We start from the raw sequence: 57,671 nt of genomic DNA on the forward strand, positions 1-57,671 counted from the left end.
GGCACCACCTGATCCCATTCCGAACTCAGAAGTGAAACACAGTATCGCCGATGGTAGTGTGGGGTCTCCCCATGCGAGAGTAGGTCATTTCCAGGCGCCAAATAAAACAGCAAGGCCACCTTAATCGGGTGGCCTTTTTGTTTTGTGCCTTAAACCTAAGCAATTGGTCAGTGTGGATGATATGCCCATGCAAGAGAGGGTCAGTTCCAGGCACCTATTTGTCTTGAAAGAGTCGTGAAACAGCCCGCTATTATGTAGCGGGCTTTTTTACGTCTGCAATTTGTGCCTGAAAGCCGTTCTTGGACCTAAACCATTGACCAGTGTGGTTGATATGTCGGTCAGTTCTAGGGGCCAAAGAACACAGCAAGGCCACCCGACTAAGGTGGCCTTTTTGTTTTGTGCTTTGAAACCTAAGCAATCAGAACATCGATGCTAGGTGTAGTTCGCTAGACGCTCACCTAGGCCTTACCAATGCGATGCTCATTAGTAGATAAAATAAGTGTGAACTTTGGTGGCTGGTAAGACAGTTTTAAACCCATTACTTGATTAGTAATGGGTGTTATTCTTTAGAAATAGGCTTTCAAATAGAAGGTTCGGGTCGATTTCAGAGTTCAGCTAATATTTTTTCTACGATAGGCTTATTAGCTTCGGGGAAGTCATATTCTGCAATACTATGGATTGGTACCCATTCAATTTGCTGCTGTTCCATACCTATAGCTTGGTTTGAGAATTCAGTAATTAAATGGATATCGAGTCTGACATGTTTATCTGGATAATCATGAATGATGTCCATGAAGGGAGTTGAATGAGAGACATCAAGATTAACTTCCTCTTTTAGTTCTCTAATTAACGCTTCAGTAACCGTTTCATTTGTTTCTACCTTACCGCCTGGGAATTCCCATTTTCCGCCTTGGTGAAGGTGTCCAAGCCTTTTAGCAAGTAAAATCTGCCTATCTTGATTAATGATGACACCAACAGCAACATGAATTCTCTTTTGCATGTTTCGACTCCTTATTATTTGAGCTTATTGTTTAAAGAAGTCACCTTCATCAAAACCAATGTCATCAAGCATATCTGGGTCGATACTGTTCTTGATCGGGATTGCATGTTTTTCACTTGCCCAATCACCAAGATCGATAAGTTTACAACGTTCACTACAAAAAGGCTTAAATAGTGATTCGTCTTTCCATTCAACTTTGGTTTTGCAAATTGGGCAGTTTACTACTGTTAGCGGCATAATGATTCTTGGTTGTTAGTCTTACTTAGAATGTTAAAGGGTTTAACTGCAGGTTGCTAGTGAGAAATCAATAGTTTCACAGGTATGGCGGTGTAAATCAAAATCGACAAAATGAATAGCATAACGATTTCGATTACCACTGACGGTAGGATAGCAATTTTGGTCTGAGTTTATCTTTACGCGGATTAAGGATAACGGCTGTGATGAATTACCTTGATAAAACCCTACCGGAGCTTGAGATAATCTAAAATCTTCAGTGGCTCTAATCAGTTCTAAAAGCAACATGATAGACGCTAATAAGGGTTGGTATTCTGCAAGCCAGTTGTTTATGTCTCGTTGTCGATATTGCCAGTCTTTGCCTAGCCAAAAGTGCAGTTGAGGGAAATCAAAATTACAGTATGCTCCAGTCATATTAAAACGCTGACGCAAAGAAGTAAGAAATTTATCTCGTTTGAGGCTACAACCAATTCTTTCTTGTGTTTGCAAAGGTGACTTTAACGCGATAAGCCTGTCAGTGAGTTTATCTACTTGATCGTTATCAACACTTGAATGAGTACGCCATTGTGAAATTAATTGAATTTGTTTTTCGATATCTTTTAAGATGTCGGTACGATAATCACAACGTTCTGTTAGCTCTGCAAGCGAAAATAAAGGATTAAAACACTGATATTGATGATCTTGTTCAGCATGCAGCTGTAACTGTAAGGCAAGGTTTTCTATACGTAAATAACTGCGTATTTTTTCATTTAATGGTTGTTCATAAATTAAATCAGTCATTGACGTTAGTTTCTAAATCGGTTGCCTGTTGTAGGTATTGTTGATGCAGACGAAATACTTGACTGCGCAACTGCTCATGTTCTCCTTGATTATCAATAATATTATCAGCCAGAGCGAGTCGCTGTTCCCGGGTCATTTGACTGGCGAGAATATGCTCAACTTGTTCTTTACTGACAGCATCACGTTGCATCGTCCTTGAAACCTGTAACTCCGGTGCAATATCTACGACCAAAGTAGTATCAACTAAACTATCTAAATGATTCTCAAATAGCAAGGGTACTACCATTATTACATATGCCGAAGTCGATGCTTGTACTTGGTCGAGCATCCTTTGGCGGATCATTGGATGAAGTAAATTGTTAAGCCACAAACGTTGCTCAGGGTTATTAAACACTTGTGCTCGTAGAGCCGCTCTATCTAAGCTGTTATCCGCTAATAATATTCCCCGGCCAAAGTGCTGCTTTATTGCATTTAGCCCATCCGAACCGATTGAGACAACCTCTCTAGCGATAACATCAGCATCAACTAAGTCTATGCCATATTGTGCGAATAGATTGGCCACAGTTGTTTTACCGCTGGCAATGCCGCCTGTTAAGCCGACAATATACTTTTTTGCCATCATAACGTACTAAGATACCAATTGAGAATGTCATGTCCCCATACTAACGCTATCCAGCCGGCAGCAGCAATATAAGGGCCAAAGGGGATTGGATTGCCTTTGTTGATTTGCTTAGTGATAATCATACTAATACCGACAACAGCACCCACAAGTGAGGACAATAAAATAATCAGTGGCAGCATTTGCCAGCCTAACCAAGCACCGAATACAGCTAATAGCTTAAAGTCGCCATAACCCATGCCCTCTTTGCCTGTTACCAGCTTAAATAACCAAAATACTGACCACAAGCTTAAATAGCCAGCGGCAGCACCGATAATGGCGTCTTCTGGGCTAGTATAAATCCCTCTAAGGTTAATGATTAATCCTAGCCATAGTATTGGTAAGGTGAGTTGGTCCGGTAATAGCATTTCATCTAAATCGATGCCTGTTAATGCCACTAACACAAACGTTAAAATGCTGGCATAAACAAATTGCCATGTTGGGCCAAAGTGCCATGCTAATACTGCGACTAATAACCCTGTGAGTAATTCGATAATGGGATAGCGGCTTGAAATATGAGTTTTGCAATCGGCACATTTTCCACCAAGCATTAACCAACCCAATACTGGCAGATTATGCCAAGGCTTTATATTGGCTTTGCATTTTGGGCAAGCAGAACCAGGTACCACAAGGTTGTATTTTGCAGGAAAAGCATCAATAGGTTTGTTTAAACGGTCATTACCGACCTGTTCGACAATATCAGGATGATATTCATTGAGGTAAAAATTACATTCACTTTGCCATTCACGTTTCATCATTACCGGTAAACGGTGGATAACGACGTTGAGAAAACTGCCAATGGTAGCAGCAAAAATAAAGCTAATTGCAATGAACGCCAATGGATACTGGGCCATTGTGGCAACAAAAGTTGAAATTGATTCAGTCATTGTTATTCTTTTTTGTTTTGAGGGTTATTTGATTTAACTAAACGATGTTACCCATTTCAAAAATTGGTAAATACATACCGATGATTAGGCCACCGACAACAGTTCCAATCACCACCATCATAATCGGTTCTATTAAGCTTGATAGCCCATCCACGGCATCATCAACCTGCATTTCATAGATATTAGATACTTTATTGAGCATTTCGTCTAAGCCACCAGATTCTTCACCAATCATCACCATTTGAATTAGCATATCTGGGAACAAGCCTGTGGTGCGCATAGCAACATTCATCTGCATACCAGACATCACTTCTTGGCGAACTTTGAGTAAAGCTTTACGGTAGACATAGTTACCTGACGCCCCCGCGGCTGATTCTAAGCCATCAATTAGTGGCACGCCAGCAGCGAAGGTTGTTGATAAGGTACGAGCAAAACGAGCCATTGCTGCTTTATGTAGTATTTCACCAATAGCTGGGATTTTAAGAACTAACACATCGATTCGATCACGAAAACTTTGCGATGTTCGATGGGCTCGTTTAAAAAGCCAAATAGCAATGATAATGGCTATCACAAAAAAATACCAAGATGCTTGAAGCCAGCGGGATATGCCAATAATAAGCTGAGTAAACGCCGGCAATTCAGCACCAAAGCCGTTAAAGATTTCTTCAAATTGGGGGACCACAAATAAAAGTAGAAGCGAAGTCACTAGTATTGCAACAATTACTACCGCAGCAGGATAAAACATGGCTTTTTTGATTTTAGACTTTAATTGCTCAGCCTTTTCTCTATATATGGCAATGCGATCAAATACTGCATCGAGTGAACCTGAATGTTCGCCGGCTGCGACTAAATCGACATATAAATCATCGAAATAACGTCGATGAGGTCTGAGTGAGTCTGATAGTGGAATACCGGATTGGACATCAGATAAAATTGTACCTAATAATTCGCGCATTTTAGCTTTTTCATGGCCGCGGCCAAGCAGTTCTATGGTGGTGACTAAAGGAACCCCTGCTGATAACATGGTAGCAATTTGACGAGTGATCATCGCAATGTCCATTGCAGTGATGTTTTTTTCAGATTTGAATAAAGGAGGCGATTTTTTGCGTACTCCTTTTGGGGTGACACCCTGAGCTTTCAATACGCTGCGAATTTCTGCAATGGTGGAACCTTTTAACTCACCCGAGGTACGTTGGCCATCCCTATTGGTACCTTTCCATTGGTAAGTAAATACTTTAGGTTGGTGTTTGGTTATTTTTTTTGCTTTTGGCTTTTTTTTTGCTGTCGCTGTGGCCATGTAGCCAATCCTTTTATTTTTCCGTTGCACCACGTTAACCGATTATTACTAATAGAGCATAATCAATTAAATAGTTGAACCACTATAACTAATTAAACTATAGATGAATTAAAAGCTGGTGACACGGTTAATTTCGGCAATACTAGTGACGCCATGAATCACTTTAAGTAACCCGGATTGGCGTAAATCACGCATGCCTTGCTGTTTTGCTAGGGTGGCAATTTGCAACGAATTACCGCCTTCCATAATGACTCGAGCAATTTCATCGCTCATTTTCATTACTTCGTAGATACCCACTCGGCCTTTATAGCCACCAGAGCATAACTCACAACCAACCGGTTTAAACACAGTAAAGCCTTTGGCTATATTCGCTTCAGTAAAACCTAAGCGTTGCATTTCAGCTACCGGAATGGTCTCTTCATGTTTGCACGCTGGGCACAGGCGTCTGGCAAGTCGTTGGGCGATAATTAAATTTACTGAGCTGGCAATGTTATAACCCGGCACACCCATATTAATTAAACGGGTTAAGGTTTCTGCTGCCGAGTTGGTGTGCAGAGTGGATAACACTAAGTGACCGGTTTGCGCAGCTTTAATAGCTATTTCAGCAGTTTCTAAGTCGCGAATTTCACCGACCATCACCACATCAGGATCTTGACGTAAGAATGACCGTAGCGCTGAAGCAAAGGTTAAGCCAGCCTTTAAATTAATGTGAACCTGGTTTACACCTTCCAAGTTAATTTCGACAGGATCTTCCGCGGTAGAAATATTACGCTCTTCAGTATTAAGAATGTTGAGACCGGTATATAAGGAGACTGTTTTCCCCGAACCAGTAGGACCTGTGACTAAAATCATCCCTTGAGGTTTGGCAAGCATTTCTTCGTATAATAAGCGTTGATCATCTTCATAACCGAGTTTTTCAATACCCAGCTGAGCGGACGATGAATCCAAAATACGCATTACGATTTTCTCGCCCCAAATGGTGGGCAAGCTGCTAACACGAAAATCGATGGATTTAGTGCGTGACAGTTTCATTTTGATGCGGCCATCTTGCGGCACGCGGCGCTCGGCTATATCCAGTTTTGACATGACTTTTAAACGGGCCGAAATACGGTTGGATAGATTGACTGGTGGCTCGGAGACTTCATGTAAAATCCCATCAATACGAAAACGAATGCGGTAGCGTTTCTCATAAGGCTCAAAATGTAAATCTGAGGCGCCTTTACGGATAGCATCGGTGAGGATTTTATTAATATAAATAACAATTGGCGCATCGTCACTGCTGTCACCGGTCGGCTCATCACGTCTGTCGGTATCAGTAACCTCCATGTTAGCTAGCGCTTCTTCATCTGCACCGCCTAAATCAAGACCGGAAATATCATCCTCAATGATCTTTTCTAATGCTTTATGGAGCTTGTCATCTTCAACTAAAATGGCTTCTGCGTGTAACCCAAGGCTAAACTGAAAATCTTCCAGCGCCGAAATGTTGGTCGGATCAGAGGTCGCAATATATAGACGATTACCGCGTTTAAATAGTGGTAAGCACTTATGCTTTTCAATCAGTTTTTTATTCAGCAACTCATCGGCAATGCTGTGTATATCAAATTCATTTAAATCAAGTAATGGCGTGCCGTATTCTTCGTAGCATAGTTCAGCAACTTCTCTTGCAGATAGAAGTTTTAAATGAATAATAGTTGTGACGAGAGATTGTTTTTGCTTGCGAGAATCAGAAATTGAACTTGATATTTGCTCTTCACTTAAGAGGCCTTTGCGGATAAATAAAGTCGATAAACCTAAGTGGAGTGCAGTTGATGACATATATAAATATCTTTAGTAATTGTTAACAGAAACCTGCAGCGATGCAAGATGATGTGCTCGATACTTTCCAAATCAAAGTACTTGAAGATGGGGTTGGAGACAAGATAAAAGTCTCAGCGTTAAATCCATCGGTAGATATTGTATTTGCAGTAATGGTTCCATCAATTAGAATATCTACATCATTGACATAAGGGGCTGCAATCAATCCGTTTTTAACGAGACCTATTTTACTGAAGCTATTACAGTTTTGTAATGAGTAATACCCTCTAGTTTGGTAGCAAACATCAATTGAAGATTTCACTACTCCAACAGAAGCTGTAACTTCAACAAACTTTGTTCTGTTAGCATAAGTTTTATACTTAGGTAATGCTATTGCACTTAAAATTGCAATTATAGAGATGACAATCATCACCTCAATTAAAGTAAAACCACTATGCGTTAAACGCATAGTGGTTTGATAGTTGTAAAGCGTAATTAGCAGACACCTTTTTCAATGCATGTACCTGTTTGAGCCCATGTTAATGTGCCATCTTTAACTGTAGGAGTTAAGATATATGTTGCACCATCAACAGATGTAGCATCTCCAGTAGCCGTAATAATTGCATCTGTTGCTGTTATTGCGACACTTGCAACATTTGCTCCTGCTGCAGAACCAGTTAAATCAGCTCCAACTTTAACAGCAGTATCACAGTTAGCTAGTACACCCGCCCCACGAGTTTGAAAACAAGTATCAATTGATGTTTTGATATTTGATGCAGCTAATACAACTTCAGTAAAACGTGCTTTCTTGGTATATTGTTGATAAGCAGGCAATGCGATTGCTGCCAAAATACCGATGATCGCTACTACGATCATTAATTCGATAAGGGTGAAACCCTTAGCGTTTTTGATTTGATTGATACTTTTCATTTTCTCTCCGTAAAATAGGCTAGGGTAGTATCAGTCCTCGATAACTGCTACTTAGCTGGTTTTTAAGTTAAATGCTTAAATATAGAAGCTAAGTGTAGTAGTTGGCAGTCCATTTGCCTAAACCGTAAAGCACAATTGTGTGGTGCTAGATATCAGATACTAGTTGACCACGATTTTTATAGAGCCAATATTACTTGCATTACCAAGAGTTAGCTCTATTTATACTGTGTAATGCCCAATGGCACAAAACACTATGTATAGATAATAACCTTGTTAACTGCAAATAATGTTAGCAGATTGTTTACTTAATGGCATTTCGGCTGAGCGATAAACACAGAGCGAATACGTAAATGTTAGTAAGTTACAGGGGCATTTGCTGAGCTATATAGCAATGGTTATACAAATTTCTATACAACTCGTTATAAATGCAAATGTTAACAACTTACTAATAATGTAACGTGTTTTACAATCTAATGATTACCGTACATGGCCGAAAGGCCAACTCGCCTACAATGAACGTTAGTATAAACCGTTACAAAATGGAATAGTATTAGCGTATTAATAAAAAATAAATGTCTAAAAATGCTCTGATTTCACATTTCCCGTACATAATACGATAATTTATTTTTGACAGATTAGGTTGAGGAATATTTTTTTGACAAAAATGCAACAATGTCATTTTGTTGGCGTTGTTTGATGGCGGATGTGACAGGTTTATCGCTAAGCTAAAAGCCTAGGTTCTAGAACGCTGCGCTGTTAGATGCTATAAAATCTTAGCAGCAAAGCTGTCCCTAGAAGCGCAGCGACCTAGCAGGACGCAGTCCGCTCTAGAACCTAGACAATATAAGGGTTAAGCCTTTAATCGCAAAGATAAATCTAACGCTTTTACGTGTTTAGTCAGTGCGCCGACCGAAATATAATCGACTCCGGTTTGGGCGAAAGTGGCTAGGGTGTCTAAGGTGACATTGCCAGAGACTTCTAATTTAGCGCCATTGCCTTGGTCTTTATAGCGATTATTCATGCTGACAGCGTCAACCATCATGGTGACGTCAAAATTGTCGAGCATAATGATATCAGCTCCGCCATCAAGTGCTTGGATGAGCTCCTCAAGAGATTCAACTTCTACTTCTACCGGTTTAGTGCCGTCTAACGCACGTGCTGCGGTAATAGCTTGTGAGATGCCACCACAAGCCATAATGTGGTTTTCTTTAATTAAGAATGCATCGAACAAACCAATACGATGGTTTTTGCCGCCGCCGCAGGTGACTGCGTATTTTTGGGCTGTGCGCAGGCCTGGAATGGTTTTGCGGGTATCGAGTAACTGAGTGTGGGTACCCACAAGCTTATTCACGTACAACTTAGTTAAGCTAGCGACACCTGACAAGGTTTGAATGAAGTTCATTGCCGTACGTTCGCCAGTTAAAATAGCGCGTGCTGGGCCTGATAGTTCACATAGCAATTGATTCGCGACAATTAAATCACCGTCATCAACATGCCAATGCAGTACCACTTCACTGCCCAGTTGATTGAAGACTTGTTCTGCCCATGCTTTGCCGCAAAAGACACCATCTTCGCGGGTGATTAGCGCGCCGGAAACGTGTTTATCTGCAGGAATAAGTTGTGCGGTAATATCTGCATTAAGCATGTCATTAACGGTATTGTGGGCTGTGTGACCTAAGTCTTCATCAAGTGCGGTTTGCACCGCATGACGGATATCGTTTTCTAACATAAGCAAAGTCCTTGCTAAAGATCGTGATAAGGCTAAACAGTATCCGCATTGGGCGGAGTGTTTGTTACAGAAAGCATTTGTTAAAGATTACCATAACTTGGCTATATACTGACACTATCAAGCTGGCAATTTTCAGCCTTGGTATTGCTGTTTAATACAGTTAAATTTACATTGGAACTGCTGATATCTTTATGTTTAAGGGGTGATATGCCAAAAGGCTTATTAGAACAAGGTTGGTTAGCTAGCGCGAGAAAATGTATTTCGCCGCATTTTAATGCTCGGCCTGATAATGAGGTGAGCTTATTGGTGATCCACAATATTAGCTTACCAGCGGGCTGTTTTGGTTTAGGACATATTGATGGGCTATTTCAAGGTTGCCTTGATATTAATGCTGATGAAAGCTTTACAGAATTGGCTGGCTTGCAAGTGTCGGCGCATTTTTTAATTCGCCGCGATGGTGAGGTGGTGCAGTATGTAAGTTGTGATGACAGAGCATGGCATGCTGGCGTGTCTGAGCATAATGGCCGCAAGGGGTGTAACGATTTTGCCCTGGGTATTGAGCTAGAAGGTACAGACAGTAGTGGCTATACCGACCAACAATACCAGCAATTAATACTGTTAACATTGGAGTTAATGGCGCAGTATCCTATGCTTAACGTAAATAATATTGTTGGCCATTGCGATATTGCTCCTGGACGCAAAACCGATCCCGGGTTCAGTTTTGATTGGCATCGATATAAGCAGGCCATCGCAGGTAATTGAGGCCTAAGCTTGTAGACTAGTTTATGAGAGAGTCGTTGTTGGGGAACCGCTATCACCTTTCCTACTAAAGCAGCGCTTCTAATGATGACAGCAACAACGCAATAAATTAAAAGGATATTCATGGCATTATTTTCATTATTAGTGGCAATTCTTGTAGAGCGTTTGAAGCTTTTGCCAAGCAGTTGGCAGTTCGATACTGTGATGATGCGTTACCAAAAACAGTTTTGGGACAGCCAATCGCTTAAATCGGAATTTGGCGTAGCGGTGGCGCTGGCGTTGCCGGCTGTATCAGTCTTTTTGATAAGTGTTCTTCTTGATGGCATTTTATTTGATTTATTGAGCTTATTATTTTGGGTGCTAATATCGATTATTTGTTTTAGTCACCAAACATTACGTATTGTATTTAAACAGTATATTCAAGCGGCATGCCGCGGTGATGTTCAAGCTTGTTACCGTTACGCTAGCGAGTTGGACTCTACCGAGTGCTTGGATGTGGTAGATGAACAGGATTTAGGCCGTAAAGTGGGCCAAACCGTGGCGTGGATTAATTACCGTTATTACGGCGCTGTTGCCTTGTACTTGATATTTTTAGGCCCAGTTGGTGCAATATTATATTGTAGCGTGCGTTTTTATAGCGAGTACAACAGTAAAAATAAGCTTGAAATGCCTTTGGTTGATCATTTGCAGATGTTATTTGATTGGTTACCAAGTCGGGTATTTAGTTTTGGTTATGTATTAAGTGGCCAGTTTAGTGAAGGGTTAAGTGCTTGGCGACAATATGGCTTAAGTGTCAAAACGGATGCTAAAACTATCGTCACGTATACGGCTGTGGCCGCGGAGTCCTTACCTGAAGCGGGCAATGCACCCTTGAGTGTGCAATCGACATTGGCATTGCTGGCATTAAGCAAGCGTAATTTTGTATTGTTATTAACCATGGTTTCGGTATTAACCATTTTTGGGTTGGTTAGTTAGACTCTAGGGCAGCTACGCTTCTAGGGCGGACTGCGTCCTGCTAGGGTCGCTTCGCTGCTGAGATTTTATAGCCTCTAGCAGCGTAGCGCTCTAGTTTCTAGGATTTTCGGATAAATGGTCTGACCCCTTGAGGATAAATTTACGTTATCCTCTGGGCTTGAGCGTTTTAAACAAACCTGTGTTCTTTGTCGATATGCTGATAACTAGACATGGCTTGTATGATTTGATAAAGTGCGCTCTCTCATATTAATTGGTAAGACCAATTGACAATTGCTTGTTTAGGGAGCAGGGCGCCAGATGGCTTATATTAAGATTAACCAGCCAAAAATTTCTGATGTGATCATGGAGCAATTAGAGCGGATGATCCTAGAAGGCAGTATACAGCCGGGTCAGAAGCTACCTCCTGAACGCGAACTCGCGGTGCAATTTGAAGTGTCTCGTCCTTCTCTACGTGAAGCGATTCAAAAATTAGAAGCAAAAGGGTTGCTCATGCGTCGTCAAGGCGGTGGCACCTATGTTAAAGAACAACTGTGGCAAAGTCTTGCCGATCCTATCGTTGAGTTAATGCATAACGATTCTGAAAGTCAGTATGACTTACTCGAATTCCGTCACGCTACTGAAGGCATGATGGCGTATTTTGCTGCCTTGCGTGGCACAGATGCGGATATGCAAAACATTAAAAACCGTATTAATGAAGTTGAAACCGCAACGGAAGTAGAAGCGCAGGCCGATGCCATTGTGCGTTTTTATCGTGCGGTCGCAGAGGCATCGCACAATGTTGCTATGCTGCATTTAGTATTAAGTTTAACCCCTGTGCTGCATAAAAATGTTGCACAAAATCTGGAACTTTTAAGCCGACGCGAAGAAGCTTCCACCATGGCAAATGATCACAGACGCGCGTTACTGGCTGCGATTGTACGCCGGGACCCAGACGCTGCACGTGAAGCTTCGAATGAGCACTTAAGCTATATCGAAGAAGTCATGTTGTCAGTAAGAAAAGAAGACAGTCGGTTGCAACGTAGTTTGCGCCGTTTAAAGAGCGGCGTTTAACTGAGTTGTTGTGTCAACAAGCAGCAACTAAAGCCGAAATATAATCCGTATATAGAGAAGGACTGCGAGATGTCTGAAGATATGCTTCAAGATTTAGACCCATCAGAAACCCAAGAGTGGGTTGATGCTCTGCAAGCTGTGTTAGAGCAAGAAGGGCCTGAACGTGCACACTTTTTACTTGAAAAATTAATCGACAAAGCGCGTCGTAACGGTACTCACTTACCTTACAATGCGACCACTGCTTACTTAAACACTATTCCTGCAGGCCAAGAGCCAAACATGCCGGGTAACCAAGAAATGGAACGCCGTATTCGGGCGATTATCCGTTGGAATGCCCTGGCAATGGTGTTACGTGGTTCTAAAAAAGATTTAGAGCTTGGTGGCCATATTTCAAGTTTCGCGTCTAGCGCGACAATTTATGATGTGTGTTTTAACCATTTTTTCCGTGCTCCTAATGAGCAAGATGGTGGTGACTTGGTGTATTTCCAAGGTCATATCGCACCTGGTATTTATGCGCGTTCTTTCCTTGAAGGCCGTATTACTGAAGAGCAAATGGCTAACTTCCGTCAAGAAGTCGATGGCAAAGGCCTTTCTTCGTACCCGCATCCTAAGTTAATGCCGACTTACTGGCAGTTCCCGACGGTATCTATGGGTCTAGGTCCTATTCAAGCGATCTACCAAGCGCGTTATTTGAAGTACTTGACTGACCGTGGTTTAAAAGATTGTTCTAAGCAAACTGTTTACTGTTTCTTAGGTGACGGTGAGTGTGATGAGCCAGAAGCATTAGGTGCTATCGGTTTAGCAGCGCGTGAAGAATTAGATAACTTAGTCTTCATCGTTAACTGTAACTTACAGCGTCTTGATGGTCCTGTACGTGGTAACGGTAAAATTATCCAAGAACTTGAAGGCGAATTCCGCGGCGCAGGCTGGGAAGTGGTTAAAGTGATTTGGGGACGTTATTGGGATCCATTATTGGCCCGTGATACCAGTGGTAAGTTATTACAGTTAATGGAAGAAACCGTAGACGGTGAATACCAGAACTGTAAAGCCAAAGGTGGCGCGTACACCCGTGAGCATTTCTTTGGTAAGTACCCTGAAACTGCCGAAATGGTTGCTAACATGTCAGATGATGACATTTGGCGCTTAAACCGTGGTGGTCATGATCCGGTTAAAGTTTACGCTGCGCTTGAACATGCACAGAAAACCAAAGGCCGTCCAACGGTTATCTTAGCTAAAACCGTTAAAGGTTATGGTTTAGGTGATGCTGGTGAAGGTAAAAACATCGCTCACAACGTGAAGAAGATGGGCGCAGAATCTATCCGTTATTTCCGTGATCGTTTCAATATTCCGATCCCAGATGACCAGTTAGAAGATCTGCCTTTCTATCATCCAGGTCCAGACTCTGAAGAAGTAAAATACTTGAAGAGTCGTCGTGAAGCATTGTTAGGTTATTTACCGCAACGTCGTGAAAAATTCACTGAAGAGTTAGAAGTCCCTTCACTGAAAATTTTTGATTCGATTTTAAAAGGCTCAAACGGCCGTGAAATCTCGTCAACAATGGCATTTGTTCGGGTATTAACCGCCTTGTTAAAAGACAAAGGCATTGGCAAACGTATTGTGCCAATTATTCCTGATGAAGCTCGTACTTTCGGTATGGAAGGTTTATTCCGTCAAGTGGGTATTTATGCTCACGAAGGCCAAAAATACATTCCACAAGATTCTGACCAAGTTGCTTACTATCGTGAAGATAAAACCGGTCAAGTATTGCAAGAAGGGATTAACGAATTAGGCGCCATGTCATCTTGGGTATCAGCTGCAACCAGCTACTCAGTAAACGACATGCCAACGATTCCGTTCTACATTTACTATTCTATGTTTGGTTTCCAACGTATTGGTGACATGGCATGGGCTGCTGGCGACATGCGCGCGCGTGGTTTCTTAGTCGGTGGTACTTCTGGCCGTACAACCTTAAATGGTGAAGGTTTACAGCATCAAGATGGTCATAGTCATGTATTGGCGAACACTATTCCAAACTGTATTTCTTACGATCCAACTTACGGTTATGAAATTGCCGTGGTAGTACAAGATGGTATTCGTCGTATGTATGGCGAAAATCAAGAAGATATCTTCTATTACCTAACCACAATGAACGAAAACTATGTTCAGCCAGAAATGCCAGCCGGTGCCGAAGAAGGTATTGTTAAAGGTATTTATAAGCTGGAGTCTGTTGCCGGTAGTGGTAAAGGTAAAGTACAGCTAATGGGCTGTGGCACCATTTTAGAAGAAGTTCGTAAAGCGGCTAAAGCCCTTGCGAAAGACTTTGGTGTTAGTGCTGATGTGTTCAGTGTGACTAGCTTTAACGAGCTAACGCGCGACGGCCAAACGGTTGAACGTTGGAATATGCTTCACCCAACAGCAAAACCTAAGCAAGCGTATATCAGCCAAATATTATCTGCAGATGCACCAGCCATTGCTGCAACCGATTACATGAAGATTTACGGCGAGCAATTACGTGCTTTTGTACCAACTGATTATAAAGTACTAGGTACTGATGGTTTTGGTCGCAGCGACAGCCGTGCAAACTTACGTCATCACTTTGAAGTTGATGCTAAGTTCATCGTTATTGCGGCGCTGAAGTCACTTGTTGAGCGTAATGAAATGCCTGTTGATGTGCTGACTAAAGCCATCGCTGAATATGGCATTGATGCTGACAAGATCAATCCACAGTTCGCGTAAGGGGATACAAAATGGCTGATTTAAAGGAAGTTTTGGTTCCTAATATCGATACTGATGCAGTGCAGGTTATTGAAATTTGTGCCGCAGTGGGTGATTTTCTTGAAAAAGAAGCATCAATCATTACAGTTGAAAGCGATAAGGCAACCATGGACATTCCAGCACCTTTTGCTGGTACCTTGGCAGAGTTAAAAATTGCTGTCGGTGATACCGTGTCTGAAGGCACGTTAATCGCGATGATGAGCGCAGCCGATGCTGCGCCTGCTAAAGAAGAAGCCGCTGCGCCAGCGCCAAAAGCTGAAGCGCCGGTGGCTCAAGCTGCAGCACCTGCACCAGTGACGCCAGTTGCTGCGTCAAGTACTGGCAGTGCAGAAGTGATTGAAGTTAACGTACCTGATATTGGTGGCGACACAGATGTGTCTGTTATCGAAGTATTAGTTACTGTTGGCGATAGCATTGATGTTGATACTGGGTTGATTACCTTAGAAACTGATAAAGCCACCATGGACGTACCTTCGCCAAAAGCGGGTGTAGTTAAAGAGATTAAAGTGGCCGTTGGCGACAAAGTGTCTGAAGGTTCATTGGTGATTATGTTAGAAGTTGCTGGCTCTGCTTCTGCAGCAGCACCTTCTGCACCGGCACCACAAGCTGCTGCACCAGTTGAGCAAGCGGCTCCAGCACAAGCGGCAACTTCTGCCACGACAACTCAGGTACAAGAAATTCATGTTCCTGACATTGGCGATGCTAGTGATGTGGATATTATTGAAGTGCTAGTGTCTGTGGGTGATGACATCACTGCTGATCAAGGCTTAATTACCCTTGAAACAGATAAAGCGACCATGGAAGTGCCTGCACCTTTTGCCGGTAAATTAGTGTCGTTAACCGTTAAAGTGGGCGATAAAGTATCTCAAGGTAGCTTAATTGCCACTATTGAAACGACTAGCTCAGCGCCAGTAGCACAAGCTGCTCCAGCTCCTGCTGAGTCTGCACCTGCCGCATCAGCGCCAGCACCCATGGCTGCAAGCCGCCCATCAACTCCGCCTGTGCCACATCATCCGAGTGCAAGCGTGACAGCATCAACGGGTGTTGTGCATGCTTCACCTGCGGTACGTCGCTTAGCGCGTGAGTTTGGTGTAGATTTAACTAAGGTGTCTGGTACTGGTCGTAAAGCACGTATTTTGAAAGAAGACGTGCAAGCGTTTGTGAAATACGAGTTGTCACGCCCTAAAGCTACAGCATCAACATCTGTTTCGGGTGGTGCTGGTGGCTTAAACGTGATTGCTGCGCCTAAGGTTGATTTCAGTAAGTTTGGTGAAGTGGAAGAAATACCACTAAGCCGTATCCAGAAAATCTCTGGTCCTAACTTACATCGCAATTGGGTTACGATTCCACATGTTACTCAGTTTGATGAAGCTGATATCACTGAGATGGAAGCATTCCGTAAGCAACAGAATGACCTTGCTGCGAAGAAAAAAGCCGATTACAAGATCACGCCATTAGTGTTCATGATGAAAGCGGTTGCCAAAGCATTAGCAGAGTTCCCAGTGTTTAACTCAAGCTTAAGCAGTGATGGTGAGTCACTTATTCAGAAGAAATACTTCCACATTGGTGTTGCCGTTGATACTCCGAACGGCTTAATGGTTCCTGTGGTTCGTGATGTTGATAAGAAAGGCATTGTTGAATTGTCGCGTGAATTAACCGACATTTCTATCCGTGCGCGTGACGGCAAGTTAAAGTCTGCTGATATGCAAGGTAGCTGTTTTACCATTTCAAGTTTAGGTGGCATTGGCGGTACGGCATTTACGCCGATTGTTAACTACCCAGACGTGGCCATTTTAGGTGTATCAAAATCTGAAATTAAACCAAAGTGGAATGGAAAAGAGTTTGAACCTAAATTAATGTTGCCTTTATCGCTTTCATACGACCATCGTGTTATTGATGGTGCTATGGCTGCACGCTTTAGTGTCACCTTGTCTGCGATACTTTCAGACATTCGTACATTGATTTTATAAGCATAAAGGTCGCTCATATGAGCGACCTTTTTATTGTGATCGGTTTCAAACAAATTGATTTGAGTATAAAATGCGCCCATCCCAATTTTTTAGTTCGCAATTGAAAGGAAATTGGACGTGAAACGTAAGTTTCAAGCTGGCGACATCGACATTTGGGCCGATCCGTCTTTCACACGGAATGAACAAGATTAGAGGAAATCATGAGTAACGAAATCAAAACTCAAGTAGTCGTACTAGGAGCAGGCCCAGCAGGTTATTCTGCGGCGTTTCGTGCTGCTGACTTAGGCTTAGACACCATAATTGTTGAGCGTTTCAGTACCCTTGGTGGTGTGTGTCTAAACGTTGGTTGTATTCCTTCAAAAGCACTATTGCACGTAGCAAAAGTCATTGAAGAAGCCAAAATTGTTGCTGACCATGGTGTGTTTTTTGGTGAGCCAAAGATTGATTTAGACAAATTACGTAGCTTTAAAAATAAAGTCATTAGCCAATTAACAGGCGGTTTAGGCGGAATGTCTAAAATGCGTAAAGTTGATGTGGTTAATGGTTTCGGTAAATTTACCGGCCCTAACAGCTTAGAAGTGACTGCTGAAGATGGTACTGTGACTGTTGTTCAGTTTGAACAAGCCATTATTGCAGCGGGTTCACGTCCAATTAAATTACCGTTTATTCCACATGAAGACCCACGTATTTGGGACTCAACTGACGCACTTGAACTGAAAGAAGTGCCTGGTAAGTTGCTTGTTATGGGTGGTGGTATTATTGGTCTAGAAATGGGTACTGTGTATTCATCTTTAGGCAGCGAAATTGACGTGGTTGAAATGTTCGATCAAGTTATTCCTGCTGCAGATAAAGACGTAGTTCGCGTTTTCACTAAGCAAATTAAGAAGAAGTTTAACCTTATTCTTGAAACTAAAGTGACCGCAGTTGACGCGAAAGATGATGGTATCTACGTGACAATGGAAGGTAAGAATGCGCCGACAGAACCTGTACGTTACGATGCTGTTTTAGTCGCAATTGGTCGTTCACCTAATGGTAAGTCTTTAGCTGCTGAAAAAGCAGGTGTGAATGTTGATGAACGTGGCTTTATTAACGTTGATAAGCAGTTACGTACTAACGTACCGCATATTTACGCTATCGGCGATATCGTTGGTCAACCTATGTTGGCTCATAAAGGTGTGCATGAAGGTCATGTTGCTGCGGAAGTGATTTCGGGCATGAAGCACTACTTCGATCCTAAAGTGATCCCATCAATTGCTTATACTAATCCTGAAGTAGCATGGGTCGGTCTAACTGAGAAAGAAGCGAAAGAGCAAGGTATTGCTTACGAAACAGCGACTTTCCCTTGGGCTGCAAGTGGCCGTGCAATCGCTTCAGATTGCAGTGAAGGTATGACTAAGCTAATTTTCGACAAAGAGACTCATCGCGTGATCGGTGGTGCTATTGTTGGATCTAACGGCGGTGAATTATTAGGTGAAATTGGCCTAGCAATTGAAATGGGTTGTGATGCTGAAGATATCGCATTAACGATTCATGCTCACCCAACATTGCATGAGTCTGTAGGCTTAGCAGCTGAAATGTATGAAGGTTCAATTACTGACTTACCTAACCCTAAAGCGGTTAAGAAAAAGAAGTAATCTAAGCTGATACTGAACAGCATAAGGCACTCCTCTTTAGGGGTGCTTTTTTTTACCTGTAATTTGATTTTTTAAGCTAGCATTAGCGGAGCATATTACTTTTTTTAAACATATAATTATAAAAAAGTAATATTGTTTATAAAGCGTTGTCAAAATGTGTTAAAAATAATGCATAGATGTACATGTCATTATTTCCTCTCAATGTAGAAAGTTATACTGTTTCTTTTATCTACAGCGTGACTAAACAAGAATATCAGTTTGTATCGGTTTAGGAGACGCTATAACGATGAGTATCAATATTATCTTTTTGAGGTATAGGCTTAATTTATGATCAGAGCGGTAATTTTTGGGGCTGTTAGTCTGATTCTGTGTTCGTTAGCCGCTGCGCCTGTGAATGCCGCAGATATTGTTCAGCGAGTCTTTAATGCGCAAGATGGTTTAGCTAATGCCACGATTCAAGATATTAGCTTTGACCATTATGGATTTGTTTGGCTGGCGACTCAGCAAGGTCTGTACCGGGTGAGTAACAGTAAAGTTAGACGCATCGATAAAGTCGGTTTTGATTCAGTTCTGGATGACGAGTTCATTTCTACTGTGGTTAACTCTGGTCAAGATCATTTACTGGTTGGCACCAATTCCTCGTTATATTTATACAGTATTTTAGATAATCACTTTAGTTTGATCCTTAGACCTGAAGATAATGATGCAACCAATATCAATAACAGTATTCACGTAGCGGCCACTCAGCGTCAGCTTGATGGGCGCTTACTCATATTGGCCTTTTCAGGGCAGGTTTATTATTTTGATGACATCACTCAGCAGCTTTCCTTATCCCCAAGCCATACATTAGATCGCAATTTGCCTTGGCGAAATGCGCTTGAGTTACATAATACTAATTATTTGTTTTCGACTAATCATGAGGTACAGCTTCATCATGCCGATGGGACTTTTATTGGGCAATTTCCATGGTCTGATAAAAATGGCACCATTAATAAGTTGTTTCAAGATAAACAACAACGAGTATGGATGTTGACATCAAAAGGAGTCTTTAAGCTTAATATTGAATCGCTTACAGTACAGGCTGTAGCAGAGATCCCTTATTATGTTGAGCAAATGGAGCAAGATCTTAACGGTGATTTATGGATTTCAAGTCGAGCAGGATTGATTTTTTGGAGTCAAGAAAACAATAAGTTAATTATATACCGTGACGAACTTAAGCAACGTGCAAATATAGATTACATCCATGATATGGCAGTCGATGCCGATGGTTTGTTATGGATTGGTGGCTCTGGAGATGGTCTTGCGGTCATTGCCGGTAAGCCTAGTTTTTTAATTGATGATTATTCTAAAAAGCCGCCTTATCAGCTTGATAATGAAATGGTGTGGTCGATATACAGTGAGGGTGACACTGTCTGGTTAGGTACTGATGGTGGTTTGTCAGTAGTGAATACCCATGACCAAACATCAATTATGCTCATTCCTAAGGGTTTTGAACTTAATGACAGTATTTATAAAATTAGTTCCCTAGATGAGCAGCACCTTGTTTTAGCGACGACCAGCGGCTTATATGTGGTCAATAAATTAACTAATATTAGTTCTCGCTTTGCTGATTGGAGTGGTGGCAAAACGTCGCTGGTTGATCGCGTAATCATTAATATTTATCGTGATAAATTGTTTAGTGATGTCATTTGGTTTGCGACTACGAAAGGCTTGTATTATTGGCAAGATGGTAAGGATGAGCTGACGCTACAAGAGCTCAATGACGGTCAGCAGTCACTGACTAATGCTCGCTATAGTGCCCTATTAAGAGATACTGAACATCATCTATGGTTAGCTGGAAATAAACATTTTGGCTATTTAACCACTGAGGGTGAATATGTTTCTAAATTAAATCTATTTGCCAATTTTACTATTCTTCCAACGATTACCAGTGTTATGCAAGTGGCGCCAAGTGTGCTCTGGTTTGGTTCATCCCAACAAGGTATTTATCAATACAATACGCAAACTAATAAGATAATCTCACTGGATCAACAGTGGAAAATAGATTGTAAAGTGGTGTACTTTTTACAGGATACTGCAACCGATCATATTGTTGGCTGTGCCAGTGCCATTATCAAGATAAATAAGACGACAGGTAAAGTCAGTTCGTTTAGTCATAAAGACGGTTTTATTTCCGATGAATTTAATGAGTCGGCAAAATTTTATGATCCTGCTAAAGGCTTTTTTATCGGTACCCCAGATGGCGCTATGCTCATCGATCTTGATAAGTTAGCGCCACGAACGGTCAATGATAAGGCGATACTTGAATCTGTATCTGTATTTTATGAGGATAAAACAGCGGTTTATCTTGTTCCAAGCCAGTTATCGCAAGTTGAACCGGGTGCGAGCCTAATTAGCTTCCAAATAGCCATACTGGATTACCTTGATGATAAACCCATGACCATCCAATATCGTTTGGTTGAGAATGGCTCCGATGCGGGAAATTACGTGTTACTGGAAGGGCAGTCACAAATTAATATTACCGGTTTAAGTGCTGGAGAATATGTGCTTGAACTCTTGTATAAAAAAAATGGTGTGTGGACGAATGAGCCATTTCAATATCGATTTACGGTAAAGCAGTTTTGGTGGCGATCACAACAATTTAAAGGTGCATTAATACTGATCATATTGCTAACTGGATTGGCACTATTGATCTTTAGGCAGCGACAGGTTAGCCGCTTTAAACAAATGAATACTGCATTACTGCAAAGTGATGATCGCTTACGCCAGGCACTAAAAGGTAGCGATTCAGATTTATGGCAATGGCATGAGCATACTCGAATGTTTTCATTAGACAATCGCGGTGGTGTACTGGGACCTGAGCCTCATATCGACATAAAGCTAGAAGACATTCCCATTCATCAAGATGATATTGAGCAGATTTCCAAAGCCTGGAATGAATTGATCACATGTGCAACAGACGTGATTGACATCGAGTATCGCTATCACAATCAATATGATCAGCAATGGCATTGGCTGCGAATTAAAGGTCGTGCCACTGATGTCGATCACAGTGGTGGAAAGTTAATACATGTTGCTGGTATGTATACCGATATTACCCAACAAAGAGCGCTTGAAAGTGAGGTCAATTTATTAGCTCAAGCGTTTGAAAATACCTCAGAGGGTATGCTGATCTTAGATAGCGATAAGCACATCAAAATTAGCAATGCTGCGGCCAATTTAATTCTTGCAGCTCAAAAGAGCGACTTAGTCGGAAAACCGTTTGCCAAATTAGTGTTTGAGACGCTAGAACCTTTCGACATGGATGATGTGTTTGACAAGGAGGGCTTTTGGACTGGAGAGTGTGAGTTTAATTGTAACGATGGTAGCCGATGTCCGGTATGGATAAATATCTCGACTATGTTCAACGTGAGCGGCTCTGCATTACATTATGTGGTGGTATTTTCAGATATCACTGAGCGCAAACATAACGAACTCCATCTGCGCCGTTTAGCCAACAATGACATGTTAACTGGCTTAGCGAATCGGGCGATGTTTTCACGCCGTCTGGGACAAGTCATAGAAACAGCAAAGCAGCACCATGAAAACTTAGCACTGTTATTTTTAGATTTGGACAGATTTAAACATGTGAATGACTCTTATGGCCACAGTATGGGTGATGCCTTATTGGTTGAAGCCGCAAGTCGGTTACAGTCTTGCTTGTCTGAAGAACATTTGTTGTGTCGTTTTGGTGGCGATGAATTTGTTATTTTGCTGCGTGATGCCAAAGACGTCGATACGATCAACCACATAGCCAAACAACTGTTACAACAAATAGAAATGCCATTTAAATTATATGGTCGGGAATTTTTCATTTCGACTAGTATAGGCATCAGTATGTGGTCTGATGATGACCAAACACCCGAAACCTTGATTAAAAATGCTGATTTAGCCATGTATCACGCTAAAGAAGAGGGGCGAGGTAATTTTCAATATTATTCCGCGGAGCGAAATGCTGAAGCCTTATACCATTTACGCTTAGAAGCTGATTTACACCAAGCGATACTTTGCAATGAGTTTGAGCTGTATTATCAGCCGCAGATTGATGTGAATAGGCATAATAGTATTGTCGGCGTTGAAGCCTTGATCCGTTGGAAACACCCAAAAGATGGCATGATCCGGCCTGATGTGTTTATTGGGATAGCCGAATCTTGTGGCCTCATCGTGGAAATTGATCGCTGGGTGCTCACTCAAGCTTGTCTCGACGGCGCGAGTTGGCATCAGCAGTACCAAAGTGAAATAAAAGTGTCTGTTAACGTGTCGGCAATGCATTTTAGGCTGCCAGACTTTATCGACTTTTTAACTGCGACATTACATAAAACTGGCATGCCTGCAAAATATTTGTCGGTAGAAATTACTGAAGGTGTATTGATGAAAGAAGTCGATATTGCCAGCCAACATTTACTCGCGTTAAAGCAGTTAGGCATTGATGTTGCGATCGATGATTTTGGCACCGGTTATTCTTCGCTCGCGTATTTGCGTTCATTCCAAGTCAATATTCTGAAAATTGATCGCTCATTTTTAATCCATATTGACACCCATCAAGCTGACCAAGCTATTGTAAGCAGTGTGATTGAATTAGCACGAAATCTCTCGCTTGAAGTCATTGCTGAAGGTGTTGAAACCGCTGAGCAACTTGCACAAGTTGTCCAACGAGGCTGCCATATTATTCAGGGCTATTATTTTGCCAAGCCGATGCCCAAAGCTGATCTTGAACAAGATATTAAGCAACAAATGAGCATTGAGCACTAATGGGTTCTCTGTGATACCACTATCATTCTATAGCGGCTATCCATTTGTATGGCTATTGGTTAAATGTTGTTAGAATGCGTTGTTTTTACTTACTTTCGGAATGATTTATGCAATCAACCTTACGCCTTAACTTATTAATATGGTTTTTGGCTAGCAGTATGTGCCTTTGCCTGGCGGTGCAACCTGCCTATGCAGCAAAAAAAGCGCCTAAAGAAAGGCCAACTATTGGCTTAGTGCTCAGTGGTGGCGGAGCCAAGGGCGCTGCACATATTGGTGTGTTGAAAGTACTTGAAAAATATCATATTCCTGTTGATTACATTGCGGGTACCAGTATTGGTGCCTATGTTGCTGGCATGTATGCATTAGGCTATAACGCCGACCAAATTGAAAAAATTATGCTCAGTGGAGAATGGTCTAAAGGCTACTCAGACACTATTCCGCGCGATAAATTAAGCTACCGTGATAAACAGCAACGTGATCAGTTTAATATTCCACTCACAGTGGGCTATAACAATAACAGTTTAACTTCTCCTAGTGGTTTGTTACGTGGCCAAAGTATGTCGCAATTATTGCGCCACTCTACGGGTTTAGTTGAGCAGTTTGGTGATTTTGATGAACTTGCGATTCCCTATCGAGCAGTGGCGACGGATTTAGCCACCAGTGAAGCCGTGGTGTTATCTAGCGGCAGTGTTGTGCAAGCAATGCAAGCATCGGCAACGGTACCTGGTGCATTGCAACCAGCATTGATTAATGGCCGCTTATTAGTTGATGGTGGCATTGCCAATAATATGCCGATTGATGTGGTCAAAGCCATGGGCGCAGACATCATCATAGCTGTTGATATCGGTTCGCCATTAACTAAGCAAGAAAACTTAGACAGCACCATTGCTGTATTAGAGCAGCTATCAACTATGTTGACTCAAGCTAGCACTGCACGGCAAAAAACCTTGCTGACATCGAGCGATATCTTAATTCGTCCTGCCATTGATAATTTAAGTACCACTGATTTTTCAATTATGCCATTGGCACTAAAATTAGGTGAAGATGCCGCTAAGTTAGAATTAGTGAAGTTACAACCTCTTGGCATTAGTGAACAAGATTACTTAGCCTATCAAGCAAGTAAATTACAACAAAGTTTACTGTGGAACGACCCTCTTAAAAAACCTATTTATAAAATTGCTTTTGATAATCAATCAAAAGTCAGCGAGAAATTACTGCGTGAGCGTTTAGGGATCACTGAAGGTATTATTCTGAGTAAAGAGGAACTCGATTCTGCTCTAAATCGGGTGTACTCACTGAATAAATTTGAGCGTGTTGATGCTGAGTTTGAAGATGTTGATCAAGGGCGAATACTGACCATTACCACTAAGGCCAAATCATGGGGACCAAACTATTTTCAAGCGGGATTTAATTGGGAAGATGATTTCACCTTAGATTCGGCGATTACCTTAAGTTTGGCGTATACCATGACTGACTTAACTGAAAATGGTGGCGAGTGGCGTAACGAATTAGAACTTGGCTTTAAAAAGCGCGTGGCGACTGAGTTTTATCAACCCTTAGATCGTGATCAAACATTTTACAGCTTAGCGAGATTTCAATATGAAATGAAAAACTGGGATCTGTACGATCAAGATATCCGTTATTTTCAACTCGAGAATAAAGTCGCACAAATTGTATTGGGTATCGGTTATAACTTTAACTCTGATGGCATTATGGAATTTGGTGTTATCGCCGAAGATGGCCGTGTTACCAGTGAATTTGGCTTGGTTGATTCAATTAATTTCCATTCAACTGGCGGCTATTTTAAGGTTGCCTACGATAATCTCAACAGCATTAGTTTCCCAACAGAAGGCAATAGACTGACTTTTACCAGCTATTTAAGAGATGAGTCATATAAAGGCTTAAGTAATGTCAGTAATACTGACAGCGATGATTTAGCCTGGCAATTTGAGGCCGATTGGAAAGGCGCATTAAAGCTCGGTAATCATGCCATTGTGGGTAAAATGGAATTGGCAACCACCCAGAATGATGGCGACTTTACTTTGCATGTTGCCGATTTAGGAGGTTTCTTAAACTTATCTGGTTTCCGCAAAGATACCTTGGTCGGCGCCCATAAAGTCTTTGGTGCTGTGATTTACCAGTACGATCTTGGCCGCGATGTGCTGATCACCGATTTGCCTTTGTACTTAGGCACTAGCCTTGAAGCTGGTAATGCATGGTTTAATCGTGATGATGTCGATTTAGGTGATTTGATTTTCGGTAGTAGTTTATATTTAGGTACCGATACCGATTGGGGACCCGCGGCATTAGGTTTTGGATTTAATGACAGCGGCCAGTCTGCATTTTATTTATTTGTCGGCAAAAACTTTTAGGCAGTTATTATTCAATCTAAGCCAAAAACTTAGAGGCTAGAGCGCTGCTAGAGGCTATACAAGCTAACAGCCTAGAAGCTAGGACACTGCAGATACTATTAAATCTTAGCAGTGTCCCTAGCAGCGCAGCGACCTAGACCCTAGCAGGACGTAGTCCGCTCTAGCAGCGCAGCGACCTTGTTAAGCAATGCGGGTAATAATCCTGCGTGCGCCAATTGATGATGCGCAATAACCCATTTGGTTTGTGTCGCAGTGTGAGGCGCAGGAATTGCCACCGTTTGCATGCTGGCCGCACGGGCAGCAATTAAGCCATTAAATGAATCTTCAATCGCAATACATTGGCTTGGTGCTATGTCCAAGCCTTTAGCACAATTCAAATATACCTCGGGATGAGGCTTGCCATAGTCTAAATTTTCAGCAGATTCTATAGCATCAAAATAATGACTTATAGCGAGTTTATGCAGCACTGCTTCGATAATTAATGACGATGAAGAGGTGGCTAAACCTATTTTAAGCCCTAAACGTTTGCACGCCTCTAGCGACTCAATCACACCTAACATGGGTTGACCATGTGCGTTTATTTGGCTTACTACTTCATTAACTATGGTATTCGCCGTCGCTGTATTGTCGTAATTTGGCCATGGAAAACGTTGGTGCCAATAGCTAACAACATGATCAATACGCAAGCCTGTGGTTTGCTCCACGTCTTCAAGGCTGAGGTTAAGCCCAAAACTATTCAGCACAGTTTGCTCAGCTAACTGCCAAGCGGGTTCGGAATCAATTAAAATTCCATCCATATCAAAAATAACGGCTTTTATTTGGGTAGACACAATTCAGACTCCATAAACAGCATAACCTTGAGCGCTAATTATTGCTTTGATGCTGTTATGGCGCAATCAAAATAGACTTTTTTAAAAATATTTCATTTAAAAAACAAGATATCTTTTTGTATATAGTTTAATCAGCGGGTACCGCATAAGCTAATGTATTTAAATATTTTTTTAGCTGTTTCAAACTATTGTCTAATTTTAATTTATTGAACTTGGGTTTAAATTGATTTTTAGGTTGATAAATCGCATTGATTTCATACCTCTGGTAGTGTGAGCTGATTCATACTTTTATAAAGCTGTAGTATACTGGTGTTCGGATTTCAAGCCCGAACCAGTGGAATTATCAGCGTAATCATAATGACGCTGAGTTTCGCCGTTAGGCGTCAAACAAAGAGGAATGTTGCCGTGCTAGAAGCATATCGTAAACACGTCGCAGAACGTGCTGCAGAGGGTGTAGTCCCTAAGCCATTAGATGCACAACAAGTGGCTGAACTGGTTAAGTTAATTGAAACACCTCCAGCAGGTGAAGAGGCATTCGTCCTCGACTTGCTCGAAAATCGTATTCCACCAGGAGTAGATGAAGCCGCTTATGTTAAAGCCGCTTTCCTTGATGCAGTCGCTAAAGGCACTGTGTCATCTCCTATTTTAAGCGCAGAACACGCTGTTAAACTGCTTGGCACCATGCAAGGCGGTTACAATATTGAGCCGTTAATTGACCAACTAGATAATGCAGCATTAGCACCTCTATCGGTTACCGCACTTTCAAATACATTGTTGATGTTTGATTCATACCACGATGTTGTTGAAAAAATGCAAGCGGGTAATGATTTTGCTAAGCAGGTTGTTGAGGCTTGGGCTAATGCAGATTGGTTCTTAAACCGTCCAAAAATGGCTGACAAAGTCACCTTAACAGTGTTTAAAGTGTCTGGTGAAACCAACACTGATGATTTGTCTCCTGCGCCAGATGCATGGTCTCGTCCAGATATTCCACTACACGCATTAGCAATGCTAAAAAATGCCCGTGACGGTATTGTGCCTGATCAATCAGGTGTTGTGGGTCCAATCAAAGAAATCGAAGCGTTAAAAGGCAAAGGTCATCCTTTAGTTTACGTTGGTGATGTGGTTGGTACGGGTTCTTCACGTAAATCTGCCACTAACTCAGTGTTATGGTTTATGGGTGATGATATTCCTTATGTGCCTAACAAGCGTGCTGGTGGCTTCTGTTTAGGTAACAAAATTGCGCCAATTTTCTTCAACACCATGGAAGATGCGGGTGCATTACCGATCGAACTAAACGTTGATCAAATGGATACTGGTGATGTGATCGATATCTACCCTTATGAAGGTGTAGTTAAGCGTCACGGCACTGATGAAGTTATCTCTACATTTGAGCTTAAAACCGAAGTATTGTTAGATGAAGTTCGTGCTGGTGGTCGTATTCCGTTGATCATTGGTCGCGGCCTTACTGACCGTGCGCGTGAAACCTTAGGGCTTGAAGCATCAAAAGTGTTTGTTCGTCCACAAGACATCGCCGCTTCTAACAATGGCTATACTTTAGCTCAGAAAATGGTTGGTAAAGCATGTGGCGTATCAGGCGTTCGTCCTGGCCAATACTGCGAACCTAAGATGACCTCTGTCGGTTCACAAGACACTACCGGCCCTATGACACGTGATGAGTTAAAAGACTTAGCATGTTTAGGCTTTAGTGCTGATTTAACCATGCAGTCATTCTGTCACACTGCCGCTTATCCAAAGCCAGTTGATGTTACCACTCACCACACACTCCCAGATTTCATTATGAACCGTGGTGGTGTTGCTTTACGTCCAGGTGACGGGGTTATTCACTCTTGGTTAAACCGTATGTTGTTACCCGATACCGTAGGTACTGGTGGTGATTCACATACTCGTTTCCCTATTGGTATTTCGTTCCCAGCAGGTTCTGGTCTAGTAGCATTTGCTGCAGCAACAGGTGTTATGCCTCTTGATATGCCTGAATCAGTTCTAGTTCGCTTTAAAGGCGAAATGCAACCTGGCATTACCTTACGTGATTTAGTCCACGCTATCCCACTAAAAGCAATTGAAATGGGTCTGCTAACGGTTGAGAAGAAAGGCAAAATCAACGCTTTCTCTGGCCGCGTATTAGAAATTGAAGGTCTTGAAAAACTTAAAGTTGAACAAGCATTCGAATTATCTGATGCATCTGCTGAGCGTTCAGCAGCAGGTTGTAGCATTAAGCTAGACAAAGAGCCAATCATTGAATATCTAACCTCTAACATCGTGATGTTAAAGTGGATGATTGCAGAAGGTTATGGCGATCGTCGTACGATTGAACGTCGTATTACTGCGATGCAAGAATGGATTGCTAACCCACAGTTGATGGAAGCAGATAAAGATGCAGAATATGCTGAAATTATCGAAATCAACCTAAACGACATCAAAGAGCCAATCCTTTGTGCACCAAACGATCCTGATGATGCAGTATTATTATCAAGCGTTGCACAAACTAAGATTGACGAAGTGTTTGTGGGTTCTTGTATGACTAACATCGGTCATTTCCGTGCTACCGGTAAGATGTTAGAAAAGTTTGCTACCACACTACCAACTCGTTTATGGATTGCACCACCGACTAAGATGGACCGAGATCAATTAACGGAAGAAGGTTACTACTCAATCTTCGGTCGTGTTGGTGCTCGAATCGAGATCCCTGGTTGTTCTCTATGTATGGGTAACCAAGCACGTGTTGCAGAAGGTGCGACTGTAGTATCAACGTCTACACGTAACTTCCCTAACCGTTTAGGTACTGGCGCAAACGTTTACTTAGCATCAGCTGAGTTAGCAGCAGTAGCCGCGTTATTGGGTCGCCTACCTTCAGTTGAAGAGTATCAAGAATACGCCAAAGAATTAGATGCAACAGCAGCTGATACTTACCGTTACTTGAACTTCGACCAAATCGATTCTTACACTAAGAAAGCCGACAGCGTGATTTTCCAAGCCGCAGTTTAAGCTTATACTAGTTAACAATTGATCAAAAATGCCAGCAGAAATGCTGGCATTTTTATTTGGATGGCTGAATGTTTTTATTATTGAATAGACTTATACCATTAGACATCTAATAAAAGTAATACTGATTAATATTGGGAATTATTTTCAATATTTAAAGCAAACTCTGTGAGTTTAATACTAAAGTGAATTCCAATTTTATGGACTATTTTTAAGTAATTATTTTCCTTACTTATTTCGTTGCACAAGTTAACATTAAAGCCTCTTCAAACGACTTATTAATTACATTAATATAAGTTCAAAACTTCATTTTAACTAATTGCCTGCCGCAGGCTATCGTGCAGATAATCCAGCGAGACGCCGCAAGCACTTCCATGTGGGCTTAACCAAAACATCCATGTTTTGGATACTCGCTGACTCATCTGCACCTGAAATTTTTATCTCTTCGATTTAGCTCTATTTGTGACGATGGCTAAAAAGAAAAAGCAAAAGCAAAGGCAAAAGCAAAAGCAAAGGCTGGATCCCCGATAAAAGATCTCGGGGATGACGGTTTGAGTGTGGTGATTCAATTCACCTAAATAAAGCGGACTTTATTACAAATAACGTTAAATCGAAGAGATGGAATATCGGGTGTAAGCGCGGCTGTGACCGTCCATGACATGGACGTCATGGCCGAGTTTACAGGGATGTACTTGTAACGTGTCACAGAAGTGCTTGCACTAAGGCCTGCGGCAGGCAATTGATAACAGTCATGGTATGAACTATAGCAAGTTTTCCAATACGAAAGATAAATGGATATTAGTCGCTGACTTATTTGCACCTGTAATTATGCTCTCTTCGATTTAGCTCTATTTGTGACGATAGCTAAAAAGCAAAAGCTGGATCCCCGATAAAAGATCTCGGGGATGACGGTTTGAAGGTTTAATTATTAACTCGGACGAGATGATTTTTATCCCCTATGAGGTTAAATCGAAGAGATATAATATCGGGTGTAAGCGCGGCTGTGACCGTCCATGACATGGACGTCATGGCCGAGCTACAGGGGGTTTTTGTATATAAAAAGTGTAACGTGTCACAGAAGTGCTTGCACTAAGGCCTGCGGCAGGCAATTGATAACAGTCATGGTATTAATTAAAACAAGCTTTCTAATACCGAAAAGGTAAGGGTTCGTTTGTTTTCGGGTAAACATTATCAAGGATGTACATTGCAAGGTGTTGCAGGAGTGTTTGCGCTAAACGTCACTCGCACACATCGATAATTTGGGATGTGTTATCACCCAATGTGAAACCTTGTGATGTTGCCCCGGTATGGGTGAAGCGCCACGACGTTAGTGGCCGTAGGCCATATCTTAAAAAAGTTATTGGCCAGTGTAGGGTGGAACCTTGCGATGTTAATTCAAACGAAGTTTGAAAAAGCTGGTGTGGCCGTAGGCCATTGTTAAAAGAAGTCTATGAATACTTAATATTCATCGAAATCAGAGGTTCACGTGAGCCATTCTCTGCCCGCAATCTGGCAAGATATTGCTGCCATAGCTCAGTTTGATTACTGCATAAGTTATACAGTACCTGCCAAGAATATAAGCCAGTATCGTGGCCATCATCAAAGATGATTTTAACCGCATAATGACCAACCGGTTCGAGCGCTTTGATATTAACAGCTTTCTTATGGGTAACCAATATTGGATTACCATGACGCTGCACTTCTGCAGACGGCGAGAATACCCGTAACATTTCACAGCTGATATTGTAGGTTTGGCCGTTATCGAATGTCACTTCGAGTAACTTAGATTGGCGCTTAAGTTTAATGTCAGTGACAGTCGGCGTTGATTGAGTCATGGGAATACCTATAAAAAAAGGATTAACGCTAAATCGCAGATTATCATCATACGCGACTTTGCTGTTAATCCTATTGTTGAAACGTGCATTCGTGATGTTTATTCATATAGAAAAGGTCACGAGCCTCCCATCTGTCATAATCAAATGGGAGGACGCTTGATTCAAATAATGATTATAAAATGAAGCGACTTAAGTCTTCATCTTGTACTAAGGTATCAAGATGGTCATTGACATAGTCAGCGTCAATCACAAAGGTGGAACCTGATTTTTCAGAAGCATCATAGGAGATATCTTCCATCAGCTTTTCCATCACAGTATGTAAACGTCGAGCACCAATATTTTCAGTACGCTCGTTCACTTGCCATGCGGCTTCAGCAATACGTTCAATACCTGACTCGGTAAACTCTATAGTGACACCTTCAGTGTTCATGAGGGCAATACTTTGCTCAGTAAGTGACGCAAATGGCTCGGTTAAAATACGTTTAAAGTCGGCGGCAGTTAGGGCATCTAACTCAACTCGAATCGGTAAACGGCCTTGAAGCTCTGGAATGAGATCAGAGGGTTTAGACATCTGGAATGCACCAGAGGCAATAAACAAAATATGGTCGGTTTTGACCATGCCGTGCTTAGTCGACACAGTGCAACCTTCAACTAATGGCAGTAAGTCACGTTGCACACCTTCGCGAGACACGTCGGGGCCTGAGCTTTCTCCGCGTTTACAAATTTTGTCGATTTCGTCTAAAAACACAATGCCATTTTGCTCAACCAGCTCTATCGCTTGCTCTTTCAAGTCTTCTTGATTAACAAGCTTTGCCGCTTCATCTTCAACGAGCTGCTTGTAAGCATCTTTAATTTTAAGCTTTTTGCGCTTAGAGGTGCTTTGACCAAGATTTTGAAATAACCCCTGCAACTGGTTGGTCATTTCTTCCATGCCTGGAGGCGCCATAATCTCAACACCCACTTGAGGTGCCGCTATGTCGATTTCAATTTCTTTGTCGTCTAATAAGCCTTCACGCAGCTTTTTACGGAAAACCTGACGGGTGCTAGAGTCATCTTTTTTGTCGGTATCCCAGTCATCTTTCGGCTTAGGCAATAACGCATCTAAAATGCGTTCTTCGGCGAGCTCTTCGGCACGATAACGGCATTTTTTCATCTGCTGTTCGCGAGTCATTTTAACGGCAGAATCGGTCAAATCACGGATGATTTGTTCCACTTCTTTACCGACATAACCGACTTCAGTAAATTTTGTTGCTTCAACTTTGATGAACGGCGCGTTAGCCAATTTGGCTAAACGACGGGCAATTTCTGTTTTACCCACACCGGTTGGGCCAATCATTAAAATATTCTTTGGCGTGACTTCATGGCGCAATGCAGGCTCAAGCTGCATCCGGCGCCAGCGATTTCGCAGTGCAACGGCTACCGAGCGTTTGGCATTTTGTTGGCCAATAATGTGTGCATCTAGTTCGTGAACAATTTCACGTGGAGTCATTTCAGACATAACTGTTCCTTTATTAACGCTCGAATTAGTAGTCTAACTTTTCGATAGTTTTGAATTGGTTGGTGAATACACAAATGTCACCTGCAATTGTCAGTGATTTCTCTGCAATATCTTCTGCACTTAACTCGGTATTTTGCAGTAGTGCTAAGGCCGATGCATGGGCATAGTTGCCACCAGAACCGATAGCAATAAGATCGTACTCAGGTTGTACCACATCACCGTTACCGGTAATAATGAGTGATTCTTGAGCATCGGCTACCACTAGCATAGCTTCGAGTTTACGTAGCATTTTGTCGGTGCGCCAATCTTTGGCTAATTCGACAGCAGACTTTAATAAATGGCCTTGATGCATTTCGAGCTTAGCTTCAAAGCGCTCAAAAAGAGTAAATGCATCGGCAGTACCGCCAGCAAAACCAGCTAGTACTTTATTGTGGTATAGGCGGCGCACTTTACGGGCATTGCCTTTCATCACGGTATTGCCTAGAGACACTTGGCCATCACCAGCGATGACGACTTGATTATTGCGGCGAACGGATACGATAGTAGTCACGGTAAATCCTCTTCCTAATACATCAACGGCTCATTAGGGTGAATGCAATTGTTGATTGTTAAAATGGATATGGGGCCAAAATGCTAAATATCAAGCGATGGTTAACAAAAAGCCCTGTTCGAATGAACAGGGCTAATATGAGATAAATGTTATCAGCAGACTTGTGGTGTTATTCCCATAACCAAATAATGCAGCCATTTAAACCTGCGCTTTGCATCTTATGCCGGTTATGTTCTGCCTCGCGTTTGTTTGGATAAGGCCCTAACACTACTCGATACCATATTCCGTTGGTGCCTTCACTACGACGCACCTGCGCTTCAGCACCTTGGAAGGCGATTCTGGCTTTCATTTCATTTGCTTGTGATTCTTGTCTAAAAGATCCGCATTGCATTTGATAGATACCGCTTGAAACCACTCCAGACTGAGGCAAGTCAATTTCAACTTGCTTGTTTTCAAGCTCCTCCAGATAAGTCCATTCTTCTTGTGGCTTAGGTGGTAATGCATTTGGATCTTTCTTAACCACTTTTTTAGGTGCATCTGCGGCGACGGCCTGTACGGTTTTCTTTTTCGGTTGCTGAACCGGCTCACTTGTTACTGGTGAGTCAGAGCTACCATTAATCGACCATAAAAAGTAACCAAAGCCGCTCAATAATGTGAGTATCACAAACACAGCAAAATAAGGAAAAGAGCGTTTAGGTGCTTTTTTTCGTTGTGGCGCGCGGGCTTTTGCGCCCGCCCGAGGTTTGCGATTTGCGTAGTCACGACTCATGATTACATCCGCTCTAGGGTTTCAATGCCAAGTAGTGACAAGCCCGTTTTTAAGGTCTTTGCGGTTAATTGCGACAACAATAAACGGCTTTGTTTTTCGGCTTCTGTTTCGGCCGCCAATACTGGACAAGCTTCATAAAAACTCGAAAATTCGCTAGCAAGCTCATAAAGATATCCACATAGTACATGTGGTAAGCCTTTGTCTGTCATGCGAGTTAATACTTCACCAAACTGGGCTAATTTAGTGCCTAAGTCTTTTTCTTTTTCATGTTCGAGCACAATCTTAGCTTGGCTAAGGTCAATATCTGCCGCACGCTTGAAAATGCCGGCAACACGTGTGTAGGCATATAATAGATAAGGTGCAGTATTGCCTTCAAAACTGAGCATTTGCTCAAAGCTGAAAATATAATCGCTGGTTCTGTTTTTAGATAGGTCTGCATACTTAACCGAGCTGATCCCAACCACGCGAGCAATTTCAATAAGGGTCGCTTCATCCATATCAGGGTTTTTGCTACGAACAAGTTCAAGTGCTCGCACATCGGCTTCATCAAGTAAGTCAACTAATTTAACCACACCACCAGAACGAGTTTTAAAAGGGCGTCCATCAGCACCGTTCATGGTGCCAAAGCCTGTGTGCTCTAGTGACATTTCTGGGCGAACAAATTTAGCTAATTTGGCGAGACTAAACACTTGTTGAAAATGCAGTGCTTGGCGTAAGTCAACAAAGTACAACGCGCGATCGGCTTTTAGTACGTTTGAGCGATAACGCATGGCAGCAAGATCTGAAGTGGCATATAAATAGCCACCATCAGCTTTTTGGATGATAACAGGAAGAGGTTCGCCCTCTTTGGTACGAAATGCTTCTTGGAACACCACTTTAGCGCCATTACTTTCGTCCAAAAAACCTTGGGCATCAAGATCGCTAACCACTTGAGCTAGGTCGGCATTATAGGCGCTTTCGCCGTGCACATCGGCGCGGGTTAAGCTAACCCCTAAACGTTTATAAACATCATGGCAGTGGCTTAATGAAATATCGTTAAACTCGCGCCATAATTTATTACAGTATTCGTCACCAGATTGTAAAGCGACCACGAGTTGACGAGCACGAGTGGCAAATTCAGTCGACTCATCAAAACGGACTTTAGCTGCGCGATAAAAACTTTCTAAGTCAGACAATTCCATTTTGGCTTGTTCGCCATTGGCTGCGCGTAACTCTTCCATTAGTGCCAGTAGCATACCAAACTGAGTTCCCCAGTCGCCTACGTGGTTTTGACGGATCACCTTATGGCCTAAAAACTCAAGCGCGCGCACTACGCTGTCACCAATAATGGTTGAACGTAAGTGACCGACGTGCATTTCTTTGGCTAAGTTTGGCGAAGAATAATCAACCACGATCGTTTGCTTAGGCGGTAATATCACGCCTAGGTGTTCACTGTTTAGCGCTTGTTGTAGCTGATTAGCTAATGCATTGTCATCAATAAAGAAATTAATAAACCCTGGACCAGCAATTTCTACTTTGGCCACATAAGATGATGCAGGCAAAGTATCAATGATCAGCTGTGCCAACTCGCGAGGGTTCTTTTTAGCTACTTTGGTTAGCATCATTGCCAGGTTAGTCGCTAAGTCACCATGACTTTTATCTTTAGTGCGATCGACCTGAATGCGAGCTTGAAAATCAGCCGGCACAATCCCTTGCTGTTTGAAGGATTCGATGGTTTGTTCTAGTAAAGATTCAATATGTGATTTCATGGGCTTTTGCTTGCACTAATTCGTTAAATGAATGACATGACGGAACCGCATATTTTAGCCGTTTATAGGGGGTGATTGCTATCTGCTTTAACGGAAATATTGGTTTTTTTATGTTGATTATGAACCTAAGTGAAGTTTATCACCGGTATAAGGTCGGTTTACTTCCCGTACAGCAGGCGATTACATCAAATCCTGTGGGTCACGATCGATACTCCAGCGGCAACGTTTACTTTCTGATATTTGTTCAATAAGCGCTAAAACCCGTTCAAATTCGGTTTGTAAACGCTGCCGACTTTTGGCTTGCAGTATTAATTGGCGGCGGTATTTGCCTGCTTTACGATCAAGCGGAGCCGGAATTGGACCAATAATTTCAAAGTCTTTATCTTGGGGGAGTAGTTCGCTAGTGCGTGTTAAAAAAGCATCAGCATCTTCAGCTAAATGTGCTTCAGCGCGAATTAATACCATGTGCCATGCCGGTGGTAATAATGCTTGTTGACGTTCTTTTAGCTGACTACGAGCAAACTCACCATAACCGCGTTTCAACAGGTCGCGCAAAATTGGGTTATCACTTTGATGGGTTTGCAGGAGTACTTTACCGGGTTTATCAGCGCGGCCAGCACGGCCCGATACTTGGGTGTATAGCTGGCCAAATCGTTCTGGTGCGCGAAAGTCTGCACTAAACAGGGCGCCATCAACATCAAGTAAACCCACTAAGGTGACATCAGGAAAGTGATGACCTTTTGCCAGCATTTGTGTGCCAACGAGGATTTTATATTTACCCATGTGTATGCCTTGCAACTGCTGCTCAAGTGAACCTTTACGCCGCGTGGTGTCGCGGTCTATTCGCACTACAGGATATTTGGGAAACAGTTTTACGATTTCTTGTTCCAGTTGCTCGGTACCTAAACCATGGCCCATTAGCATAGTGCTGCCGCATTGGTGGCATTGGCGCGGAATAGCGTATTGATTACCGCAATGATGACAACATATTTCGTTTAAGCCCTGATGGACGGTAAAAAAGGCATCACAGCGATCACATTCATGTAAATGACCACATTCATGACACAGTAGTGCGGGCGCAAAACCACGGCGGTTTAAAAATAGCAGCACCTGATTACCCGCATCAAGGTGCATGCGCATTTCGTTAATTAATGATGCTGACATCCCCGCTTTTAGGGGTTGCGAAGTAATATCAATAATACCTTGTTTCACTTTTTGCGCTGCGCCAGCGCGCTCACTTAATTCAAGGTGATGATAGCGTCCGGATAAGGCATTTTGTAAGGTTTCTAATGATGGCGTTGCTGAACCTAAAACCACCTGAATATCTTCAAGGTGTCCCCGCATTACGGCTAAATCTCGGGCGTGGTAGCGCACACCTTCTTGTTGTTTAAAGCTACTGTCATGCTCTTCATCAAGAATAATTAACCCAGGAAAAGCCATGGGAGTAAAGAGTGCTGAGCGAGTGCCAATAATAATTGCCGCTTCACCGACACGAGCCTGACGCCAAGCTTCTAGGCGTTGATTATCGGTTAGGCCCGAATGGATCACGGCGACATTGACTTCGAAACGACGTTTGAAGCGATTAATGGTTTGCGGGGTTAAGCCTATTTCAGGCACAAGAATGAGCGCTTGTTTACCTTGTTGTAAAATAGTCTCAAGCAAGGCTAAGTAAACTTCAGTTTTGCCTGAGCCAGTAATCCCTTCTAATAAAGTGCAATGAAAACCTTGCTGTTGAGTGAGTACCGATACTGCGACAGCTTGCTGTTTGTTAAGCTTGTGGGGTGATTCATTCATGATCAGTTGTTGACGCCAACTTAAATCATGGCAGAGCACTTTTTCTTGCCGTTCAATCCAGTGTTTTTGTTCTAATGCTTTTAATGCCGCTTTGCTTAATTGTTGAGTGATGAACTCATCATGGCTGATGGGATTTGTCAGCAATAACTCGTGCAGTTTTTTCTGTGCCGGAGCGCGTGTTAATACGCTAGGATCAGCATTGCGTCCTTGCGGGCTTAAATGATATTCAACCACGGCTTGTGGCGTTGCTTCTAAGCCTTTTCTCAATGCCACTGGCAGCGCTTGACTGAGCATTTGCCCTTGAGTGGTAAAGTAATATCGGGCGGCCCACAGGGTTAATTTATATAGCGAATCAGGTAGCAATGGGGCATCATCTAACACAGCTGTAACAGATTTTATTTGATGGGGTGCTAAGTCACAGCTGTCTGTAATTGCAGTTATTAAGCCAATGAGTTGTTGAGAGCCAAACGGTACTTTGACCCTAAGTCCTATTTGTAATCCCGCTTGCTGCTGGTCTTTTACGCGGTAACTAAAGTTTCTGCGTAATGGGACGGGTAAGGCAACTTCAACAAACACGGGCATAAGGTTTCATCATTTTCAATTCTGTAGTGGATTGCGGATCAGTTTACCTCTAAGTGTCATCAAAGAGATAGGGCAACATATATGCGTAAAGGACTTATTGAGGCTATTATCCTAGGGTTTGGATTATTGAGCTATATTGCTACAGCAATGGCTCAAGTTAATCATGTCAGTATTAATAGTCGTCAATTTGAAGTAAATCATTTACCGCAATTAAAAGTTAATGTGGTGGCACAAAATGATGATGTGTCGCGATTAGGATTTTATATCCGCCAGTTAGAGAATAACAAGGTTGAGCAGCAAAAGTTAACGGTGCAGGCCATTAATCGCTTTTTACTCCAACTTAATGGTAGCGAGATCATCAGTGACTCAAATGCGCAGTTAATTATTACTGAAGCCACTTCGACAGGAGCGGTCACCTTGGCTGTTGTGGCTATTTTTGATGCGCCATATTCGCTCAATGGTGCAAAGATAGCGGTCAACAGTGAACATCGGCCAATACCTGACGCTAATCTGCCAGTAATGAGTACTTCCAAACATCAGCAAGTTGATCATCGAGTGGCTCAAGTGCCATCGGTGCCATCATCAACTATTGTACCTACTCAACAAGTTAACTGTTTGCTTGAACGTGATAATAGTGACACCTTATGGCGAATAGCTAATCGTTATAAACAACAGTGGAATACGAGCGTTTACGGTGCGATGTTAGCTATATTTGAGGCGAATTTATTGGCATTCTCTAAGCAAAAAATCCACTTGTTACTTAAAGATGTACCATTGAATTGCCCATCAACAATGATTTTGGCGCAATATGATAATAAAGCGGTCGACAAAAAAGTATTCGAGGCGATTGAGGCAAAACATGCCAATCAATAAGTTTGATGCTGATCATCTGTGATAAAAACGCTTATGTAGTCGAGTATTTGCTCTTTCTGTCAGTAATTAGTTGCAGCAGATTATGTTAGTTTATATAGTTGCACATGTTAATATTTGTGATGTTAGGCATTTTAAAAATTAAAAAAGTAAACAATAATAATAAATTACAGCGTGATAAACGTAGCATTAACACATTAACAATCAGTGTATAAATGCATAAAGTATCATGGTTTTTACAGCGTAACTGTATGCTGTATGGAAGCGGTTTATAATCGAAAGGATTGTATTGATGAAACGCGTTAAGATGCTAACAATATTAGCATTACTTGCATTTAACAGTATTTCAACTGTGATCGCTGAAGTCAGTCATATCAGTATTGATACCATTCCATTTGAAAGTGGCCAAACACCTAAATTAACCGTGAATGTTATAACCGATCACCATGATTTATCGCGGCTGACGTTTTACTTACGCCAAATTTATAAAGACAATATCGTGCTAGAAAAGCTCGATGTTGAGCGACGTGATAATGATGTTTTTGTATTAACAGGCACTGAAAAAGTTCGCGATCAAGATGCGGCATTAATTGTATCGGAATTTCGTAATGCTAAATGGCTGCAATATTCCCCTGTAGCTTTATTTTCTCAATCTGTTGCCCAGAGTAAACACCAGCCGGTAGCCATTAAAACGATGAAGTCGTCTGCGACATTATCGACATTAAAACCTACGCCAATAAGTCACCAGACCAGCGTTACACCCCAAGTCGCGACAACGCAAAAAAATCTGAGTGATTGCCAGATTAATCAGTTAGCGAGTGATACCTTATGGAAAATAGCGGTGCGCTATCGTAAGCAATGGAATTCAAATATCTACGGCGCAATGCTTGCCCTTTATGAAACCAATCCATCTGCATTCTACCAAGATAAAATTAGCCAATTAAAAGTCGGGAGCGCATTACGTTGCCCATCAGTAGAGATGCTATCGCGCTATCAAAATGTTGCTGCAGATAAAGTAACATTTGATAATGTAGTGGCCAGCCAAGGCGATAAGTCTCAACAAGTATCACCTTCAGATTTGCCTGTTACTGCATCCATGGAAACGCCGCAAGCAACACAGATCGATGATTCGCTTAATGCCGACAGTAAAGAGTTAGAGAGTAAGCAACTGCTGGCTGCCATTCATGAAACACAAACGCTGCCTCAGCCAATTCTGGTTAATGTTGAAACCAAGCTGACACTAGCCGAAACCGATCGGCAAAGTCCTGCACTGAATAAGTCCTGCTTACTTGATAAATTGCCTCAAGATACCTTATGGCGGGTTGCTGATCGTTATTACCGACAATGGCAAATCAGCGTATTTGGTGCGATGCTGGCGATTTATGATGCCAACCCTAATGCGTTTGCTAATCAGAAAATATACTTACTGATGTCTGATAGCCGTTTAAAGTGCCCATCTGAGGAGATTGTGCAGCAATATCAAAATTCATCTAATGCCCAAGCTACTTATGATGAGCTAGTGTTGTCGCACAAGTCTTCCTAGTACTGTGTAGAAATTCTACTTGTTTGTGTACCTGAGACCCTGTATTATTCCGCGCCTAAAACATATTGTTATTAACTGCATGTGGTGCTCAACTTCGGGTTGGGAGAGCGACATGGCCTTCAATCTAAGGTACTCCAAATGAAAACAGGTATACACCCAAATTACGCTGAAATTACTGCAACTTGTACTTGTGGTAACATCATCAAAGTGAACTCAACTGCAGGTAAAAACCTACACTTGGACGTATGTGGTGCATGTCACCCATTCTACACTGGTACTCAGAAAGTTGTTGATACTGGTGGTCGTATTGACAAGTTCAACAAGCGTTTCGGTATGCTTGGTAAAAAGTAATTGCATTGCAATTGACTTGAATAAGGCGCCTTCGGCGCCTTTTTTATTTTCTACAACTAGCATAATTCCATTTATTAACCTGAGTTATCCTAAAATAGTGTTGTGCTGAGGCGGAAACTAATTTTTTAGTAGTAAACAATGTAAAAAAGCATAAACAGCGCTTTATTGTTATTTAGACAAAATAAACTGCAAATATCGTCGTCTTTATCCGTTTATTATCGTAAATCTTGTTATTTTCCTACATTTTTAACTTATTGATTTATATATATTCATATTCAATTAGTTAGATTAATAAAACCTAGCCTCTATTCTTACTCACAACACCTCCTATCATTGAGTTTTTGATTTATATCGTTTCAGTATTAGCGTATTGTTATTAAAATTTTAGAGGGTTAGCAAGGTGCTAATTGATGGGCTCCTTACATCATCCTCTCCTTCATATATAGCGTATTTCAGGATGTATACAATGTCAGATATTCGTCAACAAGCTCTGGATTATCATGAATTTCCAGTACCAGGGAAAACGGCTATTTGCCTAACTAAACCTGCTCAATCAAGTCACGATCTTGCTTTAGCATACAGTCCCGGTGTTGCAGAGCCTGTTAGAGAGATTGCTTCTAATCCTGAAAATGCTTATCGATATACCAATAAAGGTAATACCGTTGCGGTTATTACCAACGGCACTGCTATTTTAGGGCTAGGGAATTTAGGTCCATTGGCGTCAAAACCTGTGATGGAAGGCAAATCATTACTATTTAAACGTTTTGCGAATATTGATTCGGTTGATATTGAAGTGAAACATCGCACCACTGAAGACTTTATCAATACTGTTGAGTCGATTGCCGATACGTTTGGTGGCATTAATTTAGAAGACATCAAAGCGCCTGAATGTTTTGAAATTGAACAAGAGCTGATTAAGCGCTGTAATATTCCGGTGTTTCATGATGATCAACATGGCACTGCTATTGTTACGGCTGCAGGTATGTTGAATGCCCTCGAAATTCAGGGCAAAAAAATTGACGATGCTATCTTTGTTTGTTTAGGTGCCGGTGCTGCTGCCATTGCGTGTATGACGATGATCGTTAAATGTGGTGCATTACGTGAAAATGTTTATATGCTCGACAGACAAGGCGTTATCCATACCCGCCGTGAAGATTTAAATGAATATAAAGCCTTATTTGCCAATAATACCGATAAACGCACTCTGCAGGATGTAATAAAAGATGCCGATGTATTTTTAGGGCTATCGGGGGCGGATTTATTAACCGCGGATGATATTGCGTTAATGGCACCTAATCCGGTGATTTTTGCCTGTTCAAATCCTGATCCTGAAATTAAACCTGAATTAGCTCATAACATTCGTAAAGACCTCATTATGGGCACGGGTCGAAGTGACTATCCAAATCAAGTCAATAACGTATTGTGCTTCCCATTTATCTTTAGAGGTGCACTTGATGTGCGCGCTGCGGTCATTAACGATGAGATGAAGTTAGCGGCTGTTTATGCTATCGCAAACCTCGCGAAAGAGCCGGTTCCAGTAGAGGTATTGGCTGCTTATCCCAATGTGTCATCGTTGAGCTTTGGTGCTCAATATGTGCTGCCAAAACCAATGGACCCAAGATTATTGCCGCTGGTTGCTCGAGCAGTATCGCAAGCTGCAATTGATTCTGGTGTGGCTAAAATCACCACATTACCGACAGAATATAAGGTATAAGCTGCTCGGGACTGGGTATCTGCTGCTCTGAGTCTAAATGAATTCATCACATGGTTAACGTAAGGGGCTTGGCCCCTTTTTTTAGCTATCATACCCGTATAAGTAAAAACGATTAGTGAACTTGTTGGCACAATGGTTATACTGGATGAAAATTAACTTGTTAATAAAATAAGTAAATCCAGCAGGATAGCGGATAAATGAAGCTTACCAAGATCCTTACCAAAAAACTGACTAGCTTTTGGCTGCTTTCATTGGCTGCGGTGGCCTTTGTTTTTTTACTGTGCGCGGTAATGGGTTTTACTCAGTTAACCTATACTTTTCAGCAGCAGAAGGTGGCTGAATTAGAGGCCATGTTAGTTGCTGACTATCAACAACATGGCAAAAAACAATTTTCTACTTGGTTACCCCCTTTACTGACTGCTTATAAGGCGGTTGATTTTTCCTTGTCGCATAACAGTCAATTAATTTATCAATTTCATCATGAGCAAGCCTCTGCATCTAAAAGCAGTTTAACTCTTTATAAAAGCTCGCTAAGTAAAGGGCAGTTACTCATGACGATGACTTTACCGCCACCATTTTCGTTACGTAATTTTGGCTGGCATGAGCTCGTTATTCTGCTTATTGGTTTTACTAGCATCGGTTTTTTTGTCCGCTTTGGCTACGGTTGGTATTCCAGAGAGCTAGATGGGATAGAGCAACTCGCCCAGCGCAGTAAGCTCATTCTCGATGGTCATTTAAAACAAGCTGCCGATGTACCTAATAACGGTAAGCCTCGAATGATTAATCGTGCCATCAGTAAATTACTTGCAGAACTCGATGATGCTCATAAAGAACGCGGCCGTTTAGATCAATTTATCCGTAAAGATACTTTTTTAGACAAACAAACCCAAATTGGTAATCCTATATTTTTTCAAAACCGTCTTGATGGATTAAGTCACCATCAAAAAATGGTTGCCCATGGTGTATTGATGCTCATTGAGTTTGATGATGTTGATTTAGTGGAAGACCAATACGGTGAAGGTGGCGTTAAGGCCATGCTTTCATTGACTACAGAAGCCATTACAGCGGTATTAATGCAATATGAAGACAGTATTTTTGCGCGGCGTAGCTACTCACAATTAGCCATTGTTGTACCACAGTTATCTTTGCTTGAAGCCGATCAGTTAGCGCAGCGAATACTCAAAACCTGCATCGCATTGCCTTTTTATGGCATTGGTAATCCTGATAATTTCTTTCATTTAGGATGTGCTTTTTTTAAAGCTGGCGATCTACAGTTACAGCTTGTTGAAGAAGCTGAGATGGCCCTCCGAGCGGCACAACTTCAACGAGTTAATAACTGGTTCATGTACGATAAAGGTGCACTCGATGAGCAAATCGCCAAAGGCTCTGTTCGATGGCGCAGTTTTATTGAAAATGCATTGGTATCAAAACGATTTTTCACCTTACAACAAGCCATTGTAGATAGTGATAATCAAATTATGCACTATGAGATTTTTAGTCGTGCCCGAGATTTACAGGGTAATGATGTGCGCGCCACTCTGTTTATTCCAATGGCTAATAAATGTGGATTGATGCCGCAGATTGAGCGACAAGTATTGGAACAAGTATTTTTTAGGCTAATGTCTGACAACACATCAAGCTACAGTATCAACTTGAGTCTTGATAGTTTGACCAGTAGAGCATTTGTTCGCTGGTTACAATCGACTTTATTAGAGCATCGACCCTTAGCCGCGCGACTGATTTTTGAGGTATCTGAAGACATTATTGTTAAAAATCAGGAAAATACCTCACTAGTTAAGACTCTGGATATGCTGAGGAAAATGGGCGCTAAATTGGCTGTAGATAATGTTGGTCAATCTGTTGTCGGGACTCACTATATTCAGGAGTACCATTTTGATTTAGTGAAATTACATCGCTCTATTGTACGCCGAGTCCATCAACGTTCCGAGAATCAATTATTCATCCGCAGCCTAATTGGCGGCCTTTATCGAGCCGAAGTGAAAGTGATTGCTGAAGGCGTTGAATGTTTCGAAGAATGGCAAACGTTAAAAATTCTCGGTGTAAGTGCTGCACAAGGCGAGTTTTTAGAGCAAAGATCTGAAGTTTAGGTGTTAAAATGCTATGTTTGCTGTAATTGATTGGCCTTATACCTTGTTTATCAAAAGATTACTCTCTATCTTAAACACATATACACTTTGTTAATATATGGCCTGGTTGTTAATTAGTTGTTGTTTTTGCGTTATTATAGCTTGATTTTTTATCGATGTGACTGGTGACACTGGCAATCAAGGCTAAGCAGATTGCCTTAACGTTAGATGCTTAAATAGTAGAGTCATCGTGTCGTTTTTTGATGACATGTCTCTAATACCAATTCTATGAATGAGTGATGTTACACACTTAATATGTTAGCGAATATGGGCAACGCAATGAACAATGGTTTTTTGAGTAAACTCGCCTTTTGGCAAACATCACAGTTGATGGGTAGTGTAGGCGTATTTATCGCCGATAATTCATTGTGGGCTTGTAAACTCCAACAAGGCCAATTAGCACCTGTTATTAGCCAGTTTTTAGTACCAAAAAATAATTGGTCTCAAGCCTTTGAAGCACTAAAAAGCCAGTTTGGTCGAGTTCGAGTGCAATTAGTGCTGTCACATCAGTATTATCAATTGTTACAAGCTGAAAAACCGAATGTTGAGCCAGATGAAGTGACTCAAGCGTTGATCTGGTCTGTGAAAGATATGGTGTCAGAACCTGTGGCCAATATCCATTTAGATTATTTTGAGTCTAGTTTTATTGTCAGTTCAAAAGTGAATGTCGTGGTCAGCAGTCGACAGTTTCTAGCTCAATTGGCCAGTGCTTGTGATGCCAATGGATTAGACATTGCCGGTATCAGCATTGAAGAGTTGGCATTAAGCCATGTTTTAGTTAACGACAATATGGCCCACATGCTGGTGGCTCATTTGCCTGAGCAAGAATTGTTGTTATTAATTGTTAAAGCTGGCGAAGTATTGATGCAACGTCGCGTCAGAGGCTTTAATCATCTGAATAAAGCAACTTTAGAAGAGTTGAAACATGGCTTAGCCGATAATCTCAGTTTGGAGATCCAACGGTCTATGGATTATTTTGAAAGCCAATTACGTCAGGCACCTGTGGGATCAATTAGCATATTGGCAGATGGTGACAATTCATCATTAGCTAATCTCGTTGGTGCTAACTTTAATCAAAAAGTGCTTGCTGTTGCCCACGACGGCGTATCGAACTTACTCGCTCAGTTAGCGTTACAGGAATTAACGCGAGGTGAAGTGTGATAAAAACCGCGGTTAATTTATATACCACTGATCTACTGCCTAAAAAACAAAAGCTAACCTTTGCAAGAATGATGTTGGCTTTGGGCTTATTCTCAGGATGCTGTGCACTACTTTATGCAATTGGTCTGTGGCATAGCCATGATTTGCAAACCTTAAGTGAGCAGGTAAGCAGAGAGAGAAATCGTTTAAATGATCAAAAGACTCAGCTAGAACTGCAAATCGCTGCTCGTCAGCCTGATGCGAACTTAGTTGCAAAGGTCGAGCTTGAACAACAGCGCTTAGATCTTAAAAAACTGTTAAAAGATGAGCTAAGCCAGCGCAATACTCTGATTAGTCAAGGTTACTCCCCAATGTTAACTGACTTGGCAGCAGTGGCGGATGCCAATGTATGGTTGAGCCATATTACCATTGAACAACAAGATACTGATGTTCAGCGCATTGAGTTTGAAGGTTATGGGCGTAATCCACAGAGCGTTCCACTGTGGATAGATAAACTAAAAACCACTTCAACGCTTAAGGGGTATGCGTTTTCAGCGATGACAATGGATCGCGGCGAAGCACAACCACTGGCGTTTAAATTAATCAGCCAGCCCATTGCTAAGGAGCTCGCACAATGAAGCAGCAATGGCTTGTATGGTCGTCAAAATTTAATGAGTTAAGTCAACGTGAGCGTACATTGATTATGTTCGCTTTATTTGTTGTGGTCGGCATGCTGTTGTTTATGCCATTAGAGTCGGTTTGGAAGCAGCAGCAAAGCTTGCAAACTCAGCTTAAAGGATTAGCACAAGAAAATTCAATTTCCTTACAACAAGTGGCTCTCTATGAAGAGCGTTTACAACTTGACCCTAATCAAGATTATCATCAACGGCTAAAGTTGATTACTGAACAAATGCAATTAATTGATGCTGATCTTACTGAGCAAATGGTTGATATGGTTCCTGCGGACTACATGCCAACAGTATTAGCTAACCTGCTGGGTAATGTTAAAGGTGTATCGCTGATTTCATTTGCTTCCATAGCGCCTAAAGCCTTATTAAAAGTGGGCGATGGCAGTAAAGTTAACCTTTACAGCCACGGTATTAAGCTGACGTTACAAGGCGACTACTTCGCGATTTTAGCGTTTATTAAAGCCGTTGAAAGTATGCCGGATAAATTGTACTGGAAACGTTTAGATTATCGTGTTGAATCTCATCCAGATGCGTTAGTTGAATTAGAACTTTACACACTGAGTGTGAATAAGGACTTTATCAGTGTTGCAAAACAAGATTAATGCCAAGGCGTATGCATCCTGCCTAATGATGCTATTAATGTCAGCGGCGAATGCACAAACATTACGTGATCCGACCCTACCGGGTCAGGGGTTTGTGGTTGCGATAACCAAAACCGATAATCAATCTTTAGTGTTAAACAGTATTGTCAGCGGCCAGAATACCTATGCGGTGATTAATAACATCATTCTGTCGGTGGGTGACACAGTTAGTGGCAGTGGCTTACGAGTATCAAAGATTAATAAAGACTACGTCACCTTGTCAGATGGACGAAAACTTCAACTATTTAAGTCGATAACAGAGCGATAGGATAAGAATAAAAATGAATGTGATTAAATACGTTACTCCTCTTATGTCGCTGTGCTTAGTTGCTTGTCAAACGACGGATAGACCTGATCCACAAACCGCAAAAGCAGCCTTGAATGAGTCAAGACAACAAGCTGAAGCGGGTCAAACTATTATGCCACCCCCAGCTGCAATGCCTGAAGATGTTCAGCGTGAGCTTAATGGCGATAATACATTGGGCCAAGCGGCGAGAGCCCTTCCTGCTGAGCGTCGTTTTGACGTGTCAGCAAACGAAGTTGATGCCAGAGTATTTTTCCCCAGCTTAGTCAAAGACACCCCATTAAGTGTGGCGGTTCATCCGGATGTGCAAGGCAACATTTCATTATCATTAAAAGCGGTCACCTTGGCAGAGGTTATTCAAGTCGTTGAAGATATTTACGGTTATGAAGTTAAGCGTGAAGGGCGTATTTTACGTGTTTATCCCGCGGGAATGAGAACCGAAACTTTTCCCTTAAATTATATCTATATGCAGCGTGAAGGTTTGTCATTAACCTCCGTTAGCTCAGGGCGCATTTCAGACCAAAATAATAATTCAAGCAATGGCAGTAATGGCAGTAACAATAGTAATAGCAGCAGTAACAGTAGTAATAGTTCAAATAGTAATAGTGGCAATGGTAATGCTAATAGCAGTGATAATACCAATGGTACTTTTATTCGCTCAACCACTAAGACGGATTTCTGGGGTGAATTACAAGCCACATTAATGTCTATCATGGGTGAAACCGGTGGCGGGCGACAAGTTGTAGTCACTCCTCAAGCCGGTCTGGTTACCGTTCGAGCTTTTCCTGATGAGTTGCGTCAAATTCGAAGTTTCTTACAAATAGCAGAAAGCCATCTACAGCGCCAAGTCATTTTAGAAGCAAAAATTATTGAAGTAACTTTATCGGATGGTTATCAGCAAGGGATCCAGTGGGAGAATGTCTTAGGTCACGCTGGTAATACCAACATTAACTTTAGTACTTCAGCAGGACAGGGGCTAAGTAATGCGATTACGTCTGCCATTGGCGGAGTAACATCGATTAATTTCACTGGAAGTGATTTTAGTTCCATCATTAATTTGCTCGATACTCAAGGTGATGTAGATGTGCTGTCAAGTCCTCGAGTCACCGCATCGAATAACCAAAAAGCAGTGATTAAAGTCGGTAATGATGAATACTTTGTCACGGACGTTTCATCCACCACAGTGGCAGGTACTACTCCGGTAACCACGCCACAAGTTGAACTCACGCCATTTTTCTCTGGTATTGCTTTGGATGTGACCCCGCAGATTGATGAAGATGGCAATGTCATACTGCATGTTCATCCTTCGGTGATTGATGTGACCTCACAAACCAAAGAAATTAAAATCAGCGATTCAACCTTGGAGTTGCCATTAGCGCAAAGTGAGATCCGCGAATCGGATACCGTTATCCGCGCAGCATCTGGTGATGTGGTCGTGATTGGCGGGTTAATGAAGAGTGAGAATATTGAAACTGTGTCTAAAGTGCCATTTTTAGGTGATATTCCTTTTCTGGGTGAAGCATTCACCAGCCGCAGTAAATCTAAAAAGAAAACTGAATTGATTATTATGTTAAAACCAACCGTGGTCGGTGGTGACACATGGAAGGACGAGTTAAAGCGCTCACAAGATTTGATTGAGCGTTGGTATCCTTCAAAGTAGTGAACGTTCACGTTTGGCTTAACATTAACAAGGGATAGCCGGTAATTATGTATTTGCAGCATTTTGGCTTAAGTCAGTTTCCCTTTACGCTGACCCCTAATACCAGTTTCTTTTTTGGGTTGGCGCCGCATGTGGAAGCGTTGCAAGTGCTGCAAACAGCATTAGAAACAGGTGAGGGTTTTATCAAGGTCACTGGAGAAGTGGGTACAGGTAAAACCCTAGTGTGTCGTAAATTGTTGAACGATTTACCCGCTCAATACCATTGTGCATATTTACCCAATCCTTATTTAAATCCTAAGGAGTTACGTTGGGCTGTGGCAGCTGAACTTGGTTTGTCTTTGCCAAATAAAGTCGATCAACAACAACTGACAAGACTTATCCATGAGCGTTTGTTAGCGTTAAATCATCAAGGATTTCATGTGGTATTGGTGTTGGATGAGGCGCAATCGTTACCGGATGAAAGTATTGAAGCATTACGGTTATTTACTAATTTAGAAACCGAAAATCGTAAGTTATTGCAAGTGGTGCTGTTTGGTCAGCCTGAATTAGATCAACGTTTAGCGCAACCTAAGTTTAGGCAGTTACGACAACGTATTACCTTTAGCTATGGTTTACGTCCGTTAACATGGGACGAAATACACGCTTATATTCGATATCGGCTAGCGATTGCGGGTTACCAAGGGCCAGAGTTATTTACTGCCGCGGATATTAAGCGTATTGCCAAAGCTGCTCGTGGCATTCCGCGTTTGGTGAATATTTTGGCACATAAAAGTTTATTGCTATGTTACGGTCAAGGTGAAAAAAAGGTCCGAACTCGGCATTGTTTGGCTGCGATAACCGATACGGAAGATATTAATTTACAACATAAAGTGAGTGTATCTCGGCTCAACATCTTGCTTGTTGTGCTCCTTGCTGCAGTGATGTTGGTTATTGGGTTAAATAGTGACAGTTGTTGTGGTGAATGGGTGACACAAATAAGTGAGATTAAATGAGCGTTATTATCAATATGCTGAAAGATTTAGAACAGCGTCAGCAGCCTGAAACCGATAATCCTTCGACACAAGCTGTGGGTGAATTTGTGCGTCCTCAAATTCAATATCAAACAGTTGCTAAATCACGTTCACCGCTTATTAGTCTCATTGTTGTTGCAGTACTATTGATACCTACTTTGTGGTTTGGTGTGTCAATGTATCGCCAAGCTAATATGCAAATCGCAAATCAACCTAAAGCAATCAGTGACGCTGCTAGCACAGACACTGAATCGTTAACGCTAAGCCAAGCACTTAATCATAACGACCTTGTGACTGAACCCTCTGAGTTATCCTTAAATGCCAGTTCGACAATGACGCCTAAATCTATTGAAGCGTCAAAGCAGCCCGTCAGCGCCGATAGAACTCAAGACAATATGCCTGTTACAAATGAAACATCCTTAACCAATTTGACTCAAGTGGACATAGCATCAAAGGGTGACGCTGAGCAGATTGATACGTCTTCACCCTCGGCACAACAAGCTAGCGAGCGAGAGCCTGAAACGGTCAATAGTCACACCGTAGTCGCCGCCACAGTTGCTAGCAAAACAGCAGCCGATAAGGTCAGTGTATCCAGCGCGAATCAGCCGATATCTGATCAAATTGCACCCAATAACACGACACTGATCAATCCGGTATCGAATAATAATGAGAGCGCTAAAGCCATCACTGCAAAGCAATCATCTGGCTCGTCTGAAGCCGCTGTTGTTGAGAAAAAACCTGCGCAGATGTCGGTAAAAGAGGTCGTTATTAGTAAGGCACAAATGGCACAGTTGCAATACCGTAAAGGAATGGATGCCGAGCAGGCACGGCGACTTGATGATGCCGCCGGTTACTATTTAGAAGCGATCATTTTACAACCGAACTTACACAAAGCGCGTATCCAATTGGTTGAAATTTATTATGCGCAAAATAATATGACTACTGCGATGGGATTACTCGAAAGTGGCATCAGTATGTTTCCGCAACAATGGGAGTTTTATGTGATTTTGTCGCGGATTCAAACCGAAATTAAAGCTTATGATGCTGCATTAGCGACATTAGCGATGATCCCCGATAATTCAACGTGGGCTCGAGATAAATGGATAGCGCAAACCGATTTGGCCCAAACGTCGAAGAACTTTACCCTAGCTGAAGCGGCTTATCGTAACCTATTGGTATCCGAATCGACTCAATCTCGCTGGTGGATGGGGTTAGCTTATGCGCTCGACTCACAAACAAAATACTCACAAGCCGCTCAGGCTTATCGTTCAGCATTAAGCTATGAAGGGTTATCGACTTCAGCCATGACATTTATTGAAAAGCGTTTAGATCAGCTAGGAGAAAACCGATGAAGCCTAAGTTAAAGATGCGGTTAGGAGATCTTCTTGTTCAAGAGCTGATTATTACTGATGTACAGCTACAACAAGCATTAGCGGAGCAGCGCAATTCAGGTAAAAAGCTTGGTCGTACACTGATTGATTTAAACAGTATTACTGAAGATCAGTTACTTAAGTTTTTATCTCAACAACTTAATTTACCGTATTTGGATATTAGTCGTCGCCCAATTGCTGCCGATGTGGTCAATATTCTTCCTGAAGTACAAGCTAGGCGTTATCGTGCCTTAGTGGTAGAAAGTCATGCTGATCATGTGTTAGTGGCCATGAGCGATCCAGCCGACTTACAGGCTATCGATAATATTGAAGTGTTGGTTGCGCCTAAACAGTTAATGATTGCCGTAGCACCAGAACAACAATTACTCGATGCATTTGATAACCTCTACCGTCGCACCGGACAAATCGCCGAAATAGCCGGTAAGCTCGATGAAGAATATGCCGCTGATGACATGTTCGATTTGGCTAATTTAACCCAAAGTGATAGTGATAACGAAACCACAGTGGTCAAGTTATTACAGTCTATTTTCGAAGATGCGGTGCAAATGCGTGCGTCAGATATTCACATTGAACCCGGCGATAAAGTCTTGCGCATCCGCCAACGTATTGATGGTCAATTGCATGAAAACACCCTAAGCGAGGTTAATATTTCATCGGCCCTGGTATTACGGCTGAAACTGATGGCTGGGTTAGATATTTCAGAGAAACGTATGCCACAAGATGGTCGTTTTCATATGGAAATCAAAGGTCATAAAATCGACGTGCGGATGTCGACCATGCCAATTTATCACGGCGAATCTGTGGTGATGCGTTTATTAGATCAGACGACTGGACTGCGCACATTAGATGAAACTGGCATGCCACCGCATATTGTGGCTCGAATTCGTAAACAGATTAAACGCCCTCACGGTATGTTGTTAGTGACCGGGCCAACGGGTAGCGGTAAAACCACCACTTTATACGGTATTTTAAGTGAGCTTAATACGGCTGACAGAAAGATTATCACCGTAGAAGATCCGGTGGAATATCAATTACCACGCATTAACCAAGTTCAAGTTAACCATAAGATTGGTTTAAATTTTTCCAATGTGCTGCGTACCACTCTTCGCCAAGATCCCGACATTATCATGGTTGGCGAAATGCGTGACCAAGAAACCGTTGAAATTGGTCTTCGAGGCGCATTAACCGGTCACTTTGTATTGTCGACCTTGCATACCAATGACGCGGTGACCAGTGCGTTACGATTACTCGATATGGGCGCGGCCAGCTATTTGGTGGCGAGTGCACTGCGCGTTATTATTGCTCAGCGTCTTGTTAGGCGTGTTTGTCATAATTGCGCCATTGATTATCAGCCTTCAGCCGCTGAGCGCAGTTGGCTTAGTAGTGTGACTAAAAAAGATATTAGCAGCGCGACATTTAAAGTCGGCCGTGGTTGTCAAACCTGTAATGGTTCGGGGTATCGTGGCCGAATCGGTATTTTTGAAATACTTGAGCTTGATGAAAACATGATTGACGCCATGCGTACTGGTAATCCTCAAGATTTTGCTCGTGCAGCGCTGCGCAGTCCTAATTTTATCCCACTGGCACATTCTGCGATGGAGTATTTATTCCTTGGTACGACAACACTCGAAGAAGTATCAAAACTGGTTGAAGATGTTAGTGAGTCGACAGTGCCGTTGTCGGAAGATTTGGTTAGTCAACAAGATATTGGGTTGTAACAATGCCAATATATCAATATCGAGGTCGTAACTCACAAGGGCTGGCTGTTAGTGCACAGCTTGAATCTGCTAATGAAAGTGCCGCTGCCGACGCTTTACTTTCTCGTGGAATTATTCCACTGGAATTACGTGAAGTAAAAAATAAGCAATCATTTTCAATGAGCTTATTTCGCAGTAAAGTGTCATTAGAAGAGTTACAAATTTTTAGTCGACAAATGTACTCTTTAACTCGTTCAGGTATTCCCATTTTAAGAGCTATTGCTGGTTTATCTGAAACCACTCATTCCGATCGAATGAAAACAGCCTTAGATGATATTTCAGTTCAGCTCACTTCAGGTCGACCACTGTCTTCGGCAATGAACCTTCATCCAGACATATTTGATTCATTGTTTGTGTCGATGATCCATGTTGGTGAAAATACCGGTAAGTTAGAAGATGCCTTTATCCAGTTATCTGGCTATATCGAGCGTGAGCAAGAAACACGTCGACGGATTAAAGCGGCAATGCGTTATCCCATGTTTGTGTTGATCGCCATTACCATCGCAATGATTATTCTCAATATTATGGTTATCCCTAAATTTGCCGATATGTTCTCTCGTTTCGGCGCAGAGTTGCCATGGGCAACAAAAATATTAATTGCTACGTCTAATCTGTTTGTTAATTTCTGGCCTCATATGATAGTGCTGTTAATTGCTGTGGTAGTGGCAATTCGGTATTGGCATCATTCCGAAAAGGGTGAGAAGCAATGGGATTTATGGAAACTGCATATTCCTGTGGTGGGTTCTATTATTGAGCGCTCAACGTTATCGCGTTATTGTCGCTGTTTTTCGATGATGCTCAGTGCTGGTGTGCCTATGACTCAAGCATTAAGTTTGGTTGCTGATGCGGTCGATAATGCTTATATGCATGATAAAATTGTCTCGATGCGCCATGGTATTGAATCAGGCGAGTCAATGCTCAGAGTATCTAATAGCAGTCAATTATTCACTCCGTTAGTATTGCAAATGGTGGCGGTTGGCGAAGAGACGGGGCAAATCGATCAACTATTAAATGACGCTGCTGATTTTTATGAAGGTGAGGTCGATTATGATTTAAAAAATCTGACGGCTAAATTAGAGCCTATTCTTATTGCGTTTGTCGCTGGCATTGTCTTGATACTGGCACTGGGTATTTATCTGCCTATGTGGGATATGCTTAATGTGGTCAAAGGCGGTTAGCATATAATGCAAGTTATTCATTGGGTACTGGCATGTTGAGCCAACAAAAAGCAGATGATGACCTGATTAAAGTGTATGGGCGAGTCATTGCTATTGTGGTGGTGTTAGTACTGTTGAGCATTGTTGGCATACGTTCTTTTAATTCCACCTCCAATATCGGTGGCCGTGGTTTAGAGTTTGAACATAATCGTTTTTTAAATGTCTTAGCTATGGTGCGCAGTCAATGGTTAGCTTCTGGCAGGCCACACCGGATGCAATTATCTTGGCATAACAAGGTGCCTAATGTGACACCAAGTAAGGTCGCAGATGACAATCTTGATTCAGACTCACAAGCTAACACTATCAGAAATGATAAGATTAACGACGATTTTGATGCCGATTTAGTCGGTACCGATAACTGGGTGTCTTTATCTAACCAAGGTTGGCCAATTATTGATACCAATGATGTACAAGGTTGTGCACAGTTGTGGGCGCAGTTATTGGCCAATAATGTTCAAGAGCTCAATATTGCGGTAGATTATCAGTCTGATGATCATGTGTGTCGCTATTATTCAAATAACAAAGCCAGTTTGAGTTATCAGCTCCAGACGGGCAGAGTCATTTTTTTGATGAGTGACAGATAAAATTTGTATCATCCATGTTAAAATTTAAATAAGCTGCTAATATCAGTGAAGTTATCGCTGAACCAGTATGTTTCCCTGTTGTAGGCACTATAGAGAAGAGTAAGATATTATGAAATTGAAACAACAAGGTTTTTCATTGATCGAGTTGGTCATTGTTATTGTTATTCTCGGTTTATTGGCTGCAACGGCAATTCCGCGTTTTTTGAATGTCACCGATGATGCTGAAGACGCCAGTGTCGATGGCGTTGCTGGTGGTTTAGCCACCGCAGTGAGTTTTGTGCGTGCACAATGGGAAGTTGATGGTCGCCGGAATAGTAATGTGATTTTAGACGGGACGAATGTGTCGTTAGATACGCGGTTTGGTTTTCCTACCGGGACCACCAACACCGATGCAACAGCCATGACAAATGAAACATGTCAGGAAGTATTTAATGCAGTGTTACAAAACGCACCTAGAAATGTGCTTTTTAACCAAGATGCTCGTCAACAACGTTACACCGTAAGAATGCAAAACGGTGTCGGTGGTTCATCTACGAGTATTGATGGCCAAATCGTTGCAGGGCTTGATTTGTGCGTTTATCATCAAGTTGCGACGTTAGCGCTTAATCAAACATCGGGAGTCGCAACACCCACTCCAGATTTAGATACCGTCGGTGCAAACGGAATTACATACAATGCCGGTACGGGTCAGGTCGTATCATTTACTAACAACTAATTTGATTTACTTATTTATTTTCTATAGAGGTTATTTAATATGCAAAAACAACAAGGTTTTACATTAATCGAATTAGTGGTTGTGATCATTATTCTCGGTATTTTAGCGGTAACAGCAGCGCCTAAGTTTATCAATCTTCAAGGTGATGCTCGTGTGTCTGCGTTACAAGGTTTAAAAGCGGCAATTCAAGGTGCAAACACCTTAGTTTATTCAAAAGCAGCATTAGCTGGTAAAGAACAAGCGACTGGGGCCACAGTGACTTTAACTGGCTCCTCAACGGCTACTCCAGCGACTAATATTGATGTAACAACTGATTATGGTTATTTGACCACTGCACTAGTTAATTTTCAAAATGCAATTGATTTAAGCGTTTCTGCTGGAACAGATCCTAACGCGACTGGCATTACTACTGATTGGGTTTTTGATGTTGCAACTGGGAAATTTTGGCAAGCAGGTGCACCATCAACTTGTACTTTCACTTATACCTCAGCTACAGCAACGGCTCTTCCTTCGTACAGTCCAATGCCTGCAGCATCAGATTGTTAATGAGTGTTAAGAGAGAAAACCTGCTTAGGCAGGTTTTTTTTTGAATATTTTGAGTTAAAAAAGAGATTAATTGACTCACTTGGTTTTTCTGTAAAACGGTACAAGGTAATAAATAAACAGACAGTATTGGCTGTATTTGCCATACTAGATAAACTAGTATAAGTCTATGACACTACTACGGTTTAATGCTGTTAGGTGTCGAAGTGTTCAACGGATACAATGAGGACATCACTCTGTGAGTCAACAACGCAACATTCAGCTAGGGTTTACCTTGGTTGAATTGGTTACCACCATGATTGTGATTGGTATTATTGCCGTGACTGTGTTGCCACGTCTGTTGTCTGACTCTTCTTATAGCGCCTACAGTTTACGTAATGAATTTATCAGTGAATTACGTCAAGTCCAGCTTAAAGCAATGCAAAATACCGATCAGTGTTATCAAATTGATGTGACAGCAAGCGGATATACTTTGCGCCATTTTAGCGGAAGAACCGCTAGCTTATGCACAAACCAAGTTCGTATAGAGCAATCACAAACCTTCAGCGGTGGTGCCTATATCGCGTTAGCCAGTAATGCGAGTCAGGCTTTTTCAATCACCTTTGACGAGCAGGGCCGTATAGTATCACCAGCGTGTTCAGGTAATTGCTTTAATGCTGTTGCAGATGAAACCTTAGCTATTGCGGTTGAATCAGAGGGGTATATTTATGCTCAGTAAGTCGCAATTGTGTCAACATGATCATCATCAACAACGCTTGCCACTATCTCGACGTCAGCGTGGCTTTACCCTGATTGAACTCGTTATCGGTATGATAGTGATTGGCATCGCGATTGTAATGATCACTAGCATGTTGTTCCCTCAAGCAGATAGAGCTGCGATGACATTACAAAGAGTGCGCTCCGCTGAGTTGGCGCATTCGGTTATTAATGAGATTTGGGGCAAGCGTTATGATCAAAAGACCAATCCCAATGGTGGTGTTCCGGCGTGCAATGCTCCTACTGGGGAAGTTTGTACCGCGGCCAGTTCCCTAGGTCCTGATGGTGAAGACCGCGATGATTTCAACGATGTTGATGATTATGATGGGTTAGATCAAACACAAAACATGCTCAACTCAAGCCAAACCTATGCCCAAGCTTATCCCAATTATCGCTTG

The 57,671-nt window shown here is 42.0% G+C and carries 45 protein-coding genes and 1 rRNA gene (1 of these 46 running past the window's edge); 29 read left to right on the forward strand and 17 right to left on the reverse strand.

What is annotated here, in order from left to right; genetic code table 11:
* Positions 1 to 96 (forward strand): 5S ribosomal RNA (rrf, locus tag H5185_RS04025); the annotation flags it as partial.
* Between the two features lie 508 nt (positions 97 to 604).
* On the opposite strand, the gene mutT is transcribed toward rrf, so the two are convergent.
* The 10 genes from mutT to nadC all read right to left on the reverse strand — a co-directional run bounded on the left by mutT (position 605) and on the right by nadC (position 9,309).
* Positions 605 to 1,000: an 8-oxo-dGTP diphosphatase MutT gene (mutT, locus tag H5185_RS04030; protein WP_182741408.1), complete on the reverse strand. Its 396-nt coding sequence runs from the start codon at positions 998 to 1,000 to the stop codon at positions 605 to 607.
* Between the two features lie 24 nt (positions 1,001 to 1,024).
* Positions 1,025 to 1,237 (reverse strand): DNA gyrase inhibitor YacG, encoded by a 213-nt coding sequence (gene yacG / locus H5185_RS04035; RefSeq protein WP_124015357.1) that lies wholly within the window; start codon positions 1,235 to 1,237, stop codon positions 1,025 to 1,027.
* 42 nt (positions 1,238 to 1,279) lie between these two features.
* Positions 1,280 to 2,014 (reverse strand): cell division protein ZapD, encoded by a 735-nt coding sequence (gene zapD / locus H5185_RS04040; RefSeq protein ID WP_182741409.1) that lies wholly within the window; start codon positions 2,012 to 2,014, stop codon positions 1,280 to 1,282.
* Positions 2,007 to 2,636, reverse strand: coding sequence for a dephospho-CoA kinase (coaE, locus tag H5185_RS04045; protein ID WP_182741410.1), 630 nt, complete (start codon positions 2,634 to 2,636; stop codon positions 2,007 to 2,009). Before coaE ends, zapD begins: the two co-directional genes overlap by 8 nt.
* On the reverse strand, positions 2,633 to 3,559 hold the full coding sequence (locus H5185_RS04050) for an A24 family peptidase (protein WP_182741411.1): 927 nt from the start codon (positions 3,557 to 3,559) through the stop codon (positions 2,633 to 2,635). Before H5185_RS04050 ends, coaE begins: the two co-directional genes overlap by 4 nt.
* A 37-nt stretch (positions 3,560 to 3,596) precedes the next feature.
* On the reverse strand, positions 3,597 to 4,856 hold the full coding sequence (locus H5185_RS04055) for a type II secretion system F family protein (protein ID WP_182741412.1): 1,260 nt from the start codon (positions 4,854 to 4,856) through the stop codon (positions 3,597 to 3,599).
* A gap of 108 nt (positions 4,857 to 4,964) precedes the next feature.
* Entirely contained in the window at positions 4,965 to 6,671 is a 1,707-nt protein-coding gene (gene pilB / locus H5185_RS04060) for a type IV-A pilus assembly ATPase PilB (protein ID WP_182741413.1), read from the reverse strand.
* Positions 6,672 to 6,693: 22 nt separating this feature from the next.
* On the reverse strand, positions 6,694 to 7,119 hold the full coding sequence (locus tag H5185_RS23260; protein WP_182741414.1) for a prepilin-type N-terminal cleavage/methylation domain-containing protein: 426 nt from the start codon (positions 7,117 to 7,119) through the stop codon (positions 6,694 to 6,696).
* Between the two features lie 26 nt (positions 7,120 to 7,145).
* Positions 7,146 to 7,580 (reverse strand): prepilin-type N-terminal cleavage/methylation domain-containing protein, encoded by a 435-nt coding sequence (locus H5185_RS04070; protein ID WP_220494404.1) that lies wholly within the window; start codon positions 7,578 to 7,580, stop codon positions 7,146 to 7,148.
* Between the two features lie 850 nt (positions 7,581 to 8,430).
* On the reverse strand, positions 8,431 to 9,309 hold the full coding sequence (gene nadC, locus H5185_RS04075; RefSeq protein WP_182741415.1) for a carboxylating nicotinate-nucleotide diphosphorylase: 879 nt from the start codon (positions 9,307 to 9,309) through the stop codon (positions 8,431 to 8,433).
* Between the two features lie 207 nt (positions 9,310 to 9,516).
* Between nadC and ampD the strand changes: the two genes are divergently transcribed.
* From ampD to H5185_RS04115, 8 genes are all read left to right on the forward strand, one after another.
* Positions 9,517 to 10,071, forward strand: a complete 555-nt coding sequence (ampD, locus tag H5185_RS04080) for a 1,6-anhydro-N-acetylmuramyl-L-alanine amidase AmpD (protein WP_182741416.1) — start codon at positions 9,517 to 9,519, stop codon at positions 10,069 to 10,071.
* A gap of 120 nt (positions 10,072 to 10,191) precedes the next feature.
* Positions 10,192 to 11,043, forward strand: coding sequence for a beta-lactamase regulator AmpE (gene ampE / locus H5185_RS04085; RefSeq protein WP_182741417.1), 852 nt, complete (start codon positions 10,192 to 10,194; stop codon positions 11,041 to 11,043).
* Positions 11,044 to 11,340: 297 nt separating this feature from the next.
* On the forward strand, positions 11,341 to 12,093 hold the full coding sequence (gene pdhR, locus H5185_RS04090; RefSeq protein ID WP_124015348.1) for a pyruvate dehydrogenase complex transcriptional repressor PdhR: 753 nt from the start codon (positions 11,341 to 11,343) through the stop codon (positions 12,091 to 12,093).
* A 69-nt stretch (positions 12,094 to 12,162) separates the two neighbouring features.
* Positions 12,163 to 14,829 carry a pyruvate dehydrogenase (acetyl-transferring), homodimeric type gene (gene aceE / locus H5185_RS04095; RefSeq protein WP_182723559.1) on the forward strand — a complete coding sequence of 889 codons (2,667 nt, stop codon included), beginning with the start codon at positions 12,163 to 12,165 and terminating at the stop codon, positions 14,827 to 14,829.
* Between the two features lie 11 nt (positions 14,830 to 14,840).
* Positions 14,841 to 16,838 carry a dihydrolipoyllysine-residue acetyltransferase gene (gene aceF / locus H5185_RS04100; RefSeq protein WP_182741418.1) on the forward strand — a complete coding sequence of 666 codons (1,998 nt, stop codon included), beginning with the start codon at positions 14,841 to 14,843 and terminating at the stop codon, positions 16,836 to 16,838.
* 200 nt (positions 16,839 to 17,038) lie between these two features.
* Positions 17,039 to 18,472 carry a dihydrolipoyl dehydrogenase gene (lpdA, locus tag H5185_RS04105; RefSeq protein ID WP_182741419.1) on the forward strand — a complete coding sequence of 478 codons (1,434 nt, stop codon included), beginning with the start codon at positions 17,039 to 17,041 and terminating at the stop codon, positions 18,470 to 18,472.
* Positions 18,473 to 18,799: 327 nt separating this feature from the next.
* The gene (locus tag H5185_RS04110; RefSeq protein ID WP_182741420.1) at positions 18,800 to 23,263 is read left to right on the forward strand and encodes an EAL domain-containing protein; all 4,464 of its coding nucleotides are present in this window, start codon (positions 18,800 to 18,802) and stop codon (positions 23,261 to 23,263) included.
* Between the two features lie 107 nt (positions 23,264 to 23,370).
* Positions 23,371 to 25,635 (forward strand): patatin-like phospholipase family protein, encoded by a 2,265-nt coding sequence (locus tag H5185_RS04115; protein WP_182698934.1) that lies wholly within the window; start codon positions 23,371 to 23,373, stop codon positions 25,633 to 25,635.
* Positions 25,636 to 25,775: 140 nt separating this feature from the next.
* On the opposite strand, the gene hxpB is transcribed toward H5185_RS04115, so the two are convergent.
* Positions 25,776 to 26,468 carry a hexitol phosphatase HxpB gene (hxpB, locus tag H5185_RS04120; protein ID WP_310741655.1) on the reverse strand — a complete coding sequence of 231 codons (693 nt, stop codon included), beginning with the start codon at positions 26,466 to 26,468 and terminating at the stop codon, positions 25,776 to 25,778.
* A 402-nt stretch (positions 26,469 to 26,870) separates the two neighbouring features.
* Here hxpB and acnB point away from each other — a divergent pair, with 402 nt between their 5' ends.
* On the forward strand, positions 26,871 to 29,468 hold the full coding sequence (gene acnB / locus H5185_RS04125; protein ID WP_124015341.1) for a bifunctional aconitate hydratase 2/2-methylisocitrate dehydratase: 2,598 nt from the start codon (positions 26,871 to 26,873) through the stop codon (positions 29,466 to 29,468).
* Positions 29,469 to 30,913: 1,445 nt separating this feature from the next.
* Here the strand turns inward: acnB and H5185_RS04130 are convergent.
* The 6 genes from H5185_RS04130 to priA form a co-directional block, all read right to left on the reverse strand.
* The gene (locus H5185_RS04130) at positions 30,914 to 31,300 is read right to left on the reverse strand and encodes a gamma-butyrobetaine hydroxylase-like domain-containing protein (RefSeq protein WP_182741422.1); all 387 of its coding nucleotides are present in this window, start codon (positions 31,298 to 31,300) and stop codon (positions 30,914 to 30,916) included.
* Positions 31,301 to 31,472: 172 nt separating this feature from the next.
* On the reverse strand, positions 31,473 to 32,798 hold the full coding sequence (hslU, locus tag H5185_RS04135; RefSeq protein WP_124015339.1) for an HslU--HslV peptidase ATPase subunit: 1,326 nt from the start codon (positions 32,796 to 32,798) through the stop codon (positions 31,473 to 31,475).
* A 25-nt stretch (positions 32,799 to 32,823) separates the two neighbouring features.
* The gene (gene hslV / locus H5185_RS04140; protein WP_124015338.1) at positions 32,824 to 33,348 is read right to left on the reverse strand and encodes an ATP-dependent protease subunit HslV; all 525 of its coding nucleotides are present in this window, start codon (positions 33,346 to 33,348) and stop codon (positions 32,824 to 32,826) included.
* Positions 33,349 to 33,517: 169 nt separating this feature from the next.
* Positions 33,518 to 34,120: an SPOR domain-containing protein gene (locus H5185_RS04145; protein ID WP_165870051.1), complete on the reverse strand. Its 603-nt coding sequence runs from the start codon at positions 34,118 to 34,120 to the stop codon at positions 33,518 to 33,520.
* Positions 34,120 to 35,865 (reverse strand): arginine--tRNA ligase, encoded by a 1,746-nt coding sequence (argS, locus tag H5185_RS04150; RefSeq protein WP_182741423.1) that lies wholly within the window; start codon positions 35,863 to 35,865, stop codon positions 34,120 to 34,122. The genes H5185_RS04145 and argS overlap by 1 nt, the downstream gene beginning before the upstream one ends.
* A gap of 180 nt (positions 35,866 to 36,045) precedes the next feature.
* Entirely contained in the window at positions 36,046 to 38,241 is a 2,196-nt protein-coding gene (priA, locus tag H5185_RS04155) for a primosomal protein N' (protein ID WP_182741424.1), read from the reverse strand.
* Positions 38,242 to 38,322: 81 nt separating this feature from the next.
* Between priA and H5185_RS04160 the strand changes: the two genes are divergently transcribed.
* From H5185_RS04160 to H5185_RS04250, 19 genes are all read left to right on the forward strand, one after another.
* Complete coding sequence (locus tag H5185_RS04160) at positions 38,323 to 39,114, forward strand: FimV/HubP family polar landmark protein (RefSeq protein WP_182698938.1); 792 nt, start codon at positions 38,323 to 38,325, stop codon at positions 39,112 to 39,114.
* Between the two features lie 289 nt (positions 39,115 to 39,403).
* A complete protein-coding gene (locus H5185_RS04165) occupies positions 39,404 to 40,654 on the forward strand; it encodes a FimV/HubP family polar landmark protein (RefSeq protein WP_182741425.1) in 1,251 nt (416 codons plus the stop codon).
* A gap of 138 nt (positions 40,655 to 40,792) precedes the next feature.
* On the forward strand, positions 40,793 to 41,005 hold the full coding sequence (rpmE, locus tag H5185_RS04170) for a 50S ribosomal protein L31 (protein ID WP_011639173.1): 213 nt from the start codon (positions 40,793 to 40,795) through the stop codon (positions 41,003 to 41,005).
* Positions 41,006 to 41,471: 466 nt separating this feature from the next.
* Positions 41,472 to 42,719, forward strand: a complete 1,248-nt coding sequence (locus H5185_RS04175) for a malic enzyme-like NAD(P)-binding protein (protein ID WP_182741426.1) — start codon at positions 41,472 to 41,474, stop codon at positions 42,717 to 42,719.
* 197 nt (positions 42,720 to 42,916) lie between these two features.
* The gene (csrD, locus tag H5185_RS04180; RefSeq protein ID WP_182741427.1) at positions 42,917 to 44,827 is read left to right on the forward strand and encodes an RNase E specificity factor CsrD; all 1,911 of its coding nucleotides are present in this window, start codon (positions 42,917 to 42,919) and stop codon (positions 44,825 to 44,827) included.
* Between the two features lie 318 nt (positions 44,828 to 45,145).
* On the forward strand, positions 45,146 to 46,027 hold the full coding sequence (locus tag H5185_RS04185; RefSeq protein WP_259396155.1) for a biogenesis protein MshI: 882 nt from the start codon (positions 45,146 to 45,148) through the stop codon (positions 46,025 to 46,027).
* Positions 46,024 to 46,644: a fimbrial assembly protein gene (locus H5185_RS04190; protein ID WP_182741429.1), complete on the forward strand. Its 621-nt coding sequence runs from the start codon at positions 46,024 to 46,026 to the stop codon at positions 46,642 to 46,644. Before H5185_RS04185 ends, H5185_RS04190 begins: the two co-directional genes overlap by 4 nt.
* Positions 46,641 to 47,297 (forward strand): MSHA biogenesis protein MshJ, encoded by a 657-nt coding sequence (locus tag H5185_RS04195; protein WP_182741430.1) that lies wholly within the window; start codon positions 46,641 to 46,643, stop codon positions 47,295 to 47,297. The genes H5185_RS04190 and H5185_RS04195 overlap by 4 nt, the downstream gene beginning before the upstream one ends.
* On the forward strand, positions 47,278 to 47,604 hold the full coding sequence (locus H5185_RS04200; RefSeq protein ID WP_404948441.1) for an MSHA biogenesis protein MshK: 327 nt from the start codon (positions 47,278 to 47,280) through the stop codon (positions 47,602 to 47,604). Before H5185_RS04195 ends, H5185_RS04200 begins: the two co-directional genes overlap by 20 nt.
* Positions 47,605 to 47,617: 13 nt before the next feature.
* The gene (gene mshL / locus H5185_RS04205; protein WP_124015326.1) at positions 47,618 to 49,300 is read left to right on the forward strand and encodes a pilus (MSHA type) biogenesis protein MshL; all 1,683 of its coding nucleotides are present in this window, start codon (positions 47,618 to 47,620) and stop codon (positions 49,298 to 49,300) included.
* Between the two features lie 47 nt (positions 49,301 to 49,347).
* Entirely contained in the window at positions 49,348 to 50,292 is a 945-nt protein-coding gene (locus H5185_RS04210) for an ExeA family protein (protein ID WP_182741431.1), read from the forward strand.
* Positions 50,289 to 51,662 carry a lipopolysaccharide assembly protein LapB gene (locus H5185_RS04215; RefSeq protein ID WP_182741432.1) on the forward strand — a complete coding sequence of 458 codons (1,374 nt, stop codon included), beginning with the start codon at positions 50,289 to 50,291 and terminating at the stop codon, positions 51,660 to 51,662. Before H5185_RS04210 ends, H5185_RS04215 begins: the two co-directional genes overlap by 4 nt.
* Complete coding sequence (locus tag H5185_RS04220) at positions 51,659 to 53,419, forward strand: GspE/PulE family protein (RefSeq protein WP_182741433.1); 1,761 nt, start codon at positions 51,659 to 51,661, stop codon at positions 53,417 to 53,419. The genes H5185_RS04215 and H5185_RS04220 overlap by 4 nt, the downstream gene beginning before the upstream one ends.
* 2 nt (positions 53,420 to 53,421) lie before the next feature.
* Positions 53,422 to 54,636, forward strand: a complete 1,215-nt coding sequence (locus H5185_RS04225; RefSeq protein WP_182741434.1) for a type II secretion system F family protein — start codon at positions 53,422 to 53,424, stop codon at positions 54,634 to 54,636.
* Between the two features lie 32 nt (positions 54,637 to 54,668).
* Positions 54,669 to 55,259: a hypothetical protein gene (locus H5185_RS04230; protein WP_182741435.1), complete on the forward strand. Its 591-nt coding sequence runs from the start codon at positions 54,669 to 54,671 to the stop codon at positions 55,257 to 55,259.
* Positions 55,260 to 55,368: 109 nt separating this feature from the next.
* A complete protein-coding gene (locus tag H5185_RS04235; RefSeq protein WP_182741436.1) occupies positions 55,369 to 55,974 on the forward strand; it encodes a prepilin-type N-terminal cleavage/methylation domain-containing protein in 606 nt (201 codons plus the stop codon).
* Positions 55,975 to 56,013: 39 nt separating this feature from the next.
* Positions 56,014 to 56,520, forward strand: coding sequence for a prepilin-type N-terminal cleavage/methylation domain-containing protein (locus tag H5185_RS04240; RefSeq protein WP_182741437.1), 507 nt, complete (start codon positions 56,014 to 56,016; stop codon positions 56,518 to 56,520).
* Positions 56,521 to 56,755: 235 nt separating this feature from the next.
* Positions 56,756 to 57,235: a Tfp pilus assembly protein FimT/FimU gene (locus H5185_RS04245; RefSeq protein WP_182741438.1), complete on the forward strand. Its 480-nt coding sequence runs from the start codon at positions 56,756 to 56,758 to the stop codon at positions 57,233 to 57,235.
* Positions 57,225 to 57,671 carry the 5' portion of a type II secretion system protein gene (locus tag H5185_RS04250; RefSeq protein ID WP_404948442.1) on the forward strand. 117 nt of this gene lie beyond the right edge of the window, so only the first 447 of its 564 coding nucleotides appear in the window; the start codon lies at positions 57,225 to 57,227; the stop codon falls past the right edge of the window. The genes H5185_RS04245 and H5185_RS04250 overlap by 11 nt, the downstream gene beginning before the upstream one ends.

The sequence above is a fragment of the Shewanella sp. SG44-6 genome (assembly GCF_014164185.1).
In the GTDB taxonomy this organism is placed as follows: domain Bacteria; phylum Pseudomonadota; class Gammaproteobacteria; order Enterobacterales; family Shewanellaceae; genus Shewanella; species Shewanella vesiculosa.

Bases quoted from the DNA above. Each gene is read 5' to 3' on its own strand.
- mutT (WP_182741408.1), bottom strand. From the start codon at position 1,000: ATGCAAAAGAGAATTCATGTTGCTGTTGGTGTCATCATTAATCAAGAT.
- yacG (WP_124015357.1), bottom strand. From the start codon at position 1,237: ATGCCGCTAACAGTAGTAAACTGCCCAATTTGCAAAACCAAAGTTGAA.
- zapD (WP_182741409.1), bottom strand. From the start codon at position 2,014: ATGACTGATTTAATTTATGAACAACCATTAAATGAAAAAATACGCAGT.
- coaE (WP_182741410.1), bottom strand. From the start codon at position 2,636: ATGATGGCAAAAAAGTATATTGTCGGCTTAACAGGCGGCATTGCCAGC.
- H5185_RS04050 (WP_182741411.1), bottom strand. From the start codon at position 3,559: ATGACTGAATCAATTTCAACTTTTGTTGCCACAATGGCCCAGTATCCA.
- H5185_RS04055 (WP_182741412.1), bottom strand. From the start codon at position 4,856: ATGGCCACAGCGACAGCAAAAAAAAAGCCAAAAGCAAAAAAAATAACC.
- pilB (WP_182741413.1), bottom strand. From the start codon at position 6,671: ATGTCATCAACTGCACTCCACTTAGGTTTATCGACTTTATTTATCCGC.
- H5185_RS23260 (WP_182741414.1), bottom strand. From the start codon at position 7,119: ATGCGTTTAACGCATAGTGGTTTTACTTTAATTGAGGTGATGATTGTC.
- H5185_RS04070 (WP_220494404.1), bottom strand. From the start codon at position 7,580: ATGAAAAGTATCAATCAAATCAAAAACGCTAAGGGTTTCACCCTTATC.
- nadC (WP_182741415.1), bottom strand. From the start codon at position 9,309: ATGTTAGAAAACGATATCCGTCATGCGGTGCAAACCGCACTTGATGAA.
- ampD (WP_182741416.1), top strand. From the start codon at position 9,517: ATGCCAAAAGGCTTATTAGAACAAGGTTGGTTAGCTAGCGCGAGAAAA.
- ampE (WP_182741417.1), top strand. From the start codon at position 10,192: ATGGCATTATTTTCATTATTAGTGGCAATTCTTGTAGAGCGTTTGAAG.
- pdhR (WP_124015348.1), top strand. From the start codon at position 11,341: ATGGCTTATATTAAGATTAACCAGCCAAAAATTTCTGATGTGATCATG.
- aceE (WP_182723559.1), top strand. From the start codon at position 12,163: ATGTCTGAAGATATGCTTCAAGATTTAGACCCATCAGAAACCCAAGAG.
- aceF (WP_182741418.1), top strand. From the start codon at position 14,841: ATGGCTGATTTAAAGGAAGTTTTGGTTCCTAATATCGATACTGATGCA.
- lpdA (WP_182741419.1), top strand. From the start codon at position 17,039: ATGAGTAACGAAATCAAAACTCAAGTAGTCGTACTAGGAGCAGGCCCA.
- H5185_RS04110 (WP_182741420.1), top strand. From the start codon at position 18,800: ATGATCAGAGCGGTAATTTTTGGGGCTGTTAGTCTGATTCTGTGTTCG.
- H5185_RS04115 (WP_182698934.1), top strand. From the start codon at position 23,371: ATGCAATCAACCTTACGCCTTAACTTATTAATATGGTTTTTGGCTAGC.
- H5185_RS04130 (WP_182741422.1), bottom strand. From the start codon at position 31,300: ATGACTCAATCAACGCCGACTGTCACTGACATTAAACTTAAGCGCCAA.
- hslU (WP_124015339.1), bottom strand. From the start codon at position 32,798: ATGTCTGAAATGACTCCACGTGAAATTGTTCACGAACTAGATGCACAC.
- argS (WP_182741423.1), bottom strand. From the start codon at position 35,865: ATGAAATCACATATTGAATCTTTACTAGAACAAACCATCGAATCCTTC.
- priA (WP_182741424.1), bottom strand. From the start codon at position 38,241: ATGCCCGTGTTTGTTGAAGTTGCCTTACCCGTCCCATTACGCAGAAAC.
- H5185_RS04160 (WP_182698938.1), top strand. From the start codon at position 38,323: ATGCGTAAAGGACTTATTGAGGCTATTATCCTAGGGTTTGGATTATTG.
- H5185_RS04165 (WP_182741425.1), top strand. From the start codon at position 39,404: ATGAAACGCGTTAAGATGCTAACAATATTAGCATTACTTGCATTTAAC.
- rpmE (WP_011639173.1), top strand. From the start codon at position 40,793: ATGAAAACAGGTATACACCCAAATTACGCTGAAATTACTGCAACTTGT.
- H5185_RS04175 (WP_182741426.1), top strand. From the start codon at position 41,472: ATGTCAGATATTCGTCAACAAGCTCTGGATTATCATGAATTTCCAGTA.
- csrD (WP_182741427.1), top strand. From the start codon at position 42,917: ATGAAGCTTACCAAGATCCTTACCAAAAAACTGACTAGCTTTTGGCTG.
- H5185_RS04185 (WP_259396155.1), top strand. From the start codon at position 45,146: ATGAACAATGGTTTTTTGAGTAAACTCGCCTTTTGGCAAACATCACAG.
- H5185_RS04195 (WP_182741430.1), top strand. From the start codon at position 46,641: ATGAAGCAGCAATGGCTTGTATGGTCGTCAAAATTTAATGAGTTAAGT.
- mshL (WP_124015326.1), top strand. From the start codon at position 47,618: ATGAATGTGATTAAATACGTTACTCCTCTTATGTCGCTGTGCTTAGTT.
- H5185_RS04210 (WP_182741431.1), top strand. From the start codon at position 49,348: ATGTATTTGCAGCATTTTGGCTTAAGTCAGTTTCCCTTTACGCTGACC.
- H5185_RS04215 (WP_182741432.1), top strand. From the start codon at position 50,289: ATGAGCGTTATTATCAATATGCTGAAAGATTTAGAACAGCGTCAGCAG.
- H5185_RS04220 (WP_182741433.1), top strand. From the start codon at position 51,659: ATGAAGCCTAAGTTAAAGATGCGGTTAGGAGATCTTCTTGTTCAAGAG.
- H5185_RS04225 (WP_182741434.1), top strand. From the start codon at position 53,422: ATGCCAATATATCAATATCGAGGTCGTAACTCACAAGGGCTGGCTGTT.
- H5185_RS04230 (WP_182741435.1), top strand. From the start codon at position 54,669: ATGTTGAGCCAACAAAAAGCAGATGATGACCTGATTAAAGTGTATGGG.
- H5185_RS04235 (WP_182741436.1), top strand. From the start codon at position 55,369: ATGAAATTGAAACAACAAGGTTTTTCATTGATCGAGTTGGTCATTGTT.
- H5185_RS04240 (WP_182741437.1), top strand. From the start codon at position 56,014: ATGCAAAAACAACAAGGTTTTACATTAATCGAATTAGTGGTTGTGATC.